The sequence below is a fragment of the Bradyrhizobium sp. Ken01 genome (assembly GCF_055807355.1).
This window is the reverse complement of record NZ_JBVVPC010000038.1, coordinates 1-57,291: the sequence shown is the minus strand read 5'-3', so window position 1 is coordinate 57,291 and position 57,291 is coordinate 1. Positions and strand designations below refer to the sequence as shown.

Below are 57,291 nucleotides of genomic sequence, written 5' to 3'. Positions count from 1 at the left end.
CGGGCGGTTGTTGTTCTGCACCTGTACCTTGTTCACGGGGTTGTTGCTGATCTTCGCGCCGTTGTTGATGCGGATCGGGTTGTTCTGGTTCTGAACGTTGACGGGCTTCGTCTCGATGGTCGTGCCGCCCTTGCCGACATTCACCGGCATGCTCACGATCTTGCCAGGATTGCCGCTGGTGGTGCCGTTGGCAATGCCGCCATTGTTGCCGCCGTTCGGCGTCTTGTTGGTCGCAGGCAGCGTCACGATCTTGCCGATGCCGCCATTGTTGTTGGTGGTGTTGGTCGGCGCGGGCAGGGTGACGATCTTGCCCGGGGTCTGCGACGGCGTGCCGTTCTGCGGGTTGGGCTGGTTGTTGCCCGCCGGCAGGTTGACGATCTGGCTGCCATTGCCGAGCTTGCCGATGCCGTTGTTGTCGCCCGACTTCTGCACGATCGGCAAATTGCCATTCACTTGCGCGCCGCCATTACCCTGCTGCAGCGGCATGTATTTGGGCTGGCCGAGATTGCCGATCTTGAAGGTCGGGGCGATATTCTGCGGCGCCAGGAACTTGGTCGCCTGCATCAATGGGATCTGCTTCGGCTGCATCTGGAGCTTCAGCGCGACCTGTGCATAGGGCGTGTTGCCGTAGCTATCGTAGAAGTTCTTGTAGCCGAGCGGCGAGTTCGCGAGCACCGCCTTGTGCCAGGCCTGCGTGAGCAGCAGGTTGTTGAGCAGCCAGCGGACGTGATCGCACAGCGGGTCGTGCGGATACATCGTGATGAACTCCTGATAGTACTCCGGCCGCGCTTCGGACACGACGTAGTCATAGGCCTGGCGGGTCGAGCGGCTCGGCAGGTTGGAGGCCATCTGCACCACAGGCGCATTCACCGGCGCGCGGTTGGCGGCAACAGCGGTGTCGCCGAAGAAGGTGAAGTCGGATGTCAGCGACGAGCTCTCCCACGGGATCTGCGCGCCGCTGGTGGTCTGGTTCACTTCGAGGCGCACGCGCTTGAACAGCTGCTCGATCGGCACGTTGGGCTCGCGCGCGACGTTCAGGAAGGCCTGCGTGTAGGGGCTGTGGCCGCCGGTGCCGTCCTGCGCTTCCGCGCCCGGCGCGGTCGAGTAACCGACGATCGAACCGTTCGGCGCATCGACGATGGCCAAGCCACGGCCGGCATCATTCACGTTCGGGAACGGGTTGTTGCGGCAGGCATCAAGGATCACGATGCGCATGCGGCTCGGGATCGTCTCCAGCGTCGACATCACGTCGACCAGGCGGACGGAGTTGTTGACGAGCTCGGTCTGGCTGGAGACCTTGGCGTCGACGGGAACGAGGTAGTTCTCGCCGGCGAGCTGCACGCCGTGACCGGCGTAGTAGACCATCGCCACCGTGTTCGGACCGCGCGCTGACACTTTGGCGGAGAAGTCCTGCACCACGCGAAGCATGTCGTTCTGGGTCAGGTCGGTCGCGGCGACCACTTCGAACCCGGCCGAATTCAGGAATTTCGCCATGGACTCCGCGTCATTGTCGGGGTTGGCGAGCTGCGGCGCGTTCTGGTAGTTCGAATTGCCGATCACCAGCGCGACGCGCTGCTCCGGGCCTTGCAGCGCGGTGGGGGCGGGCTCCACCGGGGCGACTTGCGCGGAAACCGGGCCGCAGGCGAAGCCGAACAGGCTTCCCAGCAGGCTGGCCGTCATCAGGAAAGGTTTTAGGCGGAACATGGCGTGCTCCTTTGGCACTGATCTCGATACGAGATTGGTTGCCGGGGAGCTTGGCCGCGTTCGAGTTTGAGGTCCGTGATCGCCATCACCATGGTAGGCTGCGTGATCTGAATCACGCTTGGAACCTGCCAAGGTGGGTGCACGATGGGAGGACAGTCCGTCACATGCTGAAATCGATCGATCCGATCCTCACGCCCGACCTGCTCTGGCTGCTGGCGTCCATGGGCCATGGCGACGACCTCGTTTTCGTCGATGCCAATCACCCGGCGGCACGCATCGCGCAGAGCACGCATTCGCGGCGCCTGATCCAGTTGCCCGGCATGAGCATGGAGATCGCGATCCGCGCCATCATGTCGGTCTATCCGCTCGACGATTTCGATCCCGATCCGGTGCGCGTGATGATGCCGGTCGACGATCCCGACGGCGTCCCCGAGGTGCAGCGCGCGGTGCTCGCGGAGATCGAACGCGCCGCCGGCCGCCCCGTTACGCCCGGAAAACTCTCCCGGCCGGATTTTTATCGCGCGGCGGCGGCGAGTTTTGGAATCGTGCAGGTTGGCGACAGCCGGGGGTACGGATGCTTCCTGATCAGGAAGGGTGTGATCAACTAGAAGCGCACGAACGAACGATGCGGTACTGCGTCACGCGTGCTCGAACGGTCCGACCTCGCGGATCACCTTGCAGATCTGCAGGAAGCCGCTGGCGTAGAACTCGGCATGTCCCCGCTTCATCGTCTCGACATGTTCGGGATGGGTGCGCCAGGCTTCGAGCGCTTGCTCCGAGGCAAAACGGAACACGGTGAGCTCCTCGCCGTCGTCGGCCTTGAACGACTTGACCGACACGAAGCCGGGAAGACGGCTGACGATGTCGTACATGCGCGCGCCGAGCCGGTCGTGTTCGTCGACAGAGGCGCCGTCACGCAATTGCAGATCGCCAATGACAATCACTTCGCCAATCATGTTTCCTTGACCCTCGGTGATGGATATCCGTTCCCGATCTCTTCGGTTTCGCGAAGGCTTTGTTACATCGCCCCCCCGAATTTGAATGGCCTGCCGGCATCCGACTGTTTATGGTCGGTCCATGTCGCGCCTCATGTGCCTATCTGTCGCTATCGTCCTATCGCTGCTGCCGGCTGTCGCGCCGGCTGCCTCAATCCAAAAGCGTCCCAAGCAAGCCTGGCATGGCTACGGCTTCCTGCCGGGCTATCGCCAGCCGCTGAGCAACAGCATTCCGCTCTACAAGCAGAAGGAGGCGATGCGGCGGATGTCGCCTAGCGACCGGCGCCATTGGTACATCGATCCGGTCCCCCAATATTACGGCTGGGACGGTGAGTGGCGCTATTTCGGCCGGCCCGGCTTCGGCGGCGGCCGCTACAATGGCGGCAGTTTTGGTCCGTGCTGGACGCGGACGCCGATCGGCGCGGTCTGGAATTGCGGGTGATGGACTGAGCATCCGACATTGCGAGCGTAGCGCGTTGCGCTCGCAATGACGTTGAGGAGAGAGTGTTTTCCTCACTCCGCTCTCGTGCCCCGGACACCGCGCAGCGTCTCTTCGACGGTGCGCTGCAGTGCCGGGGCCCATGCTGCTACGGAAGCTGTGGCTCCTGGATCCCGGATCTGCGCTTTGCTTGTCCGGGACACGGAGGGAGTATGCGTCCCCCTTACGAGAAGAATGCGATCTTCTCGGCCTGGGTCATGCGGCGGATGGGCGCCATGGGATCGTTTGCGGCGGCGCGGGGCTTTTGCAGGATACCGCTGGCGAGGATGGTGGCGCCGAGCGAGGCTTCCGGAACCGGCGAGGGCATCGGCAGCGTCGTAGCCTGCGCTGCGCCGAATGTCGCGCCGGCGGCCATGACCGGCGCCGGCTGCTCCATCACTTCGGCGGCGGCTTCCGCAATGGCGTTGGTGAGGCGCGCCAGCGATTCCATCGCGATCGGCGCTTCCTCTACGGGCTCCTCCACGATCGCTGCAGCGGCGACTGGCTCCAGTGCGAGCGGCTCTGGTGCGATCGGCTCCGGTATCTCGGCTGCGATGGGCGTTGCGGCCTCCGCAACCACCGGCTCCGGAACCGTCGCTTCCATCTCGACCGGTTCGATGATCTCGTCGAATTCCGGATCGGGCGCGGCCATCTCCAGCGCGATCGCGTCGAGTATAGCTTCGTCCTCGGCTTCCGCTGCGGCATCGAGCGAAAATTCGTCCGTCACCTCCGCGAAGGCGGCGGGCTCAGTGGCCAGCTCTTCAAAAGCGGCGTCTTCACGCGCGATCCGGGTCTCGGCGACGATTCCGGCCGTCTCCACGGCGGCTTCGGGCTCAATCGCCTCTGCGCTGTCCTGCGGCTCCGTAAGAGCCACGGCGGCTTCGCTGGCCATCACCGCAGGCGCGGCCTCCGCAGGCGGAGCTTCCGCAGCGGACGACGGTGCCTCCTGCACTGGAGCCGGCGACGGGCGCGCGGCCTGCGGCGTTGCGTCAGCGTCCGTCTGGTCGATCCGGTCCTTGAGCAGATCGAATGCGGCCTTGAGGTCAGCGCGGGGGTCGATGGTGGAAACCTGCGCGCAGGCCGCCTCGATGGAGGCGAGCTGCGAATCAATCAGGTCGCAGATTCGGCCGTCGGCGCCGATCTCGCGCCAGCGCCAGGAGATCTCCTTGATGATGCGCAGCCCGCGGGGAATCGGTGCGAGGCTCGCCTCGATCGCCCCGGGATCGAACGCCGCGATCGCAATCGTCTCGGCTTCGCGGATCGCGTGGCGGATCGCGATTAGCGCCTCCGGCAGGCGGTCCTCGACGACGGGATGGCGCTGCGCCGCAAGGGTTTCTTCGATTTTCGCGACCGCGTCGAGCACCATGCGGGTGTCGGCATTGCGGTTGCGCTTGGCGTATTCGCCGAGGAACCAGCGGCCGCGCGCGGTCTCCAGGAAGGCTTCGCGGATCGCGTCGTAATCCTGCTCGTTCGGCTCGGCCGCGCGGGCAGACATAGGCGAGAGGGCGAATGCTTCGTTGGCCATGTCAATCTCGTCGCGCAAATCACCGCGCGTTACAGTAACGATCATCACGATATCGACCGAATCGCAATTGGTTTGATGGCGCCCGAATCACAAATCCCCATCGCAGCAGCTCGGAAGCGGCGATTCGCCGTGAGCCTCGCGCTGTTCTACTCGGCCGTGTTCGCGGTCTCGGGTACGCATCTGCCGTTCTTTCCGGTCTGGCTGAAGGCGATCGGCATTGACGCGGCCTGGATCGGCCTCATCAACGCGCTGCCGGCGATCACGCGCTTCACCACGCTGCCGCAGGTCACCGCGTTTGCCGAAAAGCGACATGCCATTCGCGCCGGCATGATGGTGTCCGTGCTGGCGACGGCGATCGGATTTACGGCGGTCGGCTTGCAGCAGCAGCCGCTGGCGCTGTTCCTGATCTATGCGCTGACCTGCGTGATGTGGACGCCGACCATGCCGCTGACCGACGCCTATGCGCTGCGTGGCGTCGCCCGCTACGGGCTCAATTACGGGCCGGTGCGGCTGTGGGGCTCGGCAGCCTTCGCAGCCGGCTCGCTCGCCTGCGGCTATCTCGTGGACCACATCGCAGCGCGCGATCTGATCTGGGTCATCGTCGCCTGGGCCGTTGTTGCGGTCGCCGCCGGCATGCTGCTGCAGCCGCTCGACGATGTCAGGCGAAGGACGACGGCGGTGCACGCCGGCAAGGCGCTGCTGCGCGATGCCGGCTTCTGGGCCGTCATCGTTTCGGCCGCGCTGATCCAGGGCAGTCACGTCGCGTATTATACGTTCTCGGCCATCAACTGGCAGACCCAGGGCCTCGGCGGGCTGACGATCGCGGGCCTCTGGACATTGGGCGTGATCGCCGAGATCGTCGTGTTTGCGCTGTCGCCGCGCTTCTCGCTGCACCCGTCCTCGCTCATGGCGATCGGGGGCGCGAGCGCGGTCGTGCGCTGGGTCGTCACTGCATACGATCCGCCGCTCGTGCTGCTCGCGGTCGTGCAGCTCGGCCACGGCCTGACCTTCGGGATGACCATTCTCGGCACCATGAGTCTGCTGGTGCAACGCGTGCCGTCGCATCAGATCGCGCGGGGGCAGGGCTATTACGCCGCATGCAACGGGTTGCTGGGTGCGACCACCTCGATCGTGTCAGGCGCGATCTACGCCCGCATCGGCGACGGTCTGTATTACGTCATGGCCGCGATGGCCGCGGCCGGTGCGCTCGTGATCTGGTCGGCGCGGCACCGGCTGAAAGCTCAGCCCCAGAGCGAAGAATCCGGCGGATAGACCAGGCTGTCGTCATAGCGAAGCCCGTGATCGCGGTCGCGCGCCAGCAGCAAGGGGCCGTCGAGATCGACGAAGCGCGCCTGCGGCGTCACCAGCATCGCCGGCGCCATCGACAGCGAGGTTGCGACCATGCAGCCGATCATGATCTCGAAGCCGAGCGCCTGCGCAGCATCGGCCATCGCCAGCGCCTCGGTGAGGCCGCCGGTCTTGTCGAGCTTGATGTTCACGGCGTCGTAGCGCTCGCGGAGCGACGCCAGCGAAGAGCGGTCGTGCACGCTTTCGTCGGCGCAGACCACCAGTGGCCGCTTGATCCGCGCCAGCGCGTCGTCCTTTCCGGCCGGCAGCGGCTGCTCGACCAGGGTGACGCCGACGGCCTCGCAGGCCGCAAGATTGTGCGCCAGATTGGCCTCGGTCCAGGCCTCGTTGGCATCCACGATCAGTTCGGATTCGGGCGCCGCCTCGCGCACCGCCGTGATCCGCTCCGGATCGCCGTCGCCGCCGAGCTTGATCTTGAGCAGCGGCCGGTGCGCCGCTTTGGCGGTCGCCGCCGCCATGGCCTCGGGCGTGCCCAGCGAGATGGTGTAGGCCGTGGTGCGCTCGCCCGGCGACGGGCGGTCGAGCAGGCTCCAGGCCCGCAAGCCCGCCGCCTTGGCTTCCAGATCGATCAGGGCGCAATCCAGGGCATTGCGGGCCGCCCCGGGCGGCATGGCGGCTTGCAGGGCCTGGCGGGTGAGGCCGACGGCCACGGCCTCCCGCATGGCCTGGATGGCGGCAAGGGTCGCCTCGGGCGTCTCGCCATAGCGGGGATAGGGCACGCATTCGCCGCGGCCAGTCAGGCCGTCCCGGCTGACCTCGGCCACAACGGTCACGGCCTCGGTCTTGGCGCCCCGGCTGATGGTGAAACTGCCAGCGATGGGAAAGCGCTCGATTCGCGCAGCGAGGACAGGAACTTTGCTGGAAGTCATTTTGAACTCTGGCGAAATCTGAACCTGCTGGTTACCTCTAGCAACTAAGGTTAACCAGTTGGGGATACCTTCTCCGGGTAAGGGCGCGTGCGCAACCATCTGATTTCATCCGTTTCTCGCGCCTCGGCACGGGAGCGGTCATCTTGAGCGGCGATCCGAAGCTGGAACGGATTGCGAAGGGCAATGCGCTGGCACTCTGCGCCACCGGAACCTGGACCGCGAGCTTCGCGCCGGTCCTGGAGCGGATGGTGGCTGACGCCGAGAAGCTCGCCGGCGGCCCGCAAAGCATCTTCATCGACGTGTCCGAGGTCGCCAAGCTCGACACCTTCGGCGCCTGGCTGATCGAGCGGCTGCGCCGCAGCCTGACGCAGGGCGCCGTCGAGGCGCAGATCGCCGGCCTTTCCGCCAATTATTCGAGCCTGGTGGACGAGGTGCGACGGGTCAGGGCGACGCCCGTCATCGACACCAGCACGATCACCATCACCGGCATGCTGGAGCAGATCGGCCGGGCCGTGGCCGGTGTTGCCGGCACGGTTGCAGGCCTGATTGACATGCTCGGCGCGGTGCTCGCGGCGGTCGCGCGCACCCTGATTCATCCGCGCTCGTTCCGTCTGACCTCGACCGTGCATCATCTCGAGCAGGTCTGCTGGCGCGCGGTGCCGATCGTCGTGCTGATCACCTTCCTGATTGGCTGCATCATCGCCCAGCAAGGCATCTTTCACTTCCGCAGGTTCGGCGCCGACCTGTTCGTCGTCGACATGCTCGGCGTGCTGGTGCTGCGCGAGATCGGCGTGCTGCTGGTCGCGATCATGGTTGCGGGCCGCTCGGGCAGCGCCTACACCGCCGAACTTGGCTCGATGAAGATGCGCGAGGAGATCGACGCGCTGCGCACCATGGGGTTCGACCCGATCGAGGTGCTGGTGCTGCCGCGCATGCTCGCGCTGGTGCTGGCGCTGCCGATCCTGGCCTTCCTCGGCGCGATGGCCGCGCTCTATGGCGGCGGCCTCGTCGCCTGGCTCTATGGGGGCGTGCAGCCCGAGGCTTTCCTGCTGCGGCTGCGCGACGCCATCTCGATCGACCATTTCATCGTTGGCATCGTCAAGGCACCTGTCATGGCCGCGGTGATCGGCATCGTCGCCTGCGTCGAGGGGCTCGCGGTGCAGGGCAGCGCGGAATCGCTCGGGCAGCACACGACGTCGTCTGTCGTGAAAGGCATTTTTTTCGTCATCGTCATGGACGGCGTGTTCGCTATCTTCTTCGCCGCGATCGGGATGTGACGATGGTGGGCGAGATCCAGAACCCCATCATCCGCGTCCGCGACATCACCGTGCAGTTCGGCGCGACGCGCGTGCTCGACGGGCTCGACCTCGACGTCAAGCGCGGCGAGATTTTGGGCTTCGTCGGCCCTTCCGGCGCGGGCAAGTCCGTGCTGACGCGCACCATCATCGGCCTGGTGCCGAAGGTCGCAGGCAGCATCGAGGTATTCGGCGTCGACCTCGATGCCTCCAACACGTTGCAGCGTCGCAACGTGGAGCGGCGCTGGGGCGTGCTGTTTCAGCAGGGCGCGCTGTTCTCCTCGCTCACGGTGCGCCAGAACATCCAGTTCCCGATGCGCGAATATCTGCGGGTGTCGCAGCGGCTGATGGACGAGATCACCATCGCCAAGCTCACCATGGTCGGTCTCAAGCCCGAAGTGGCCGATCGCTTTCCCTCGGAACTGTCGGGCGGCATGATCAAGCGCGTGGCGCTGGCGCGCGCGCTGTCGCTCGACCCCGATCTCGTCTTTCTGGACGAGCCGACCTCGGGCCTGGATCCGATCGGCGCCGGCGACTTCGACGAGCTGGTCAGGACGCTGCAGCGTACTTTGGGGCTGACCGTTTTCATGGTAACCCACGACCTCGATAGCCTTTACACAGCATGTGACCGCATCGCCGTTTTAGGCAACGGTAAGATCATTGCGGCAGGGTCGATCGCCGACATGCAGGCCTCGCAGCATCCGTGGCTGAGGCAATATTTCCATGGCAAGCGCGCTCGCGCGGTGATGGGCTGAGGTGCCGGAGTAGCTGATGGAAACGCGCGCAAATTACGTGCTGATCGGGTCGTTCACGCTGGCGGTGATCGCCGCCGCGATCGGCTTCGTGCTGTGGTTTCAGTCGTTGCACACCACCAAGCAGCGCAGCCCCCTGCGCGTCGTGTTCGAGGGCCCGGCCGCGGGCCTGCGCAATGGCGGCAGCGTCAATTTCAACGGTATTCGGGTAGGCGAGGTGGTTTCGGTGAAGCTCGACAACCCGCGGCGGGTTGTCGCACTCGCCATGGTCGAGAACAACGCCCCGATCCGCAAGGACACCCTGGTCGGCCTCGAATTCCAGGGCCTGACCGGCGTCGCCGCGATCTCGCTGAAGGGCGGCGAGGAGGCCGCACCTTCGCCGCCGCTCGACGAGGACGGCATCCCCACGCTGACGGCGGATCCCAACAAGCTCCAGGACGTCACCGAGGCGATCCGCGGCACGCTCCAGAACATCAACAAGATCGTCGCCGACAATCAGGAGTCGGTGAAGAACTCGCTGAAGAATCTCGAGACCTTCACCAACTCGCTCGCCCGCAACTCCGAGAAGATCGACGGCGTGATGGCCAAGGTCGACGGCGTGATGCTCAAGGCTGATAGCCTCATGCTCGGCCTCAACACGCTCGCCGGCGGCAAGGACGGCGGCGAGCTGTTCCAGGCGGTGAAGTCGATCCGCGAACTGGCCGACGATTTCGACAAGCGCTCCGGCGCATTGATGACCGACGGCCGCCGCACGCTCGGCGACATCAGCCGTGCCGTCAACAATTTCGACCGCAACCCCACCCGCGTTCTGTTCGGCGCCAGCAACAGCGCACCGGCGGCCGCGCCGCCACCGCCGCCAGAGCCGCCGAAACCCGCCGCGCCGGAGCGCCGGCGGCAGTAGGGGGATCGCCTCGTGCTTCTCCGGCGTCGTCCTGGCGAAAGCCAGGACCCATTACCCCAAGGAGGAGTTTGGCGAAGAGCAGTCGCTCGGTACTTCCACCGGCGGCAATCGACAGACTTCGCGGTATGGGTCCTGGCTTTCGCCAGGACGACATCGAGTGTTTGTCGATCGCTTCGTTCCTAATGACACCCAAAACAAAAACGGAGGCCGCGAGGCCTCCGTTTCCTTATTCGTCATTTGCGAGCTGGCCGCTCACCCCAGCCGGCCCGCTGCGTGCGCGAGCAGCGTGTACACCAGGCCCGTTTCCGAGGTCAGGTGGTTGCGCAGCTCCTGCGGGCCGCGGCCGTCGCGGGCGACCTCGTCGAGCAAGCGTTCGAACTCGGCGACATAGCGGTCGACCGTGGCCTTGAAGTTGCGGTCGGAGCGATACTTGCGGGCGACCTCGTCGAAGGCCTTCTGGCCGGCGGGCGTGTAGAGGCGCTTGGTGAAGGCCTTGTTCTCGCCGCGCTGGTAGCGGTCCCACATCTCGGACGCGAGGTTGCGGTCCATCAGCCGGCCAATGTCGAGCGACAAGGATTCCAGCGGATTGCCGCCACCTTGAGGAGCCTGCGGCTGCGGCGCCGGTGCAGCCTGGCGGCCGCGCTGGGGCTCACGTCCGGTGGGCGCACCCTGGTTGGCGTCCGTGCGGCTCAAGAGGTCGGACAGCCAGCCGTCGCGGCCCTGGTCGTTGCCGGCCGGTGCGACCGGCGGCGCTTCGGTGCGGCGCGAGGAGGCCGGCATGCCGAGGTCCGGCGGCGGCAGCGTCGAGGCGCTGGCGCTCTCGCGCATGCGCGTGTCGGTGCTGCGCGCGCCGACGGCCGCCAGCATCGGCTCTTCCTGGCGCTGCACGCTGGCGCGGCCCGTCGTGGAGACGTCGAGGCCACGGCCGTGCTGGGCCACGATACGGTTGAGCTCGGCGAGCGCCTCGATCTGGTCGACGATCACCTTGCGCATCTGCGCAGTGCTCTCGGCGGCCTCCTGCGGCATCTCGAGCACGCCGCGGCGCAGCTCGTTGCGGGTGGCTTCGAGCTCGTTGTGCATCTCGAACGCCATCTGCTTCATGCTGGAGACGAGGTTGGTGAACTTCTCCGTGGACTGCTTGAACATCGCATCCGCCTCGTCGGTGGTCTGGCGGTAGATGTCGTGCATGGCCTCGACGGTCTGCCGGTGCTCCTCTTCGGAGGCCGACCGCACCGCCTCGAACTGGCGGGTGATCGCCGCGGAACCGGCGCCGGCGGTCTCCGCGACGACGCGGGCGATGTCGCGGGCACGCTCTTCGGCGGCCGCCAGCGATTCATCGAGCAGGCCGGTGAAGCGCGACAGGCGCTGGTCGAGATCGGCCGTGCGCAGGTCGATCGTGGTGACGAGCGATTCCAGCGCCTCCTTGCGTTCGGCGAGCGAGGCGGTGGTGTTCTTGTTGCTCTGCTCGACGACCTGCGCGGCCTCGACCAGTGCCTTGCCGTGCGCGTCGAACTGGGTCGACAGCTCGCCGAGATCCTGCAGCGCTCGCGTGGTCTTGCTGTTGAAGACGTTGAGCTGGTCTTCCAGGTTCTGCGTCGCAGCGCCGTTGCGCGAGGTGACGTCGTTCATCGCCGAGACGAAGTCGGCGACGCGCGTCACCAGCGCCCGCTCGAGCGAGTTGAGGTTGTCGTGCGCACCGGTCAGCACCTCCTGGAGCAGGATGTTGCCTTCGCGCAGTCGCTCGAACAGGGCGACCGTGTCGGTGCGCAGGATCTTGCTGGTCTCCTGCATCTCGGTGACGGCCGCGATCGAGACCTGGCGCGACTGGTCGATCGCCGCGCGCGAGGCCTGCTCGAGGTCCTTGAGCGATTTGTTGACGGCACCCGTCGCCATCTCGCTCGCCGAGTTGATGGTTCGCGCCACCTCGGAGCCGTTGCCCATCATGGTCTGCGAGAACGCGTGGCCGCGCGTTTCGATCGACTTCAGCGCGTCGGATGTGACGCGGTCGATGTCGAGCGTGAGCTGGCTGGTTTTCGAGCCGATCGCGTCCACGAGCGAGCCGCGCTTGGCGTCGATCATGTTGGCGAGACGGTCCGACTGCTGCTGCACGTAGGTGACGATTTCGTCGGTCTTGCCGGTCATGGCCTGGCCGAAGCTGCTGCTGGCGGCGAGCACCGAGCGCTCGACGTCCGCAGAGCTCGACTTGACCCGCGAGCTCGCCTCGTTGGAGGCGTTGATCAGCGCGTTCTGGGCGTTGAGCGCGCTGGTCTGGATGTCGTTGGTCGCGTTCGCGGTGGCCGTGCTCAGCGTACGCTCGATCTCGCTCGAGATCGTGCGGATCTGGCTTGCGGCATCCGCCGAGGTCGAGACCAGCGAGGTCTGCGCCTCACGCGCGCTGTTGAGGATGGTCGAGGCGGTGTCGGCGCCGACCGAGGTCAGCGTGCGCTCGATGTCCGTGGTCAGCGACTTGATCTGGCCTGCTGCGTCCGTCGAGGCGGAGATCAGCGTGCCCTGGGCCTCGCGTACGCCGCTGGTGAGCGCTTCGATGGTGGCGCCGCCGGCGGTCGCCAGCGCGCGCTGCATCTCGGCAGCCAGCGAACGAACCTGGCCGGTCTGTTCGGCGGACACCGCCAGCAGGGTGCTTTGGGCGTCGCGGGCGCTGGTCGTGATCGTCTCGGCGGTCGACTGGCCGACCTGCGAGAGCGACCGATGCACTTCGGCGGCGAGAGACTTGACCTGGCTCGCCGCATCCGAGGACGCGTTGACGAGCGTGCTCTGGGCTTCGCGGGCGCCCGTCATGATGGTCTCGGCCGTCGCGGTGCCAGCCATCGAGAGCGAGCGCTGCACGTCCGAGGACAGCGCCTTGATCTGGTTGGCGGTCTCGCTCGAGGCCGCGATCAGCGCGCTCTGCGCATCGCGGGCGCCGGCGGTGATCGATTCCGCCGTGCTGGTGCCGGCCATGGACAGCGAGCGCTGCACGTCGGCGGTGAGGGTCTTGACGTGGTTGGCCGCGTCCGAGGACGCCGTGACGAGCGTGGTCTGCACCTCGCGGGCACCGGCCAGGATCGAGGCGGCGGTCGCCGAGCCCGCCGACGACAGCGTGCGTTCGACGTCGGCCGCGAGCCCCTTGATCTGGTTGGAGGCATCGCCGGATGCTGCGACCAGCGTCGACTGCGCTTCGCGGGCGCTGGTCAGGATCGAGTTCGCGGCACCGGTGCCGACCGCGGTCAGCGCGCGCTCGACCTCGGCGGAGGTCATCTTGAGCTGGGCGTTGACGTCGGAGGAGACCGTCATCAGCGACTGCTGCGCGGTGCGCGCACCGGTCTGGATGGTCTCGCTGGTGTTGACCACGAGGTTGGTGAGCGAGCGCTCGGCGTCTTCGACATGCGAGCGGATCGCGGTCGAGATCATCTCGGCGCGGGACATCATGTCCTCGCTGGCCTGGCGTCCGCTGCTTTCGATGCGGCCGGCGACGGCCTCGACACGCGAGCCGAGCAGGTCCTCGAACTGCGCCACGCGCACGTCGATGTCGCTGGCGACCGCGCCGACCTTGGTCTCGATGGCCTGCTGGATGTCCTGGAAGCGCGCCGTGACCGTGTCGGTCAGGTGCATGCTGCGGCCGTCGATGATCTCGGTGACGCCGGTGATGCGGCGGTCGACCGCCTCGATTGCCTGCGCGGTGCCGTCCGTGAGCGTCGAGGTCAGGAGGGTGAGGCGGGTGTCGATCGACTGCACGGCCTGCGAGGCGCCGTTCGTCACCGCGCTGGTCAGGTAGGTGAGGCGCGTGTCGATGGATTCGAGCGCCTGCGAAGCGCCGCCGGTGAGGGTGGTCGTCAGATGCGTGAGGCGCGTGTCGATCGACTGGATGGTCTGCGATGCGCCATCGGTCAGCGAGGTCGTGAGGTGGGTGAGGCGGGAGTCGATCGACTGGATCGCCTGCGCCGCACCGTCGGTCAGCGACGAGGCGAGCGTGTTGAGCCGTCCGTCGATGGTCTCGGTGACCGACTTCGCACGGGTATCGAACGATTCTTCGAGCGCGGCGACGCGGCCGACGAGCTGCTCGTCGAAGGTCTTGATATGACCGTCGATCGTGGAGTCGAGGCTGGAGATCTTGCCGTTCAGCGAGGCGTCGAGGTTGCTGACGCGTTCGCCGATCGTGGTCTCGAACTGCACCAGGCGCTGGTCGAGCACAGCCGTGATCGCGCCGCCGTTGGAGGTGAAGCGGGTGTCGAAATTGTCGACATAGGTCTTCAGCGATTCATGGATGTCCTGGGTACGCTGGCCCATCCGATCGACGATCTCGCCGCCGAAGGTCTTCACGGTGCGGTCGAATTCGGAGATGTGGCGGGTGATCAGCGCGCCCAGCGTGCCGGAGTCGCGGGCGAATTTCTCGACCAACTCGGTGCCCTGGTTCTTCACCAGCTCGTCGAAGGCGCTCATCTGGAGCGACAGCGAGTCGTGCGCGGTCTCGGTCTGGCTGACGACCTTGGCGACCAGCGTATTGACGGTGGCGTCGAGTGCTTCGCTCGCCTTGTCGCCGGAGGTCATGATGTGGCCGGCGAGGCGGTTGCCGGCGTCGTCAATCTTGGCGGAGAGGTCGTTGGAGCGCAGCTCGAGCTCTAGCAGCAGCGAGTCCGACGAATTCTTCAGGCTGTCGTGCACCTGCTCGGTACGCTCGGAGATGCCGTCGACGATCGCGGCGGAGCGCTGCTCGAACTCGCCGGTGATGCGGTCGATGCGCTCGTTCAGCATTTCGTGGACGCGGTCGGCGAGGTCGACGAACTCGTCGTGAACGTGGCCGGTCTTGAAATTGAGGCTGGTGGTCAACCGCTCGCTGGCGTCGAGCACGGCGCGCGTGGTCTCGTTGCTGGCCTCCTCGAGCCGGTCGAGCAGGTCGCCTCCGCGCTCGCCGAGCGCGAGGATCATGTTGTCGCCGGCGTTGCTGAGCGCACCGGTGATGTGGGCGCCGCGCTCTTCGAGCGCGCCGGTGATGGACTTTGCGACCTCGTCGACGCGCGAGGCGATCGCGTCCGAGATCAGCGCGATGTCGTGGCGCAAATCGATCTGCACGCCGGAGATGGCGCTGCGGACCTGCTCGGCCTGGCCGACCAGATTGTCGCGCTGATGTGCGATGTCCTGCAGCAGGGCGCGGATGCGCACTTCGTTGTCGGAATAGGCGCGTTCGAGCGCCGCGACCTCGTTGGCGACCAGCGTCTCGAGCTCGCCGGCGCGCGCGATGGCGCGCTCGATGCCGTCGCCCATCGCCGCAACCTCGCGGCGGATGGCCTGGCCGACGGTCACCATCGAATCGGAGGCCGAGCCTTCCGGCTCGGAGAAGCGGATGGCAACCTGGGCCATAGCCTGCGCGACCGAGCTCATTTGCTGGCCGCGCCAGACGAGGCTCGCCAGGAAGAAGAACAGCATGATCGGCGCGAAGAACATCGTGACGAGGCCGGCAATGGCCAACACGCCGCCGCTCTGGCCCATCGCCGCCTGGATCGAAGGCAGGAAGCCGACCGTCAGCGCGGCGCAAGCCGCCAGCCAGACGACGGTGAAGATTGTCGCGCCGGTGTAGATGTTGCGGGTCGGGCGTCCCGTCTGCAACGTCTGCAACAGCTGGCCGATGGTCGCACGGTCGTCATTGGCGGCGCGGCGCGAGGAGCGCGGCTCCTCGACCTGGTCGAACATCGCGCGTTCGTTCGCGGCAGGACGCGGATCGAAGCTCGGTTCGTCGAACATCGGGGGAGCCGGTGGGGCGACCGGAGGCGGCGTTTCGCTGCGCATCGAGGCGTTGCGGCTGGTGTCCGCCGCCGTGTCGCTAATGTTCAGGGCTTCCTGGATTGCAGAAAGCGCATCTTCTGTGGGGTCTTTGACCTTTTTCGGAGTGTTTGCCATGTTCAGTCCGAGCCCTCGTTACTTGTACGCGTCCCCCCGCGAGCTCTGCGCGCTACGCAAGCCCACAGTCCGGATCATGCCGCTTGCGCGGATCTCCGAGCCATCCCCACCCGGACGGCTTGTCCGCCAATTTCTCCAACATCCTATTGGCAGAGCGTCGCGAATGAAATGCCCGCGATTAAGACATTCTTAATCATCGTTAACAGGATCGCGCCGTAAGGCCTTAGCAATAAATGCAATTCTCCACCGGACTCGCCGGATTGCGGCAACTTTTCGTCAATAAACAGGCAGATTTGCGCAAAACGGCTGGAACATTTCATTAACCATTTCCGTGCTTGGGTGGAGGGAACTTGACCGCCGGACCGGCGGACATCGCGCGATGCCGGGGCCTGCGCCATGACTCCTGAACTGCAACGGATGGACTGGATGCCCTCGCCCCCGCTTGCACCCATCGACAGCCCGCTCGACCTCGATCATCTCTCCCGCATGACGCTCGGTGATTCCGAGCTGGAACAGGAAGTGCTGGCGATGTTTGCCGAGCAGGCGGTGCGCCTGATCGCGGCGATGGCCGCGCTCCCGTCCGAGGCCGGCGCACTCGCCCACAAGCTCAAGGGCTCGGCGCGCGGGATCGGCGCGTTTGCGGTGGCGGATGCCGCAGCCAGCCTGGAGACCGCGATTCAGACCGGACAAGGCCGGCCTCACGCCTTCGCCGCGCTGAAAGAGGCGGTGACCGAGGCTCGCGTCGCCATCGAGGCAATCCTCAACCCTTAGGCCGACAGGGCCAGACCCGTGCTCTAGTCTTTGTTTTGACGGGTTTTCTTCCCGCGCAACGGTATTCGCGACTGAATCAAAACGCTATGGCGCCGGGCTGATCGACCCGTTATAGGACAGCCCGGACCCTCCTTCATTCCCTAGATCGCGGCAGCACGAGCACACATGGCCAAAATTCACTTTGTCGATCACAAGGGCGAAACCCGTACGGTGGACGTCGAGAACGGCGCGACTGTGATGGAAGCCGCCATCCGCAACAGCATTCCCGGCATCGAGGCCGAATGCGGCGGCGCCTGCGCCTGCGCCACCTGCCATGTCTATGTCGACGAAGCGTGGCGCGAGAAGGTCGGCAGCCCGACGCCGATGGAAGAGGACATGCTCGACTTCGGCTTCGACGTGCGCCCGAACTCGCGCCTGTCCTGCCAGATCAAGGTCTCCGACGAGCTCGACGGCCTCGTGGTGGCGACACCGGAACGCCAGGCCTAACCCTGTTAGCTATTCATGTGCTCGGCGGCGCGACCTCGATGCCGCGCTTGTGCCAGGGCCTGAGCTTCTCGAGCACTTCCGCGATCAGCGGCGTTGGCCGGCGCGACGCTTCGTCGATCATCACGGCGACCGATGTCGCCGATGCAATGCACTTCCCTTCCGAAAACACCACCTGCTCGAACGTCACCGACGTTCGTCCCAGCTTCACGACGCCGAGACCGAGCTCGATCGTGTTCGGCCAGTGCAGCTCCGCACGAAAATGGATGTCGAGCCGCACCATGATCCAGGCAAGTCCCGGCGGCGTCAGGCCGTATTCCGGAAGCTTCATCAGCGTGACACGGCCGGTCTCGAAATAGGTGGCGTAGACCGCGTTGTTGACGTGCTGGTTGGGGTCGAGATCGCCGAAGCGGACGTTGTCGCTGAGGCGAAAAGGGTAGTCCTCCAGGCGCGGCGTCGTATCGAGGCGGCTTGGTGCGTTCACCGATTGATCTCCGTCATAGCGTTGCTCGTTACAGCCCAGTTATCCTGACCCGGCAAGTGGGGCCGGCTGCGGGGCGCTCCCGCTTTTATGCCTTCCCTGATCCATCCCCGTTGGCTAGACAGACAGGGTCACCTCGGCCCAAAGGGCGCCGTCCCACCGAACGACCGATAAAGAGACGACATGAGCGACGCGATCAAAACCGATGTGTTGATTATTGGCGCCGGCCCCTGCGGTCTGTTCGCCGCCTTCGAGTTGGGCCTTCTCGACATGAAGACGCATTTCGTCGACATCCTCGACAAGGTCGGCGGCCAGTGCGCAGAGCTCTATCCGGAAAAGCCGATCTACGACATTCCCGGCATTCCGCAGGTTTCGGGGCAGGGCCTCACCGACGCGCTGATGGAGCAGATCAAGCCGTTCCATCCGACCTTCCATCTCGGCGAGATGATCGAGACCGTCGAGAAGATCGGCGATCCGCTGTTTCGCTGCACCACGGACGCCGGGAAGGTGTTCGAATGCAAGGTGCTGGTGATCGCTGCCGGCGGCGGCTCGTTCCAGCCCAAGCGGCCACCGGTGCCGGGGATCGAAGCCTATGAAGGAAGCTCGGTGCATTACGCCGTGCGCAAGATGGAGACGTTCCGCGACAGGAACGTGCTGATCGTGGGCGGCGGCGATTCCGCGCTCGACTGGACGCTCAATCTGCATCCGATCGCCAAGCGCATCACGCTCTTGCATCGTCGCGACGATTTTCGCGCCGCCCCCCACAGCGTCGAGCAGATGCGCGCGCTGGTCGCTGCCGGCAAGATGGATCTGCGGCTCGGCCAGGTCACCGCGCTGTCAGGCAACGAGGGCAAGCTGAGCGGCGCCACCGTCAAGGGCAACGACAACAGTGTGAGCGAAATTACCTGCGACACCATGCTGCCGTTCTTCGGCCTGACCATGAAGCTCGGTCCGGTCGCGAACTGGGGCATCGCGCTGGAGAACAATCTGGTGCCGGTCGAGACATCCGCGTTCGAGACCAACGTGCCAGGCATCTTCGCGATCGGCGACATCAACACCTATCCCGGCAAGATCAAGCTGATCCTGTGCGGTTTCCACGAGGGCGCGCTGATGTCGCAAAAAGCCCATCGCTACGTCTATCCGGAGAAGCGGCTCGTGTTCCAGTACACGACCTCGTCCTCCAGCCTGCAAAAGAAGCTCGGCGTCAACTGACGGCGGCGGGCGATGCCCCATGTTTCTGGTGCTGGAACAGTTCGCGAAATCGCCGTAGTCTGCGGCCATTGCAGTTGGCGGCTTAGCAAGGCGATTGGCTCAGCAAGGTGATGATAATGCGGACTCTCTTTTCCAGCTTTCGGCTGTTCTCGCTCCTCGCGCTCGCGATGTCGCTCGGTGCGGTGAGCCCGGTTGTGGCGCAAGTGCAGCAGCCGACCGCCGCGGGCCTCTGGCAGAAGGTCGAAGACGGCAAGACGGTGGGTTGGTTTCTCTTCATCGACCACAACGGCATCTTCGAAGGCGTCATCGCAAAAACCTTCCCGCGGCCCGGTGACGACCCGAACGAGATCTGCGCGAAATGCACGGACGATCGCAAGAACGCGCCGGTGCTCGGGCTCTCCTTCATCCGCGACATGAAGCGCGACGGCTTGAAGTATGACGGCGGCAACGTGGTCAATCCGCGCGACGGCAACATCTGGAAGGCCAAGATGACGGTCAGCCCGGATGGGCAGACCCTGACGATGCGCGGTTTCCTCGGCATTTCCCTGTTCGGCAAGGACGAGACCTGGACGCGTCTTCCCGACGCCAATATCGCGCAGGTCGATCCCGCCATCGTCGCGAAATATCTCCCGGCGCAAGCAACCGCCGCGACCAAGTCCGTGCCCGTGCCCGCGGCGAAGAAAGGCGGCGCGATGGTGGCGCCGGCACCGAAGCAGTAGGGTCTACGTCGCGCGCTATGGCGCCCGAACTTCCGTAGCTCCACACGCCGCCGTCATTGCCCGCCAAGGCGGGGACTTCAGTACGCCGCCAGCCTCTCCGCGTTCTTGCGCGGCGTCCGTGGCGCCCGTGCGCAATCGCGCATACGACCGGCGACGACAGCGGAGATGCCGGCGCGAGTAGCGGTCATACCCGTCGAAAGACGAACGCCTGCCGGACGCGCGCCAGTAGTTCCCCGGAATGCGCGGTGGCGCCGGATTTGCATAGCTATCCGCAAAGCTGCTGGGGGAATGAGTCGCCGTCCCTGACGCCTTCGCCGAGTCGCGAAAGGCGAACGGCAACTATCGCCCCGCGGCGATCACCTCGATCCGCGGAGACGACATGAGACGTGCAATATCCCGTGCCGCCATGCTGCTGGTCCTGACGGTGCTGCTGACCGCCCCGACGATGGCGCGTGACGACGGGCGCTACGCCAACTCGCCGTTAAAACCCTGGTTCGAGAGCCTGCACAGCGAATACGGCCAATGCTGCTCGGATGCCGACGGCTACGTGGTCGCCGATGTCGACTGGGAATCCGATAAGGGCCGTTATCGCGTGCATCTCGACGGCGAGTGGGTTGTCGTGCCCGACGGCGCCGTCATCACCGAGCCGAACAAGATCGGCCGCACCATGGTGTGGAAGCACTATATCGACGGCCATCCCCGCGTGCGCTGCTTCATGCCGGGCAGCATGACGTAGATTGAAGCGTCATCCCGGGTGATGCGCAGCGTCGAAACGGGACTCGCACCAATGCATCCGCGCGGCGCTCAGGTCACCGGCGCCGGATTGAACAGCGTCAAATCGTTGTGGATGCCCCAGCGATCCGACCAGGGTTGTGTGCGGCCGCTGGCGACGTCGAGGATCAGGCGGAACAGGTCCCAGCCGGTTTCCTCGATGGTCTTCTCGCCGGTTGCGATGCCTCCGGCATCGAAATCGATCAGGTCCTTCCAGCGTCGCGCGAGTTCGCTGCGGGTCGCGACCTTGATCACGGGCGCAGCCGCAAGGCCGTAGGGCGTGCCGCGGCCGGTGGTGAACACCTGCAGCGTCATGCCGGAGGCGAGCTGGAGCGTGCCGCAGATGAAGTCGGATGCCGGCGTCGCCGCAAACAGCATGCCCTTCTGCGTCGCCTTCTCGCCGGGCGAGAGCACGCCGGTGATCGCGGACGATCCGGACTTGACGATCGAGCCGAGCGATTTCTCGACGATGTTCGCCAAGCCGCCCTTCTTGTTGCCGGGCGTGGTGTTGGCGCTGCGGTCCGCGCCGCCGCGGGCGAGATAGGAATCGTACCAGGCCATCTCGCGGACCAAAGCGCGGCCGACGTCCTCGTTGATGGCGCGTCGGGTGAGCAGCTGGATCGCGTCGCGCACCTCGGTGACTTCCGAGAACATCACCGTGGCGCCGGCGCGCACCAGAAGGTCGGCGGCGAAGCCGACCGCGGGATTCGCGGTGACGCCGGAGAAGGCGTCGCTGCCACCGCATTGCAGGCCGATGACGAGATCGGCGGCCGGGCAGGTCTCACGAGTGCGCTCGTTGAGGATCTTCAGGCGGGCTTCGGCCTGGGTCATGATGGCGTCGACGATCGCGCCAAAACCGTCGAAGGCTTCGTCCTGCATCCGGACGATGGCATCGCTGACGCCTTCCGGCACCAGACGCTCGGGCGCCAACTTTTCACAGCCGAGGCTGATGACCAGGATCTCGCCCCCGAAATTCGGGTTCTGCGCGATGTTTTGCAGCGTGCGGATCGGAATCACGGCATCAGGCGCGTTGATGGCGACGCCACAGCCATAGGCATGCGTCAGCGGCACGACGTCGTCGACATTCGGGTATTTCGGCAGCAGCTCGGCGCGGATGCGCTTCACCGCATATTCCATCGTTCCCTTGACGCATTGCACCGAGGAGGAGATGCCGAGGATGTTCTTGGTGCCGACCGAGCCGTCGGAATTGCGAAAGCCTTCGAACGTGAAACCTTCCAGCGGCGGCAGCGGCGCGGGAACGGCGGTCGAGATTTCCAGCTTGTCGAGGGCAGGGGCCTCCGGCATGCGGATGCGCGCTTCGTCCACCCATTCGCCGGCCAGGATCGGCGCCAGCGCATGGCCGATCACTTCGCCGTAGCGGACGATCGGGGCGTCCTGCGGGATGTCGACCAGCGCCGTCTTGTGTCCCTGCGGCACGAAGGCGCGCAGCGTCAGCCCGCTGGCGAAGCGGGAGCCGGCAGGAAGCCCGAAATCATTGACCACGATCGCGACGTTGTCTCGATCGTTGAGCTTGATGTAGCGGGGCTGCTCTTTCGCTGCGACTGATTGGTCCATCTGCGCTTGCCTCCGAAGCCGTAGGGTGGGCAAAGGCGCAAGGCGCCGTGCCCACAATCTTCACACAGAACGTAAGGCGGTGGGCACGCTTCGCTTTGCCCGCCCTACGATATCTTGCCCGTGGTTAGCCGGGAAAGGTATAGGCGGTCTTCACTGTCGTGTAGAACTCGCGGGCATAGGAGCCCTGCTCGCGGGCACCGTAGCTCGAACCCTTCCGGCCACCGAACGGCACGTGATAATCGACGCCGGCGGTCGGCAGATTGACCATCACCATGCCGGACTCGCTGTTGCGCTTGTAGTGCGAGGCGTATTTCAGGCTGCTGGTGCAGATGCCGGAGGCAAGGCCGAACTCGGTGTCGTTGGAGATCGCGAGCGCCTCCTCGTAGTTCTTGGCGCGAATGACGGCGGCGACGGGGCCGAAGACCTCCTCGCGCGAAATGCGCATGTTGTTGTTGGCCTCGGTGAACAGCGCGGGCTGGAGGTAGTGGCCGGGCGTTTCGCGCTTGAGCAACTCGCCGCCCCAGGCGAGCTTGGCACCCTCGTCCTGGCCGATCTTGATATAGCGCAGGTCCTGGTCGAGTTGGCTCTGGTCGACCACCGGGCCGATATGCACGCCGGCCTTGAGCGCGTCGTCCACCGTCAGGCCTTTCAGGCGCTCGGTCACCGCCGCGACGAAGCGGTCATGGATGCCTTCAGTGACGATCAGGCGCGAGGACGCGGTGCAGCGCTGGCCGGTGGAGAAATAGGCGCCGTTGACGGCGACTTCGACCGCGGTCTTGAGATCGGCGTCGTCGAGCACCACCAGCGGGTTCTTGCCGCCCATCTCGAGCTGGAATTTCTTCATGTTGCTCGAGGTCACGCAGGCCTGCGCGATCTTGCGCCCCGTTTGCACCGAACCGGTGAAGGTGATCGCGGCGACGTCGGGATGCTCGATCAGGGTCTGGCCGACGACGGAGCCCGAGCCGACCACGAGGTTGAACACGCCGGCGGGAATGCCGGAACGGGTGATGATCTCGGACAGCGCATGCGCCGAGCCCGGCACCAGTTCGGCCGGCTTGAACACCACGGTGTTGCCATAGCAGAGCGCCGGGGCGATCTTCCAAGCGGGGATCGCGATCGGGAAATTCCAGGGCGTGATCATGCCGACGACGCCCATCGGCTCACGGGTCAGCTCGACGTCGATGCCGGGACGCACCGAGGCACCCTTTTCGCCGATCATGCGCAGCGCCTCGCCGGCGAAGAACGCAAAGATCTGGCCCGCGCGCGCGACCTCGCCGATGCCTTCGGGGAGGGTCTTGCCTTCCTCGCGGGCGAGCAGGCGGCCAAGCTCTTCCTTGCGGGCGATGATCTCGAGCGAAATCTTGTTCAGCGCGTCGTAGCGCGCCTGCGGCGTCGACTGCGCCCAGGCGGGAAAAGCGGCCTTGGCGGCTGCGATCGCCTTTTCGGTCTGCGCCTTGTCGGCCTTGGCGTATTCGCCGACGAGATCATTGGTGTTGGAGGGATTGATGTTCTTGGTGACGCCGGAGCCGTCGACCCATTCGCCGCCGATGAAGTTCTTCAGGATCGCAGTCATAGCTTCCTCCAGAGTTTTTAACGAACCAGGCAGGGACGCTTGTCGTCGAAGGTCCAGCCGGGGATCAGGTCCTGCATGGCAATAGCGTCATCGCGGGCGCCGAGTCCATGCAGCTTGTAGAAGTCATGCGCGGCATCGATGGCGGCCCTGTCGATTTCGATACCCAGGCCCGGCCTATCCGGCACGGCGATCTTGCCGGCCTTGATCTGGAGCGGCTCCTTCGTCAGGGCCTGGCCGTCCTGCCAGATCCAGTGCGTGTCGATCGCGGTGACCTTGCCGGGGGCGGCGGCGCCGACATGGGTGAACATGGCGAGCGAGATGTCGAAATGGTTGTTGGAGTGCGAACCCCAGGTCAAGCCGTTGTCGCGGCAAGTCTGGGCCACGCGCACCGAGCCTTGCATGGTCCAGAAATGGGGATCGGCCAGCGGAATGTCCACCGCGCCGAGGCGCAGCGCATGGGACAATTGCCGCCAATCGGTCGCGATCATGTTGGTCGCGGTCGGCAGGCCCGTTGCACGGCGGAACTCGGCCATGATCTCGCGGCCGGAGAAGCCGCCTTCGGCCCCGCAGGGGTCCTCGGCATAGGCGAGAATGCCGTGCATGTCCTTGCAGAGGCTGACAGCCTCGTCGAGCGACCATGCGCCGTTCGGATCCAGGGTCACCCGCGCATTCGGAAAGCGCTTGGCGATCGCGGTGACGGCCTCAATCTCCTGCTCGCCGCGCAACACGCCGCCCTTGAGCTTGAAATCGGCGAAGCCGTAGTGGTCGTGGGTAGCTTCCGCAAGCCGCACCACGGTTTCCGGCGTCATCGCCTGCTGATGGCGGAGGTTGAACCATTCGGGCTTGCCGCTCTCGCCGCCGACATAGTCGAGCTTGCTTTTGCTGATGTCGCCGACGAAGAAGAGATAGCCCAGTGTCTCGACGCTGTTGCGCTGCTGACCCTCGCCGAGCAGAGCTGCGACCGGCAGGTTGAGATGTTGACCGAGCAAATCGAGCAGCGCCGACTCCACGGCCGTAACGGCGTGGATCATGACGCGGAGATCGAAAGTCTGCTTGCCGCGGCCGCCGGCATCGCGATCGGCGAAGGCGGTCCTGACATCGGCAAGGATGTTGTTCATCGCGCCGACGGTCTTGCCGATCACGAGATCACGGGCGTCCTGCAGCGTCTGCCAGATCTTCTGCCCGCCGGGAACCTCGCCGACGCCGGTGTGACCGGCATTGTCGGTGAGGATGACGATGTTGCGAGTGAAGAACGGCGCATGCGCGCCGCTCAGATTGAGGAGCATGCTGTCACGGCCTGCGACCGGGATCACCTGCATCGCGGTGACGACCGGTGCGCCAGTGATCTCGCTCTTGGCCATCGCGGGCTCCTCCCTGTGTCGTCCGTTATTCTGCAGCCTGTTGTGACGATCGGATGGCGGGCAGATTCTTCACCAGCGCCGTGACTTCCGCGATCTCCTGCTCGGTGAGATCGGTCAGCGGCGGGCGGACCGGGCCGGAGTCGCGGCCGATCACCTTCATGCCGGCCTTGATGATCGAGACCGCATAGCCCTTCTTGCGGTTGCGGATCGCGATCAGCGGCAGGATGAAGTCCTTCAGCCCGGCGTGGATCGTCGCGTGGTCGCGCTTGCGAACGGCGGCGTAGAAGTTGGTGGCGAATTCCGGAACGAAGTTGAATACGGCCGAAGAGTAGGTGGTCACGCCCATGTCGAGATAGGGCAGCGCGAAGGTCTCCGCCGTCGGCAGGCCGCCGATATAGGTCAGGCGTTCGCCGAGCTTGGTGTAGACGCGGGTCATCAGCTCGATGTCGCCGATGCCGTCCTTGTAGCCGACGAGGTTGGGGCAGCGTTCGGCGAGGCGGGCGAGCGTATCGGGCTGGAGGATGGCGTTGTCGCGGTTGTAGACGATGACGCCGATCTTCACAGAGGCGCAGATCGCTTCCACGTGGGCGGCAAGGCCCTCCTGCTCGGCATGGGTGAGATAGGGCGGCAGCAGCAGCAGGCCGTCGGCGCCGGCCTTCTCAGCGCCGATCGCGATCTCGCGCGCGGTGGCGGTGCCGTAGCCGGTGCCGGCGAGGACGGGAACGCGGCCCTTGGTCTCGTCCACGGCGATCTTGACCACCTGCGGAACCTCGGCCGCCGTCAGCGAGAAGAACTCGCCGGTGCCGCCGGCGGCGAACAGGCCGGCGACGTCATAGCCGCAGAGCCAATCCATATTGGCGCGGTAGGTCGCCTCGTCGAATGAGTAATCCGCCTTGAACGGGGTGACGGGGAAAGACAGGAGGCCGGATCCGATCTTCTGGGCCATTTCCTGCGGGGTCATCTTGCTCATGGGCGCTGCTCCCTGGTCTCGTGTTGTGGAGGACGCAGAGGCTGCGCGTCCATGCGCCGTGGTTTAGGAGACCGTTCGATGCGGGTCCAAGCCAAAGCCTATATCGACCGATGCGAAATCAGCATCAATCTTCCATCACCTCCGCCGATGACAATTCGCTCGCGATTTTGACGAGCGCCGACAGCAGCGGATTCTCGTCGTCGCGGCGCCAGACCATGAACAGCTCGACCGGAACGCGGGTGCGCAGCTTCAGCGGCCGCAGGCGGACATCCGCGATCTTCAGGCTCGCTGCCGCCGCCGGCACGATGGCGAGGCCGAGGCCGGCGCGCACCATGGCGAGGATCGAGTGGATCTGGCTCAGGTGCTGGACATAGCGCGGCAGGATGTCGGCGCGGGTGAACAGCGCCACCAGCACGTCGTGAAAGTAGCGGCTCTCATAGGGCGAATACATCACGAAGGGCTGGTTGTCGAAATCCTTGATCGTGACGCTCTCGGCATTCGCCAGCGGATGCTTTTTCGGGATCGCGGCGAGCAGGGGCTCGGCGACGACGCGGCGGCTGGCGATTTCGGGGCGCGCGATCGGCGGCCTGAGCAGGCCGGCATCGATCTGGCCCGATGTCAGCGCCTCGAACTGGTCGCCCGACACCATCTCCTTCAGCGAGAAGTCCACCTCGGGCAGCTTGGCGCGGCAGGCGGCGACGAGCTCGGGGAGGAAGCCGTAGGCTGCGGCCGCGGTGAAGCCGATCTTCAGCGAGCCGGACTTGCCGAGCGCGATACGGCGGGCAACCTGCGAGGCGCTTTCCGCAAGCTTCAGGATGCGCCGCGCTTCCGGCAGGAAGCTGCGCCCGGCGGGCGTCAGGCGTACCGAGCGGCTGGTACGCTCCAGCAGCGGCGCATCGATGATGTGCTCGAGCACCTGGATCTGCCGGGACAGCGGCGGCTGGGTCATGTTCAGCCGCGCGGCCGCGCGGCCGAAATGCAATTCCTCCGCCACGGTGACGAAACAGCGGAGCTGGTTGAGGTCGAACATCGATACATGCCTTAGATGGATAAGGCGTTTCCCCGGCGCTTCTAGCATCGATTACTCCCAAAACAAAGACGGCGGCCGTGAAGCCGCCGTTAAGTTGCCTGGTCAAGCTCCCATGGGAGCCCTCAGGAGGAACGTTTGAGCACCACGCGCTCGATCTTGCCGACGACCACGAGATAGGCGAATGCGGCCACCAGCGCATTGGCGCCGACGAATATCAGCGCACCGTTGAACGAGCCGGTCGCGGCCAGGATGTAGCCGATCACGATCGGGGTGCTGATCGAGGACAGATTGCCGAAGGTGTTGAACAGGCCGCCCGAGACGCCGCCGGCTTCCTTCGGCGACGTGTCGGAGACGACAGCCCAGCCGAGCGCGCCGATGCCCTTGCCGAAGAAGGCGAGCGCCATGAAGCCGACCACCAGTGCCTGGCCGTCGACATAGTTGCAGGCGATGATCGACATCGACAGCAGCATGCCGCCGACGATCGGGATCTTGCGCGCCATCGTCAACGAGCCGGTCTTGCGCAGGATCGCGTCGGAAATGACACCGCCGAGCACGCCGCCGATGAAGCCGCACAGCGCCGGCAGCGTCGCGACGAAGCCGGCTTGCAGGATCGACAGGCCACGCTCCTTGACGAGGTAGACCGGGAACCAGGTCAGGAAGAAATAGGTCAGCGTGTTGATGCAGTACTGGCCGAGATAGACGCCGAGCATCATGCGGTTGGAAAGCAGCTGGCGGATGTGGTCCCATCCGGAGCCGGCCTCGGGCGCGCGCTCTTGCTTCAGATCGTCTTTGGGCGCGTCGAGATCGACCAGCGCGCCGCCGTCCTTGATGTAGTCGAATTCAGCCTCGTTGATGCCGGGGTGCTCTTTCGGCCCGTAGACGGTCTTGATCCAGACCAGGCCCATGATGATTCCGAGCGCGCCCATCACGAAGAACACGTAGCGCCAGCCGTAATCATGCGCGATCCAGCCCATCAGCGGCGCGAAGATCACGGTGGCGAAATACTGCCCGGAATTGAAGAACGCGGACGCGGTGCCGCGCTCGCTGCTCGGAAACCAGGCCGCGACGATGCGTGCGTTGGCGGGGAAAGACGGCGCTTCGGCGATACCGACGAGGAAGCGCAGGCCGAACAGCACGGTGATCGCGGTGCCGGCGCTGAAGAATCCGACCCAGCCCTGCAGCGTCGTGAACAGCGACCAGACGATGATGCTGAAGGCATAGACGAGGCGGGAGCCGTAGCGGTCGAGCAGCCAGCCGCCCGGCACCTGCGCGATCACGTAGGACCATCCGAACGCCGAGAAGATGTAGCCCATCGCCACGGGATCGAGGTGCAGCTCCTTGGAGAGCGCGGGACCCGCGATCGACAACGTGGCACGGTCGGCATAATTGACGGTCGTGACCAGGAACAACATGGTCACGATGAACAGCCTGACGCGAGACCTTCTCACGTCCGCTGCGGACATCACTGCGCTCATGACGCGCCTCCTTAGAACTCGAAACGTTTCCCCACCGCGACTCCTAGAGGTGCGCGCGGCAAGGTGTCCAAGTTCAAGGCAGTATCGATCGATGCCGCTTTTGGATTGATGGAACGGCAGGTGGGGGGAACGATCGTGAGAGAGTGCCGAGACGTGAGCCCAATCCCGTCATCGCGAGCGCAGAAGCAATCCAGAATCCCACCGCGGAAGGACTCTGGATTGCTTCGCTGCGCTCGCAATGACGGTGTGGTGAGAGCTCGTTCTAGCTTTACTGTTGCGCGCCCGGCAGCAGCGGTGCGAGCAGCCCGCGTGTCACCCCCGGCGGTGCCGCATCCAGCCCCAGCACGGCGCTTGCGGCCGGCAGCGCCGCATCCGCCATCGCGGCGTGGCCTTCGGCGCTCGGATGCACGGCGCCGCCATAGACGGCGGAGAGCACGCCCCAGGTCGCGTCGTGGATGTCGGTCGGCTGGCTCGCTGCCGGCAGGCCTTGCGGATAGGTCATCGCAGCGAAATAGCTGTCATTGGCGTCGCGGATCCAGCGTGCGCGCGGCAAATAGGCGCGGAATTCGGAGGCACCGCGGCCGCACAGCATCGGCTGGCTCGCCGCGCTCACGATGTCGGGATTGAAGCTCTGGCCGTTCTCGGCAAAGCAGGTGCGGTCGAATTCGGGATCGTTGCCCGAATGGGCGCAGAAGCCGTGATCGGCGAACGCCGCCTGATGCGAATCCACGAAGGTCATGCGGTCGGCTTCGGGATCGCGGCACAGCGCGCCGCGAGTGCAGGTGGCGAGCCCCTTTAGTTGCGGCAGGAATTCGGTGTCGACGAAGGTCGAGACTCGGGCGAGGCGCTGCGGATCGGCGTTGAAGGACGGATGAATGTCGAAGCCGGCGCGGCCGCCGCGGCAGGGCACGCCGCCATCGGCGAGCGCCGGGTTGGCGTAGGAGACGTAGACCACATGCGAGAGGTCGCCGCCGACCAGCGGCTTCAGCGCCTCGCGCAGCTTGACGAAATTCTGCGGCAGCTCGCGCGCCAGCGCATCGCGGGAATCATCGACGCTCGCCATCACGCCGGAGCGGCGGAATATCGCGCGCTCGGTTGCGGTCTCGACGATCACGTCGGCGACGAGGCCGGAGAAATAGACGTCGTTGGCGCCGACCGAGAGCAGCACGAGGTCGAGCGTGCGCTCGGGCTGGCGCTTCTTGGCGGCGGTCAGCGCCTCGCGCAGCTCGGCGACCTGCGCGTTCACGCTGATGTTGCAGACGCCGGTCTTGCCGGGCGGGCATTCGCGGGCGCGCTGCGAGCCGAGCAGCCCGTCGCTGATGCTGGCGCCGGTGCAGGCGAGCGGCAGAAAGGTCACCGCGACGTGGGTGTAGCGCACCGCAAGCGCCAGCGCGGTCCGGGCCTGGTAGCTGTAGAGCGAGCGGTGGCAGGGCGAGTTGAACCACAGCGCGCTGTAGCGCTGCCAGTTGGCAAGCGTATCGGGCGCTTCGCAGGCGCGGCCGCCCTTGAAGCCGGCGCGGCTCGGCCGGTAATACTGCGCGCCGGCGGTGCCCAGATAGGAGCGGAAGCAAAAACCTTCGTCCGACAGCGCCAGCGGCCGGTCCGGATTGCCTTCGCCGGAGGCGATGCTGTCACCGAGGCCAGCGACGAAGATGTCGCGGACCTCGATCTCGGTCTGGACCCGCTGGGTCGGATCGGAGCCGGAGGAGACGTCGACGCTCGCAACCGTCTGCTTGCCGTAGCGGACCCGCAGATTGACCGGTTCGGCGCAGTCGAAGGTGGATTGTTGCGGCCCGTCGCCGTCGTCGAACGACCAGGCGCAGGTGGCGCCGACCGGCACCGCCCCGGCCAGGCGCACGGTGACGGGATGATCGAGGGGGGTGAGGTAGTTTTCCTTCGTGTTGTCGCGGGTGCAGGGCTGGTTGACCCGGCCCTGGAGGTCGATGCAGAGCCGGTTGACCATGTTGCGGGCCCAGCCGCGGCCCTCGCTCTGGAGCTCCAGCGATTGCTCGGCGGCGAGGATGCTGCGGTTCCGCGCGTTCTCGACATGCAGCAGGAAGTCGCGCTCCTCACGGAACAGCCGGAAGCGGTTGCGCACCTCCCAGCTGATCTGCATGGCGCCCGCGTCCTGCGCGGCCGCCCGCTCCGGCGGCAATGCGGTGAGGAGCCCGGCGAGCAGCAGGGCACCGGCGAGGAAACGGCGAAGGAATACAGGGATCATGGCCCGCGTCTTCAACGGCAAAGTTGAGGCGGAAATAAGAGAGCTGCTCTCCGCCTGCAACGTTGGTCTGACGGTTTTGCCGGCCGTCGTCTAGCGGACTATCGTTGGAGCATGATCTTTTCGGAAAACCGCTTCGCACTTTTCCGGATCATGCTCAGCGTTTGCTCGCCTGCCGCAGCGACCGCTCGCGCTCCATCGCCGCCACCTGCTTGGGCAGGTTGGCCTGCGCGCAGGCCTCCGCCAGCCTTCGGCGCTCCTGCCAGGGCTCCACCACATTCATCCAGAGCTCGCGTGCGCCCATGATGGAGATGGCCAGACCGAACGGGATCACGAAATAGAGGATGCGGAAGACAAGGAGCGTGGCAAGAAGCTGCTCGCGGCCGAATTCGGGCAGCGCCACCAGCATGGCGGCGTCGAACACGCCGAGCGAGCCGGGGGCGTGGCTGGCGAAGCCGAGCAAAGTCGCCAAAATGAACACCACGGAGAGCGAGAGGAAGTCGATCTGCGGAGTGGCCGGCACCAGAAGGTACATCGCCAGCGCGCAGAATCCGAGATCGACGACACCGATCAGGATCTGCACCAGCGTCAGCGGCGCTGACGGCAGCACCACCTTCCAGCCCTTCTGGCCAAGCTCGCGGCGCTTCTCGCCCATGCACAGCCAGACCAGATAGGCGCCGATCGAGGCGAGGCCGCCGATCGCAATCAACCGGTTAATCGACGACGGCAGCTGATCCATGTAGGAGGCGGCATCCGGATGGATGGCCATGCCGATCGAGAGCACGAAGATGTTACCGAGCCAAAAGGTCAGGCCGGACAGGAAGCAGATTTTTGCGACGTCGATCGCGTTCAGCCCGTAATCCGAATAGATCCGGAAGCGGATCGCTCCCCCGGTGAAGACGGTGGCGCCGATATTGTGGCCGATCGAATACGATGTGAAGCTGGAGAGCGCTGCGATGCGATAGGGCACGTGCTTCTTACCGATCGTTCGCAGTGCAAAAAAGTCGTAGAAGGTCAGCGTACAGAACGCGAAGCATACGCAGATCGCTGCCAGTCCGATATTGCCGCGGGGGATCTCGGTCAACGCGGTCAGGATGACCCCGGTGTCGATGCCCTTGAGCGTCCGTACCAGCGTGGTGATCGCGAACGCAATGATAAAGACGCTCGCCGCAACGCCGAGTCGCCGCCAGCCGATCCATCTCTTGAAGCCGCGCTTCAGCGCGGTCAGCAGTCCGTGCATTCATCCTCCCGGCGGGGGGCAAGACCGACCAGGCCAGACATTGGCCGATCGGATGCGATCAGTGCCCGATGTGGGCTTGGATCGCTAGGCATGATGTAGCTCATTTAAGGCAAAAACAGTGACTTGTGCAGCCCTTGACAAGGATAGGTTCTGACTTGGACCGGCCACTTTGTCATACGCGGTTCACATCGGACGCGCGTTAAGCATATGAGTCGTGGGACCGGTCGCGTCCGTCCGTGACATGATTTCAGATCCTGCACGGCCGGCATTGTTCCAGCGCAAGGGATGCGGGCTTTTTTGGAACGACGATGCCGTGCGCTGGTTAATGCCGCATCAGCAATCGAACATGGCGGAATAACCGGCTTCTCCTGAAAGCCGGTGCCTCCGTGTTCCCACAACCCGAGAGGATCGGACCGATGGGATTGTTCACAAAAGACATCAAAACCATGAACGACCTGTTCGTGCATCAGCTCCAGGACATCTATTACGCCGAGCAGCAGCTCACCAAGGCTCTGCCGAAAATGGCGGATAAGGCGACCGATCCGCAGCTGAAGCAGGGCTTTTTGACGCACCTCGAAGAAACCAGGGAGCACGTCAAGCGCCTCGAGGAAGTGTTCAAGATGCACGGTGCGCAGGTGAAGGCGGTCGATTGCCCGGCGATCGACGGCATCATCGAGGAAGCCGACGAGACCGCCGGCGAAGTCGCCGACAAGGCGGTGCTCGACGCCGCGCTGATCAACGCGGCACAGGCGGCGGAGCATTACGAGATCGTCCGCTACGGCAGCCTGATCGCCTGGGCCAAGCAACTCGGCCGCAACGACTGCGCCAGCGTGCTCGCCAAGACGCTCGAGGAGGAGAAGGCCACCGACAAGAAGCTGACCACGATCGCCGAGAGCAAGGTGAATCTGCGCGCTGCGAGCTGAGGGCCAAGCGTAGCCAGGGTAGAGCGTCGCGCGGCCATCCGCACGACGCTCTAACATGACACATCCGTCACGCATCCATCATTCGATCGTTGTCGTAACATGGCGGCGAGCGGGAAGCGTATCGTTCGCATGGGGCTGCAACCGAGATGGCAGCATGCGAGTAAGCACCGCCAGATACGAAGCCTTCGGAGCCGCCGCGCCGCCTGCCGGCTCGCGCCTTGCGACATCCCTCACCCTTGCCGCGATGAGCCTTGGTTATGGCGTGGTGCAGCTTGACGTCACCATCGTCAACACCGCGCTCGACGCGATGGGCAGGACGCTCGGCGGCGGCGTCGCCGAGCTGCAATGGGTGGTCAGCGCCTACACCATTGCCTTTGCCGCCTTCATCCTGACGGCCGGCGCGCTCGGCGACCGCATTGGCGCCAAGCGCGTCTTCATGGCGGGCTTCGCCATCTTCACCGCGGCATCGCTCGCCTGTGCGTTGTCGCCCAATGCGGGCGTGCTGATTGGGGCGCGGCTGGTCCAGGGCCTGGCAGCGGCGATTCTGGTGCCGAATTCTCTTGCCCTGCTCAATCATGCCTATCCGGACGACCGCGAGCGCGGCCGCGCCGTTGCGATCTGGGCCGCCGGTGCGAGCCTCGCGCTCACCGCGGGCCCCTTCGTCGGCGGCGCGCTGATCACGCTGGTCGGCTGGCGCGCGATCTTCCTGGTCAATCTGCCGGTCGGGCTCGTTGGCCTGTGGTTGAGCTGGCGTTACGCCAGCGAAACCACGCGGGCGCGCTCGCGCGAGATCGATCTGCCCGGTCAGCTTACCGCGATCGGCGCGCTGGGAGCACTCGCCGGCGCGATCATCGAAGGCGGCGCGCTTGGCTGGGACCCAGCCGTGGTCGCGGCCTTCGTCGCAGCTGCAATTCTCGCCGTGCTCTTCGTCTGGCGCGAGAGCCGTGCGGCGCAGCCGATGTTGCCGCTGTCGCTGTTCGGCCACCGGCTGTTCGCGCTAACCTCGCTCGTCGGCCTGCTCGTCAACATCGCGATCTACGGCCTGATCTTCGTGCTCAGCCTGTATTTCCAGAGGATCAACGGGCTGTCGGCATGGTGGACCGGTCTCGCCTTCGTGCCGATGATGGCGGTGGTGCTGCCGGTCAATCTGCTGGCGCCGCGCCTCGCCGAGCGTATCGGCCCGTGCCCGACCATCGTCGTCGGTGCCTGCGTCTCGGCGCTCGGTTGCGTCGGCCTGCTCTGGATCGAAGCCGGCACGAGCTATTGGGCGATCTTTGCGCAGATGATCGCGATCAGCAGCGGACTTGGGCTGCTGGTGCCGCCGCTGACCTCGACCTTGCTGGGCAGCGTCGAGAAGGCACGCTCCGGCATCGCGGCGGGCGTCCTGAACGCGACGCGGCAGACAGGCAGCGTGCTCGGCGTTGCGCTGTTCGGTTCGCTGGTGGCCTCGGAGGGGTCGTTTATGACTGGCCTGCACCTGTCGCTGGTCGTGTCGGCGGCCGTGCTGCTGCTCGCCGCCGCCGTGATCGGCCTCGCCGCGCCTTCGCGCGGATGAACAATCCGAGCGATTGAACACAGATTCCGTTCACCATCCCCGAAACAGGCACGTAGCCGGTTACCGACTGTCCATCTCTGTCGGTTCATGTGTGGATCGATAGGGGCCCGCAATGCATCAAGTTCTCTACTGTCTCACCGAGGAGCACGACTGGCGGCTCGTCGCGCTTGGCGGCGCGGTGTGCCTGCTCGCAAGCGCGGCGGCGATCAGCCTGTTTCACCGGGCGCGCGCGACGCACGGCTCCGGGCGCCTGGTCTGGATCGCCCTGGATGCCGCCGTCAGCGGATGCGGCATCTGGGCGACGCATTTCATTGCGATGCTCGCCTACGGGCCGGGCGGTGCCGGCGCCTACAACATCCCGGTGACGATCCTTTCCCTGATCTTCGCGATCTCCTTAACCTTCGTGGGCTTGAGTCTTGCGGCATCCTCCGTGCGCGCGCCGTGGATCGTGCTCGGCGGCGCCATCGTCGGCGCCGCGGTCGCGACGATGCATTATACCGGAATGGCGGCGCTGGAGATGCCGGCACGGGTCGACTGGATCCGGAGCACGGTTGCCGCCTCGGTGCTGTTCGGAATTGTTTTCGCGGCGCTCGCGCTGTTCGTCGCTGCGCGGCGCGACGACCTCTTCCACGCGCTGACCGCGAGCACACTGCTGACGGTCGCCATCGTCGCACATCATTTCACCGCAATGGGCGCTGTCGTTCTGACGCCGGATCCGACGCTCGCGATCAGCGGGTTATCGATCCCGCCGGCCTCGTTGTCCTTTCTTACCGCGGGTGCCGCAGTTGCGATCATCGCGATTGCGCTGGTGGCCGCGCTGCTCGATCGCCGCGCCAAGGGCGAACTGGGCCGCCAGCAGGTCGTGCTGGATACCGCGCTCGAGAATATGTCGCAGGGACTGTGCATGTTCGATGCGGACGGCAAGATCATCCTGTTCAACGAGCGTTATGCTGCGATGCTTGGCCGCACCGACATCCTGCTCACCGGCCGACTGCTGGTCGACGTGCTGCGGGAGGAGCAGGCGAAGGGTCAGTGGCAGGGCGATGCCGGCGAATTCTTCGCCCGCCTCGTCGCCGACGCGCGCGAGAGCCGCACCACGACCGACGTCGTGACCAGGTTCGGCCGCTCCATCCGGGTTGTGAACCAGCCGATGCATGGTGGCGGCTGGGTCGCGACCTTCGAGGACATCACCGAATGGCTGGAGGCCCAGGCCAAGATCTCGCACATGGCCCGCCATGACGCGCTGACCAGCCTGCCGAACCGCGTGCTGTTCCACGAGCAGCTCGTGCAGGGACTGCGCCGGACCGGATCGGGCGACCAGCTCGCGGTGCTTTGTCTCGATCTCGACCACTTCAAGGACATCAACGACTCGCTCGGCCACCCCATCGGCGATGCGCTGCTCAAGGAGGTCGGGCGCAGGCTGAAGGCCACCGTCGGCGAGAGCGACACCGTGGCGCGGCTCGGTGGCGACGAGTTCGCCGTGGTCCAGATCGGACGTTCCGAGGAAACCGCGGCACGATCCCTTGCCGGCCGCCTGGTCGAGGTGATCTCGGCGCCTTACGAGATCGACGACCATCAGATCATCATCGGTGTCTCTATCGGCATCTCGCTGTCGCCGCAGGACGGCGACAATCCCGATGAACTGCTGAAGAACGCCGACCTCGCACTGTACCGCGCCAAGGCGGACGGCCGCGGCACCTATCGCTTCTTCGAGACCGGCATGGATGCTCGCGCACAAGCACGGCGTCTGCTGGAGATGGACATGCGCGCGGCGCTGCAACGTGACGAGTTCCAGCCGTACTACCAGCCGATCCGCGACGTCGCCAGCGGTCGCGTCGTCGCGTTCGAGGCGCTGCTGCGCTGGAATCATCCGCAGCGCGGCCTGATCGCGCCCCTCAGCTTCATTCCATTGGCCGAGGAGACCGGGCTCATCATCCAGCTCGGCGATTTCGTGCTACGCTCCGCCTGCACCGACGCCGCCACCTGGCCTGACGATGTCGACGTCGCGGTCAACCTGTCGCCCGTGCAGTTCAGGAACCCAAATCTGATCGCATCCGTGACCGAGGCGTTGGCGTTGTCGGGCCTCGACGCGCGCCGCCTCGAACTCGAGATCACCGAATCCGTGCTGCTGCAGAACAGCGAGGCGACGCTGACCACCCTGCACGAGCTGCGCGCAATGGGCGTGCGCATCTCGCTCGACGATTTCGGCACCGGCTATTCGTCGCTAAGTTATCTGCGCAGCTTCCCGTTCGACAAGATCAAGATCGACCGCTCCTTCGTGTCGGAGCTGGCGACGCGCGAGGATTCGATGGCGATCATCCGGGCCGTGACCGGCCTCGGGCGCAGCCTCGGCATCGTCACCACGGCAGAGGGGGTCGAGAACGACGGGCAACTCGAGCTGCTTCGGCGCGAAGGCTGCACCCAGGCGCAGGGCTATCTGTTCAGCAAGCCGCGGCCCGCTTCCGATGTCGCGATCATGCTGGACCGACCGCCGTTGCGCGCGACCGCCTGAGGTTAGCCGCGGCGCAGTGCGAAATGCGCGCCGCAGAACGCCATCACGGCGCCGAGGCCCAGGGCGGCAATCCCGGCCAGCACGCCCGAGACCGTCGGGACCGGGCTCGGCGCCGAGGCCACCTGGCCCGCACCCGCAAGCAGCAGCACGCCGACCGCGATCAGGAACTGCCGCATCCGTTGCGGGATCTGGCCCGAGACGGCGCTCTGCATCAATGTTGCCGTGAAATAGCCGCCGGAGAAGCCGACGGAGGCGATCAGCCACCAGGCAATCGCCGCGCCCGCCGGTATGAACTCGTGCGTGTCCGAGTGCCAGAGGCCGCCGAGGTCGAGGCCGTAACGCGCGCCCAGCATGTGCACGGCGAGCGCGAGCAGCACGCCGGAGATCACGGCGGCGCCGAGAATCAGGCGCCGCGGAAAAAAAATCGTCTCAGCCATGTCTCGCTTGTAGGATGGGGCAGGGCGCTCACGCAAGCGGATCGCAGACTGGATCGCCCGGATCGGATTGTTTGTGAAGATGCAGGATTCGGGAGCTCAAGCGGCCGCGGGCGCGAGCTATGCCTACAAGGCGTCGCTGATCGGCTCGGCGCATCGCTTCGAGCTGACGGAGGAGGGGCTGTCATGGCACATCGGCGGCCGTTCGGGCCTGTGGCGTTACGACGAGATCGGTGCAATCCGGCTGTCGTTCCGCCCCGTCTCGATGCAGCAGCGCCGCTTTCGCGCCGATGTCAGCCATACTGGCGGCGGCCGCATCGCGATCCTGTCGACGAGCTGGCAGACCGCGGCCTTGATGGCGCCGCAGGACAATGGCTTTCGCAATTTCATCGTCGCGCTGCACGCGCGCATGGCGCAGGCCGGCAGCCGCGCCGAGTTGATCGCGGGCCTTGGCCGCAGGACCTACGCGACAATGCTGGCTTTTCTTGCGGTACTTGCGGTGGCGATGACGGGGCTCCTGGTCCGCGCGCTCGCGATCGGCGAATTCGCCGGCGCGCTGTTCATCATCGGTTTTGCCGCGCTGTTCGCCTGGCAGATCGGCGGCTTCGTCCGGCGTAACCAGCCGCGGAGCTACAGCTTCGATCGCCTGCCGGGAGCGTTGCTGCCCTAGCTGCAATGGGCGGCAACCAAATGTGACTTCGCGCCCCTGCGTCGGTGTCGCATCTTGCGGTTATGTCAGCCATGGATCGCAGCACGCGTAGGCCTTCGGCAGATGAGATCGCCGAGATCAACCGTACGCATCTGATCGACACGCCGCTGCGGCCGGCCGACCTGCTGTTCATGTTCGGCACCCGCGAGGACGTCAGCTTGCGCGCCGATACTGCCGCGAGGCTGTGGCGCGAGGGCTTGTTCCGCTGGTCGATTGTCAGCGGCGGCGTGACGCCGGGCTCGGAGCAATCCGAGTGCACCATCATCAAGGCGGCGATGGTCGCGGCGGGCATTCCGGCCGACCGAATTATCGAGGAACATCATGCCCAAAACACCGGCGAGAACGTGATCCTCTCGCTGCCGATCATTGACGCGGCGCTCGGGCTGCACAATGTTCGCAATGTGATCTGCCTCGGCAACACCTGGACCGCGCGGCGTTATCCGATGACGCTGCACCGGCACTGGCCGGAGGTCGAGAAGATGCTGCTCACGGTCGACAGCTTTGCGACGCCGCGCGCGCTCTGGCACACCGATCCCGAATTTTGCCGCCGCATGCTGCACGAATGGGACAAGATCGAGCCCTACAAGGCAAAGGGCTTCATCGCGGAATGGCCGGAGGCCTGAGCGGGGGAAACGGCATCAGATTCTTGTTTGACGCGTTTTCTTGACGCGAACCGGTATCCACTTCGCTCGAAAACGCTTTAGCTACTCCGTCGAGTCGAAATCCTCTTCCTTGGTGCCGAGCAGCGACACGAGCGTGCGCAGGCCGGAATCGAGCTGCTCGAACGAAGGCGGGGCGAGTGCGAGCCGCACTGCGTTCGGTGCGTGGCCATGGGCGATCGCGAAGGTCGAGGACGGTGTCAGCGCGATGCCGCGCCGGGCTGCCGCGGCGACGAAGGTCTGCGAGCGCCAGTGTGCCGGTAGCATGAGCCAGAGGTGATAGGAGCGCGGGTCGGCGGAGAGCTGGTAGCCGGCGAGCAGCCTTGCCGCAGTCTGCTGGCGGCGCGCGGCATCGATGCGTTTCAGCCGCGTCAGCTCGGCGACGGTGCCGTCGGCCATCAGCCGCTGTCCGGATGCCAGCGCATGGCCGGACGCGATCCAGCCGCCGGTGCGCACCGCGCTCATCACGCCCTCGCGCAATCCCGGCGGCGCGACCAGGATGCCGAGCGCGAGGCCCGGCGCAACCTTCTTGGACAGGCTGTCGATCACGATGCAGCGGTCGGGGCCGAGCGCGGCCAGCGGCGTGTCGTCGGCCAGGAAGCCGTAGACGGCATCCTCGATGATGGTGAGATCGAGCTTCTCGGCGACGCGCATGATGTCGGCGCGCCGCGTCGCGTTCATGGTGACGCCGAGCGGGTTCTGGATGATGGGCTGGAGATACAGCGCCGACAGATGCGCCTCGCGATGCGCCTTCTGGATGGCGTCTGGGCGCGCGCCAAATTCGTCGATCGGTATCGGGACCAGCGTCACGCCGAGCCGCGCGGCGATGCTCTTGACGTAAGGATAGGTCAGCGCCTCGACGCCGCAGCGGCCGCCGGTGGGAACGAGGGCCGCGAGGGCTGCCGCGAGCGACTGCTTGCCGTTGGCGGTGAAGATGATCTGCTCGGCCTGCGGCGCGAAATCTTTGCGCGCGAGATAGGCGGCGGCTGCATTGCGCGCGCTCTTGGTGCCGGTGCTGGTGGAGACGCGCAGTGCGGATTCGAGCGCGTCAACGCGCTCGAGCCCTGCAAGGCTCTTGGCGATCATCGCCCATTGCTGCGGCAATAACGGATAATTGACCTCGAAATCGATCCGCGCGTCGCGCGGCTCGCTCAGCGCCTCGACCTCGCGCCTGATGGCGCCGGAGATGAAGGTGCCGCGGCCGACCTCGCCGACGACGAGGCCGCGGCGGAGCAACTCCGTATAAACCCGGCTCGCGGTCGAGACCGCGATGCCACGGTCATAGGCAAAATTGCGCTGCGGCGGCAGCCGATCGCCCGGCCTTAACGTGCCGTTAGAGATATCGAGAGCAATGGCATCGGCAAGCTTCACGTATTCGAACTTGGACATTATTGCACCGAGAGCAATGTTTTACTTGCTCCGAGTAGTGTACTGGAGCATTTAAGTTCCATCAAGCTTCACGATTGAGCCGAGGAGAGCGAGAGCAATCCGACGGCAAATGAGGTGCAGGCGCTCGGGCGCTTGCGCCAACGGCATCCGCATCGCCGCGTGGACAACAGGCCGGAGAAGGACAATGACCACGATCTCGCAGACCGCCGGGCGGAGTTTACGCTCATCCTCGTCGGACGGATTTTTCCGCAAGCTGGCCAACGGCGCCTATGCGCTGTTCGACCACCTGGAGCGCCGCTCCGCCGTCAAGACGCTGAACGACCTCGATGACCGGGCCTTGCGCGACATCGGGATCACGCGCAGCCAGATCGAGGACGCGGTCTACGGTCAGGCCAAAGCAGAGCTGACGCGGTATCTGTAAGTGCTTCGCTCTTGTCCCGGACGCGCTGCGTCCGGGGCACCAGACTGAGTTTTCAGGCACACCTGTTTCGACATCGTCATTGCGAGCGCAGCGAAGCAAATCCAGAATCCCTCCGCGGAAAGACTCTGGATTGCTTCGCTGCGCTCGCAATGACGGCGTTTGTGGGTAGCACTGTCGCTCCTTCAGCTTGCGCTTTTATCGTAGACGCACCTTCGCATCCTCGCGGCTTGTTTCGCCCGAGCTTTGCTTCATCGCCTTGCCCCCAAATGAAAGAGGGCGCAGGGAAGACCGAGCGCCGGCTGGCACCCGCGGTCCACTGTGCGAGGTTGCAGTAAGAAAATCTGCACAGCGGCATACAGGTGAAGCCAAAACGTCCGGCCTTCCCTGCGCAGCGGTTTGACGGCTTATGTCGTGATCTCCCCGGGGAGCGATGCACTATTGCCCCCGTCGCCTCATGGATCGCTGATGCTGCGTGCCCGGTCGGGCCGCCACATCACCACAAGACTTGACGCACAGACCCCGGCGTCAGGACGACACGGTTTTGCCGTACGCTGATCACACCGGTCGTGTGCGCGACGCCTTCGCTCACGGTTGCCCGCCCTGCGAAGCCATTCGCGCCGGTGTGGCCCAGCGTCCGCCGCTGTCCGGCCCGCGTTCGTGACGATCGCGATACGCCCCTCTTCCTTGGGCCGGGTTGCGGCGACACATACGCCGTTTCCGAAATTCGGTAAAGTGGAATATTTTCAGCGGCAGGTGTTGACCTGCAGTTCGGGTGTTTTGCCCGACGGGCAATGCGATATCTTGTAGCCCGGATGGAGCGCAGCGCAATCCGGGATTCCATCCATGCGGGCACAGCGGCCCCGGATTACGCTTCGCTCCATCCGGGCTACGAACAGAGCCTTCAGTGCCTCACTACCAGCACCGAGCACTTCGCGTAGCGCACGACATGCCCGGCGTTGGAGCCGAGGAAATAGGTGCGCATCGCCGGCCGGTGCGAGGTCATCACGATCAGCTCGGCCTTCATGTGCACGGCTTCCTCCAGGATCTCGTGATAGATGCCGCCCTGGCGCACCACGCTGGAGATGCGGGAAGGCTCGATGCCGGACTCGCGTGCGACGATGGCGAGGGCTTCTTCCGAGGTCTGGCGCTGCTGTTCGTCGAAATCGGCCGGCACGTATTCGGCCAGCATCACCGGCGTCATCGGCAGCACGTTGAGCAGGCGCACCACGCCGCTCCAGGTCTGCGACAGCGTTGCCGCGGTCGCGATCGCCGGCTTGGCCAGGTCGGTGTCGGCGAGGTCGATGGGCACCAGGATGGACTTGAACATCTGCGCCTCCAAATCTTCCAGTCAGGACGTCTTGCCGGCACGTCGTGCGATCAACCCGATCGAAGCAGCCTTAACTTCGAAGCTGCCTTAAGTTCGAAGTAGCCTTAACTTCGAAGTAGCCTTGGACTGACGAACAGCACCAGCTTGCCGCGGCGGTAAGCCACGTCACCCCAATCCTTGACGTCGAAATCGAAGATCGCAAGCCCCGAGGTGGGCAGGTTGTCGGCGAGCGCCTTGGCGGCGGCCGGATCGCCGCTGCCCGTCAGCATCAGGGCGATCTCGTGCATGCCCGGATTGTGGCCGACCAGCAGCAATTGCTTCGGATCAGCCGGAATGGTTGCAGTGCGAATGGATTCCAGGATCTGGGCGGGATCGGCGGCGTAGAGTTCCGGCAGGACCTCCACCTGCGGCGCGGCGACGCGGTCCTTCATGGTCTCCCACGCAATGTCCCAGGTCTGCCGGGCCCGGACGGCATGCGATACCAGTACGGCCTCGGGAAAGGGGGGATGGGCGGCCATCCAGTCGCCGATCTCGGCGGCATCCTTGTGGCCGCGATCGTCGAGCCGGCGGTCCTGGTCACGGCCGCTCGGCGCGTCGGTCTCGGTCTTGGCGTGACGCAGCAGCAGCAAACGGCGCATGGCATTCTCGAATCGTTACACGACCAGGATAATCTACAGGCGCCGGTCGAGGACAAGGTGACAAGCGGCCGCTCAGTCCTTTAAGAAACGACATGAGCGAGACTTTCACAAGCGTGTCCCAGGAAGAAGCCGGATTTCGCGACCGGGCGCGGCTGTCGTTCGACCTCGATGCCGATATCTGCGTCATCGGGGCCGGGCTTGCCGGACTGTCCATCGCGCTCGAGGCGGCCCGGCTGGGGGCCAGCGTCGCGGTGCTCGAGGGCCGCCACATCGGCTGGAACGCTTCCGGCAATCAACTCGGCACCGTGATGCCGGGCTTCGCGCTGCCGCTCGCCGAGCTGATCGAGCGAATCGGCTTCGAGGACGCGCGGGAATTGTGGACGCTGTCGAAAGAGGGCGCCGAGTTCGTCCGGGCCAACGCCACCGAGGAGAACATGCCCGGAATTGGCCCGACCGACGGCGTGCTCGAGGTCTCCAACGTCGATGCCGGCGACCGGCTGATCAGCCGCTTGCAGATGCTGAACGAGGATTTCGACACCGAGGCCGAGGGCTGGCAGGTCGATCGCGTTCGCGAGGTGCTCAAGACCGATCACTACTTCCACGGCGTGTATTATCCGAGAGCGTTCCAGGTCGACGGCCGCAAATATGTGCATGGCCTTGCGGCGCTGGCGCGGCGCGCAGGCGCCCGCATCTTCGAGGATACGCCGGTCGTCAGCATCGATCATTCCGGCATCCGCAAGCGGATCGTCACGCCCTCGGCGCGGCTGCGCGCCACCCATATCGTGCTCGCCGGCAACATCCATCTCGGTGCGCCCCTGCGGCGCCTGTCGGAAACGCTGCTGCCGGTCTGGCGCTATGCCGGCATCACCGCGCCGCTCGGCGAGCGCGTGCACGAGATCGTCGCCTTCAAGGGATCAGTGATGGATTCCGACGGCGTCGATCATTTCCGGATCGTCGATGGCGACCGCCTGATGTGGGAGAGCCCGGAGACCACCTGGGCGGCGCGGCCGCAACGCTTTGCGGGCGCTGTCAGGCGGCGGATCCGGTCGATCTTCCCCCAGCTCGGCAATGTCGAAATCACCGATACGTTCGGCGGCGCCACCGGCCAGACCGTGCATGGCATGCCGCAGATCGGCCAGTTGCGCAAAGGCCTGTGGGTGGCCAGCGGGTTCGGCCGCCAGGGCATGAACACCTCGGCCATGGCCGGGCAGATGATCGCCCGCAGCATCCTGTGGGGCGACGAGCGCTGGAAGCTGTTCTCATCGTTCGAGCTGGTCTGGGCGGGGGGAACGACGGGGCGGGTTGCCGGCCAACTGGTCGGAATCTGGGGCAGGGCGAGTTCCGCAGCCGCAGGCTCGCTTGCCCGCTATCGTGAACGTGCCAGGATCAAGGACAGAGAGCGCGAGACGCGCCTCGCCGAAGCCAACCGGGCCGCCGGCACCGGTCCGCGCCGTCCGCCGTCAGGCGTCAGGCCTCGGCTTGCCCAGCCGCCGAAAACTGCGTCCGAAGGCACGGAACGAGCCTCAGAACCAGCCTCGGAACCGGTCTCGCGCGAGGACCGCGTCGCGCAAGAGACCCGAGAAAAATCCCGCCCGGAAGTGTAACGTCAGCCGTTAGAGCCCGTATCTCAGGGCGTAGACGCTCCCGCATGGAGAATGAGATGTTTGACCGCCGCATCCTGTTGACGACCGTCGCCGGCCTGTTCGGCCTTGCGGCCTTCCGCTGGCTCAGAGCATCGCCCGCGGAGGCTGGAGAGAAAGCCGCGCAGAAATTCGAGATCGAGAAGACGGACGCCGAATGGCGTGCCCAGCTCACGCCGCAGCAATATGAGATCCTGCGCAAGGAGGGCACCGAGCGGCCGGGCTCCAGCCCGCTGCTCAAGGAGCACCGCAAGGGCGTCTTCGCCTGCGCCGGCTGCGACCTGCCGCTGTTCGCCTCCGATACCAAATTCGAGAGCGGCACGGGCTGGCCGAGCTTCTACCAGCCGATCGAGGGCAATGTCGGCAAGACCGAGGACCGGACCTACGGCATGCTCCGCACCGAGGTGCATTGCCGGCGCTGCGGCGGCCATCTCGGCCACGTCTTCGACGACGGTCCGAAGCCGACCGGATTGCGCTACTGCATCGACGGTTTCGGGCTGGTCTTTCATCCCGCGGCGGCGTCCGCAACCTAGCTTTCGTCCCGGCAATTGTTGCCGGTCCCGGCAATTGTGCCCCGGTCATCAGACCGGGGCTTTTTCGTTAAGTGATTGATTTTATGACAAAAACTGCATTGGCATAGCCCTTGCGACAGTCTCCTCCGACTGCGGCCATGGTCGACCGGCCGCCGAGATCGGATCTGGAGACAAAGTTATGGGTATCTTCGATGCAATGAACACCTCGGTGGGTGGCCTGCAGGCGCAGTCCTACGCGCTGCAGAACATTTCCGGCAACATCGCGAACTCATCCACCACCGCGTACAAGGGCATCGGCACCAGTTTCGTCGATCTCATTCCCGACTCATCGGTCCCGAGCAAGCAGGTCGCGGGCGGCGTGACGGCCAACGCCAAGGCCACGATCACCACGCAGGGCACGATCTCGGGCTCCAGCGTCGCCACCAACATGGCGATCACCGGTGACGGCTTCTTCTCGATCCAGAAGGCGACGGGCGTCGTCGACAACGCACCGGTGTTCAGCGGCGTCACCTATTACACGCGGCGTGGCGACTTCCAGCTCAATGCCAACGGCAATCTGGTCAACGGCGCCGGCTATTACCTGATGGGCGTCACGGTCGACCCGAAAACCGGCAACCCGCAAGGCAACGTCGCGACAGTCCTGAAATTCCAGAACAACTTCATTCCGGCGCAGGCGACCACTTCGATCCAGTACGCGGCGAACCTGCCGACCCAGCCGAACACCGTGGCGAGCACGACGGCGGCGACCAAGACGCTGCTGGCGGCCGGCGGACTGAACCCGTCGGACTTCGCGGCCAACCCGCTGCCGGTCGGCACGCCGCCTCCGCCGTATGCAAACGCCACAACGTCCGGCGCTGCCGCGACCGGCAATATCCGCTCGCCATACTCGTCGACCACTGCGACCGGCACAACGGCGCTCCAGAACAACTCTGCGGCGGTGGCATCGACCACCACTTCGCTCGACAACTCCGTGGGTACGCATCTCGCCTCAACCACCCTCACCGCGCTCAGCGGCCAGGTGCTGACCATCAACGGCAACACGGTCACTTTCAACGGCGGCACCACTGTCGTGACCGCCGGCAACAACACCACGATCGGTCTCGGCGCGGGCACCACGGCCACGGTGGCCAGCATCCTGAGCGCGATCCAGACCGCCGGCGGTGCCGGCGTCACCGCAACGCTCAGCGCCAGCGGCAACATCGTGATCTCCAGCGGCACCACCACCGACGTAGCAGTTGGTAGCGGTCAGGCGGCCACGGCGCTCGGCATCAGCAGCGTGACGCGAGGCGGCAACGTGCTGTCCTCGCCCGCGATCTCGGGCGCCACGGTGCTGAGCGGCGCGGCGGCGGCCGGCGGCGCCGAGGTGATCACATCGGGCTTCTCCGCCGGCGACATCATCACGGTCAATGGTCAGCCGCTGACCTTCATGGCCTCCGGCGCGTCAGGCCCGAACCAAATCAACGTCACCGACAACATCACGATGCTGCTCGGCAAGATCGACGCGCTCTCCGGTGCAACGGGGTCGTCGGTCAGCAGCAGCGGCGTGATCACGCTGAACACCGGCACAGCTTCCAACCTGTCGGTGGCGAGCTCCAACAGCGCCGCCTTCGCCGCGCTCGGGTTCACCTCGACCATCACCAAGAATCGTGACGGTGGTGGCGTTGCCGGCACCGGCGGCGTGATCGGCAACGACATCGCCACCTTCACCAAGGAATCGATCAGCGGTGGCGCGGTGACCGCCTACAACGCGGCCGGCACGCCGGTGAATCTGCAATTACGCTGGGCCAAGACCGACAGTGCCTCGCTGGGCGCGGGCCATGCCGATACCTGGAACATGTTCTACCAGACCGATCCGAATGCGACCGGCACGACGGTCGGCTGGGTCAATACCGGCCAGGCCTTCACCTTTGCCGCCGACGGCTCGCTGACCTCGCCGAGCGGCTCGGGCATCACCATCAACAACGTCAGCGTCAGCGGCCAGTCGCTGGGCTCGGTCTCCTTCAACATCTCCTCGGGCGGACTGACGCAATATGCCAGCACCAGCGGCGCCGTCACCATCAACACCATCACCCAGAACGGCTACGCCGCCGGTCAGCTCCGCTCGGTCGCGGTCAACAACAACGGCCTCGTGGTCGGCACCTTCTCCAACGGTCAGAACCTCGACCTCGCACAGGTCTCGTTGTCGCACTTCAACGGCACCAACTACCTGAAGGCGCAGGACGGCGGCGCCTACGCCGCGACTGAACAGTCCGGCCCTGCCATCGACGGTGCTTCCGGTTCGATCAGCGGCTCGTCGCTGGAAGGCTCGAACACCGACATCGCCGACGAATTCACCAAGCTGATCGTGACCCAGCAGGCCTATTCGGCCAACACCAAGGTGATCACGACGGCGAATACGATGGTTCAGGATCTCTTGAATGTGTTGCGCTGATTGGGGCGTGACGTAACCAGAGGCGGCAAGTCAACATGGGTTTGAGTTCAGCCCTCGCCAGTGCGATGAGCGGTCTGCGTGCCAATCAGGCTGCGCTCTCGATCGTTTCCTCGAACGTCGCCAACTCGCAGACGCCGGGTTACGTCGTCCAGACGCCGAACCAGATCGAGGTCACCACCGGCGACTTCGGCTCGACGGTGACGACGACCGGCGTCAGCCGCGAGCTCGACACCTATGTGCAGAAACAGCTGCGCACCGAGACCGGCGGCAGCGGCTACGCCGACCAGATGGCCAACATCCTGAAGCAGCTTCAGAATGTCTATGGCACGCCCGGCAACAGCGGTACGCTCGAGACAGCGCTGAACAGTTTCACCACGGCACTGCAGGCGCTGTCGACCAACGCGGGCTCGTCGTCGGCGCAAACGGTTGCGCTCGGCGCCGCGCAGACGCTGGCGCAGCAGCTCAACCTCACCACCAAGGGCATCCAGTCGCTGCGCTCCAACGTCGAGCAGGATCTCAGCACCTCGGCGCAGCAGGCCAACGCGGCGATGCAGCAAGTCGCCGACATCAACTCCAGGCTCCAGGGCCTGTCGGAACACGACCCCTCGGCCGCGACGCTGATGGACCAGCGCGACCAGGCCATCAACAATCTGTCGAAATATGTCGACGTCCACGTCACCACCGACGGGTCCAACCAGGCCAACATCTACACCACCACCGGCATCCAGCTGGTCGGCGCCGGGCTGGCCTCGCAATTCACCTTTGCGTCCGCCGGCGCGCTATCGGCGACCTCGCTCTACAACATCGATCCGGCCAAATCCGGCGTCGGCGCGTTGAACATCAAGCTCCCGAACGGATCGTCGGTCGACGTCGTCGCCAACAACGTGGTGTCGTCGGGCCAGATCGCGGCCGATCTGAAGTTGCGGGACCAGACGCTGGTGCAGGCGCAGAACCAGATCGACCAGCTCGCCGCGACGATGTCGAGCGCGCTGTCGGACAAGACCACGGCCGGGAGCACCGTCACCGGCCCGCCGGCCGGGTTCGATCTCGACCTTGCCGGGGCGGCGCCGGGCAACAGCGTCAACTTCAGCTACACCGACACGACCACCAACACGATGCGACAGGTCACACTGGTCAACGTGACCGATCCGGCGGCGCTGCCGCTCCAGAACCCCACCAACGCCAATCCGATGCAGATCGGGGTGAACTTCTCCGGCGGCATGGGCGCGATCGCCTCGGCGCTCAACACCGCGCTTTCGGGCTCGCATCTGTCATTCGCCGCCGCCCCGTCGCCGGCGACGGCCACCACATTGCGGGTGACCGACGACAACAGCGGCCTCGCCAAGGTCAATTCGGCCTCGATCACCAAGACGATCTCGTCGCTGACCTCTGGCAATCCGCAACTGCCGCTGTTCACCGATGGTGGGCAGGCGCTCTACACCGGCGCGATCACGGCCTCAGGTTCGCAGATGACCGGCCTTGCCGGACGCATCGCCGTGAACACGCAGCTCACCACCGACCCGACCAGGCTGTCGGTCTACAACATCTCGCCGGTGACGCCCACCGGCGACACCACGCGCTCGGACTATCTCTATTCGCAGCTCACCTCGGCGGTGTTCTCCTATTCACCGCAATCCGGTCTGGGCTCGGCGAGCCAGCCCTTCACCGGCAGCGTCTCGAACTATCTCCAGCAGTTCCTGAGCGTTCAGGGCAATGCCGCGACCCAGGCGACCCAGCTCCAGCAGGGCCAGAGCGTCGTGGTCTCGACGCTGCAGGCCAAGTTCAACTCGACCGCCAGCGTCAATCTGGACTCGGAGATGTCGAACCTGATCCAGCTCCAGAATGCCTATGCCGCCAACGCTCATGTCATGTCGGTGGTGCAGAGCATGATGAATACGTTGATCCAGGCTCAAGTGTAACAAGTAACAGGGCTCTGAAACATGTCGATCAGCAGCATCAACTATTCTTCGTCGGTTCTCGGTTCGCAGATCCGCAACATCAACCAGCAGCTCACCGACCTGTCGACGCAGCTCTCGACCGGAAAGCTGTCGCAGAACTATTCCGGGATGGGCACCAACGAGGGCTTTGCGATCGCCGGGCGCGCGCAGCTCTCCAACATTGGCGCCTATACGGACACGATGACCAACGTGAACGTCAGCATCAACCTCGCCAATACCGCGTTGCAGTCGCTGACCACGATCCGCAACACGGTGCAGACGGGCTCGGCCAACACCGCGCAGGACCTCAACGTCAACGGCCAGACGGTCGCGCAGAACACCGCAGCCGCGCAATTCGGCTCGATGATCGGCGTTCTCAACACGCAGTCCGGCAACCGCTATCTGTTCTCCGGAACCGCGTTCAACACGCCGTCCGTCGCGAATGCCGGCGACATCATCAACGGCACCACGACGCAGGCGGGCTTCAAGACCGTCATGGCGGAGCGGCAGGCCGCCGACCTCGGCGCCAACGGCATGGGCCGGCTGGTGCTGGCGACGCCACAGCCGACGCCGAGCTCGGTGATGGTCTCCGAGGACGCCGCGGTATCGCCGTTCGGCCTGAAGATCGCCGCGGTCTCCTCGACGTTGACCGGCGCGACGGTCACCGGCCCGAGCGGCTCGCCGGTGTCGTTCTCGGTCGACCTCAACGGCGTCAATCCGAAAAACGGCGACAAGCTCAGCGTGCAGTTCACGCTGCCCGACGGCTCGACCGAGCAGATCGACCTGACGGCGTCCACCGCTACACCGACGCCCGTCGGAAGCTTTGCGATCGATGCAAGCGTCCCGGTCAACCCGAACAACACCGCGACCAACCTCAATACCGCGCTAAACACCGCGATCAAGAAGCTTGCCGGCACCTCGCTGGTGGCGGCCTCCGCCGTCACCGCCGGCGACAACTTCTTCAATACGGCGGGATCCGCCACCGCGAATGGGGCGGCCACCGGCAATCTGCGCTCCTATACCTCGACGACCGGGACGGGCTCGGTCGCGTTGCAGGACAGCGCGCCGGCGGCTGCGTCGACGACCACGTCGCTCGATCCTTCGGCGACACCCCATCTCAATGGAGCCATTCTCACCGCGCTCGCCAACGCTCCGACCGGTACCACCCTGACCATCACCGGCGCGAGCGGCGCCCATACCATTACCTTCGACCCTACCGTCACCACGGTCGCGACGGCCAGCGGCAATACCACGATCGGATTGGCTTCGGGCAGCGCCGCGAACGTGTCTGATATCTTGAATGCAATCGCGACGGCCGCCGGCATCCCCGCCGCCAACGTGACTCTGAGCGCCGGCGGCAATATCCAGATCGCGACCGGCACGGGCACCGACGTGGCGGTCACCGGCGGCGCGGCGGCCACGGCGCTCGGTCTCAGCAGCGTGACGCGCGGCAGCGTGCCGTCGACGCCTCCGATCACCGGTTCAACTGTGCTGAGCGGCACTGCGACCACGGGCGGCCCGGAAGTCCTCTCAACGGCGTTCCAGGCGGGGTCGGCGGGTCCGCCTGTCGTTAACCCCGATACGATCACGGTGAACGGTCAGACACTGACTTTTGTCGCCTCGGGCGCCAATGGCCCAAACCAGATCAACATTACCGACAACATCACAACTCTCCTTGGCAAGATCGATCAGATCACCGGCACCACGAAGCCGTCGACCATCCATGGCGGCGTGATCACGATCAACACGGACGATCCCGGGAGCCTCAACATCACGAGCTCGAACAGCACGGCGTTCGCGGCGCTCGGCTTCACGACCTCCCCGGTTACGGCGGCAAAGGCTCCGCTACGCGTCGGCTCTTCGCCCCTCGGCTCGGCGACGACGCTGGTGAACGGCTCGGCCACCACCGTGCAATGGTACCTGGGCAATGACGGGCCCGGCTCGCCGCGCTCCACCGCGATGGCACGGGTCGACGATTCCGTCACGGTGCAGTATGGCGCACAGGCGAACGAGGACGCCATCCGCAAGGAGCTGCAGGCGGTCGCCGTGTTCGGGACGTTCTCGACCTCGCCGACCGGGCAGTATTCGGGCGGGCAGGTCGCCGCACTGAGCCTGCGGGTGACGCAGGCCCTGACGAAGCAGACCGGCCAGCAGCGCATCGAGGACATCCAGACCGACCTCGCGATGGCCCAGAACACGATGAAGGACGCAGGCACGCGCCAGACCCAGGCCAAGGCGCAGCTCCAGACCATCATCGACCAGGCGGAATCGGCCTCGCCGGACCAGGTCGCGAGCGAGATCCTGTCGCTCCAGAATGCCCTCCAGGCGTCCTACCAGGTGACTTCGAACCTCTCGCAGCTCTCGCTCGTCAAGTTCCTGTAAGGATGCGTTAAGGCGCCGTTAACCATGCCTCTTTACCTCTTGGTGAGGATTGGAGCGGGGCGGAGCCGTCAATGTCGGACACGATGCAGCTGGTGGTGGCGACGCCCTGTTTCGGCGGGCAGGTGTCGAGCATCTATGCGAGCTCGATCTTCGCGCTCCAGCGCGCCGTGCATGGCGTGCCCAATCTCGAGCTCACGGTGCTGCTGCGCGATGGAGACGCGCTGATCACGCGCGCGCGGGCCAATCTGGCCGCGATGTTCCTGGACGATCCCAAGGCGACGCATTTCCTGTTCATCGACGCCGATATCGGGTTCAAGCCCGAGCAGGTGTTCCGGCTGATCGAGTGCGGAGCCGACGTCGTTGCCGGCTGCTATCCGATCAAGCGGGTCAACTGGGACAAGGCGAAGCGGGCGATCGAGGCCGGCCGGGCCGATGTGCCGGCCGCCTCGCTCGACTATGTGCTCGAGATCGAGGACCCCGACCGCATCGTGGTGGTCAACGGTTTTACCCGCGTTCGCTACGCCGGGACCGGTTTCCTGATGATCCGTCGCCACGTGCTGGAAACGATGTGCCGTCATCCGGACTATGCGGCCCTGCAATTCTTCCGCGAGCATTCTCACGATACCCTGGCGGGGAGCCGCAACCGCTTCGCGCTGTTCGAGTGTATGATCGACCCCGCCACTGGCACCTATCTTTCCGAGGACTTCGCCTTCTGCAAGCGCTGGACCGATATCGGCGGCGATATCTGGGCCGACATCCAGAGCTCGCTCGATCACGTCGGGCCGTCGGTGTTCCGCGGCGACGTCGCTTCGCAATTCGCAGCCGCGCCGGCGGCGGCCGATGCGGCGTGAGCCCTCCGGGATGAGCGTCGGCGCCTCCTGTGTGTCAGGCACGGAGCGCGCTTTCGACGGCGGCTCGCGCTATCGCCTGCGCGATCTCTTCACGCCGCTGGATACGTTGCTGATCTCTGGTGGAGACCTGCGGCTGGCGCTCGACCCGAGGGATCGCGTCAACGCCTATGGCTGTGCGGCCTCGCCGAAGCCGGAGATCTGGAATTTCGCCTCCTCGACCGCCTCGACCATCTCGCAAGCCGCCTATGACCGCGCCGCTCTGGCGCGCGAAGAACTGATGCACAGGTGCCTTTTCGACGAGGTCGAGATCGCGTTCGACGCGCGCTGCGAGGACATGCGCGAGGAATTGCGCAGCCATCTCCAGCTTGCGCCGCGTGTCGATATCGTATTCTCGCCCTCCGGTACTGATTCCCAGCTCCACGCGTTGTTCCTGGCGCGTGCGGTGCTTGGCGCCCCGCCGGTGACGATCGTGGTCGGCGCCGACCAGACCGGCAGCGGCACGGTCCATACCGCGCGCGGACATCATTTCAGCGCGATGACGGCAAACGGCATTGTCGTGCGCAAGGATGCCGCCGTCGCGGGCCTCGCCGGCGACAGCATCGCGGTGCCGCTGCTCGATGTCGCGTCCGGCCTCGCGATGCGCGCCGATGCAGATGCTGCGGTCATGCGTGCCGTCGAGAACAGCCTCGCGCAAGGCCGTCGCGTTCTGTTGCAGATCATGGATTCGTCAAAACTCGGCTGGCGCGCGCCGAGTGCTGCCTGCCTCGATGAGATCGCGCGGCGCTGGCCGCGCAAGGTTCAGGTGGTGGTCGATGCCTGCCAGGCGCGGCTCGGCCGCCGCCGGCTGCGCTGTTATCTCGATCGCGGCTTTATGGTGCTGATGACCGGCTCGAAGTTTTTCGGCGGGCCGGCCTTCAGCGGTGCGCTGCTGGTGCCGAAAGGTCTGTCGCGGTCACTCGGCCGGATCGGCACGATCGCGCCCGGCATCTTCGACTATGCCGGCCTCTGCGACTGGCCGATGGCCTGGACGGCACTGCGCTCGCGCTTCGAGCGCCGGCCGAATTTCGGTCAATGGCTGCGCTGGGAGGCGGCGCTTGCGGAGATCGGCAGCTACTACGCCGTGCCCGGGGCTTTCCGCGCCAGGATGCTGGCCGAGCTTGCAGCCGGCATCGACAGCATGATCGCGCTGTCGCCGTCGCTTCGTGCCGTTCCAAGCGCAATCGAGACGAGCGCCGCGGACGACGAGGAGTTCGCGCAACGTACGATCTTTCCATTCACGCTGCTGCGCGAGGGCAAGCCTGTCTCGATCGCCGAGACCGGCGCCATTCATCGCGCGCTCGAGCGCGACATGAACCAGGAGATCGGCGGCAGCGCGGCGGACCAGCAGGTCGCCGCGCAACGTTGTCTGATCGGCCAGCCGGTCAGGCTGGAGCGGCCGGACGATGCGCCGCAGGCCGTGCTGCGCCTCTGTGTGGGCGCGCGGCTCGTCACCGAAGCCTGGTCCGCCGACGCCGCACAGGCGCAACACAATTTGCAGCACATTCTCGATCGTATCGCTCACGTCCTGGCGAAGATCGAACTGCTGCTTGACCGTGCCGCGGCTGCGGCCATGCCGGAAAAATCCGCGTTCGAGGTTTGAGATGCAGCATTCCGTTTCCACGCCGAACTATTCCGACCGCATCGGCTTTGCGCAGTTGACGCGCCGGGCCTTCGAGGGCGGCGATTTGCATCCGCTACGCGAACATCTTCTGGCGCGGATCGCGGAGGGGACGGCCGAGGCCGGCGAGGGCCTGGATCTGTCGCTGATCGCCCAGCTCCTCGGCGAGAAGGAGGCCGGGCTGGTGATCCAGAGCGAGGTGCTCTCCTTCCATCAATTGTTTCGTACTCCTTGCGCGGTTCCGAAGCCCCGCCTGCGGGTGCTCGCGCTCGCGGCTGACATCGACATGGGCGGCAATACCCCGATCGAATTCCTGCTCGAAGGCTCCGATATCGAGCTGCTGACGCTCTACGTCATCAAGGGCGTCGGTCTTCCCGAGACGTTGCCCGAGCACGACGTCGCCATCGTGGTCGCCTCCGATTCCGAGGAATGCCGTGAGACACTCGCCGCCATCGAGCAGGCCGCGCCGCGCTGGCCGCGGCCACTGCTCAATCGTCCAGAGCTGATCGGCAATCTCGATCGCGACAAACTGTTCCGGTTGCTGGCGGGCATCCCCGGTCTGGACATTCCCGTGACCGCACACGCGACGCGCGCGCAATTGTTGGAGCTTTCGCAAGGGAAGATCGCCTGCGAGAGCATCACGGGGGAGCTGCGCTTTCCGATGATCGTGCGGCCACGTGGCACGCATGCCGGCGTCGGGCTCGCGAAGGTCGACGATGCCGCGGCGCTCAAAGCCTATCTCGCCGAGCGCGAGGAGCAGAACTTCTTCGTCGCGCGCTTCGTCGACTATGCGAGCCCTGACGGGCTCTATCGCAAGTATCGCCTCGCCATGGTCGCCGGCAAGCCTTACGCCTGCCATATGGCGATCGCCGACCGCTGGGACATCTGGTATCTCAACGCCTACATGGCGTTCAGCGAGGAGAAGCGAGCCGAAGAAGCCGCATTCATGCTCGACTTCGACGGCGCTTTCGCTGCGCGTCATCGCAGCGCGCTCGACGAGATGAGCAAGCGCATCGGCCTCGACTATTTCATCGTCGATTGTGCCGAAAACAACAACGGCGAACTGCTGGTGTTCGAAGCCGACAACACCGCCGTCGTGCACAACATGGATCCGCCCGCCGTGTTTCCCTACAAGCCGCCGCAGATGCGCAAGATCTTTGCCGCGTTCACGGCGATGCTGTCGCGGCATGCAAAGGCGGGCGAGGGGAGTGCAGCATGAACGAGATCATCCGCAACGCGCAAAGCTCCGTCACGCACACTTCGCTCGATCCGCAGGACTGGAGCGAGTTTCGCGCGCTCGCCCATCGCATGCTTGACGAGACGATCGACGGCATCGCCAACGTTCGCGCGCGTCCGGTGTGGCAGCCGATTCCTGACGGCGTCCGCGCGGCATTCAAGGCCGACGTGCCGCGCGAGGCGAGCGATCTCGCCGACGTCTATCGCGACTTCTCCAAACATGTCGCGCCCTATGCGACCGGGAACGTCCATCCGGGTTTCATGGGCTGGGTGCACGGCGGCGGCACCGCCGTCGGCATGCTCGCAGAGATGCTCGCAGCCGGCCTCAACGCCAATCTCGGCGGACGCGATCACATGCCGATCGAGGTCGAGCGCCAGATCGTTGAATGGATGCGTGAGCTGTTCGCTTTTCCGGAGAGCGCGAGCGGCATCTTCGTCACGGGCACGTCGATGGCCAATCTGATGGCCGTGCTGGTGGCGCGAACTGCTGCGCTCGGCACGCTGGCGCGGCAGCACGGCATCGGCAACGACGGCGCACTGCTCACGGCCTACACCTCGCAGGCGGCGCATGGCTGCATTTCACGAGCGATGGACATGGCCGGACTTGGCATCGATGCGCTGCGCAAGATCGGCATGGATGCCGATCATCGCATCGACGTCGCGGCGCTGCGCGCGCAGATCGCGAGTGATCGCGAGGTCGGCTTCAAGCCCTTCCTCGTCGTTGCCTCCGCGGGCACGGTCGATATCGGCGCGGTCGACGATCTCAAGGCGATTGCAGAACTGTGCCGCGAAGAAGGAATCTGGTTTCACGTCGATGGCGCCTTCGGTGCGCTCGCGGTCCTCTCACCCGAGCTCGCGCCGCTGCTCGGCGGAATCGAGCTCGCCGATTCCATTGCGCTCGACTTCCACAAATGGGGACAGGTGCCTTACGACGCCGGCTTCCTGCTGGTGCGCGACGGCGAGCAGCATCGGCGAGCCTTTGCGCAGCCCGCGGCCTATCTGCGTCGCGAGGCGAGGGGGCTTGCAGCGGGCGCGGTCTGGCCCTGCGATCTCGGCCCCGATCTGTCGCGCGGCTTCCGTGCACTAAAGACATGGTTCACGCTGAAGACGTTCGGCACAAATCGGCTCGGTGCGGTGATCGCGCGAAGCTGTGCGCTGGCGAAATATCTGGAGACGCGCGTTCTCGCCGAGCCGCGGCTGGAATTGTTGGCACCGGTCAATCTCAACATCGTCTGCTTCCGTTACCGCGCCGCCGACGAGGTCAATCGCGAGATCGTCGCCGACATCCAGGAGTCCGGCATCGCGGCGCCCTCAAGCACGACGCTTGATGGCAAGTTTGCGATCCGCGCTGCCATCGTCAATCACCGCACCGAGGAGAGGGATATCGATGCGCTGGTCGCGGCCGTGCTGGAGTTCGGTACCCGGCGCAGCGGCGGCGTGATCGAGGTCGAGGCACCGCCGCTCGCGGCGCAGTGATAGCGGTTCCTTCAAAACAAAACCGCCCCGGACCTGGTCCGGGGCGGTTTTGTTTTAGATGTTGGGAAAGTGCTCAGGCGGCCGAACTGACGTCGCTCTTGAGATGGCTGGCTTCGTACTGGTCGCGCAGCTTGTCTTCATAAGCGATCAGCTTGCGAGCCTCCTTGAGCGCCCTGTAGAGGTCGCCGCTCATGATGTTGTTGTTGATGCCCTCGATGATCGGCCAGGAGCTGGGCACCGCGGTGACAATGTCACGCACGAGGTTGAAATAGGTGCCGTGCTGGGTCTGCGGGTCCGGCGAGATGTACATGAGCTGCACCGCCAGATAGACGAGCTTGGCCGGCGTATCGGCGGTCTCCGGCGTGAGGATGTCGCGCTCGCGCAGAATCGGCACGTTCTCGCCGTCGATCAGAAGACGCGCGCGCTGATCCGTGTTGGTGATCACCGAATTGCCTACGATGATGCGTTCGTGTGGTTTGAGCTCGACCTTGAGAGCCATGCCTGTTCTCCATCAACCCTTTTGTAACGAGCCTCGTGCGTGCCCCGCTGACGGGTGCCGGCTCTGATTTGGGTCCAATCCTTGCTCAATGTGGTTAACGGGTTGTAAACGCCGGCCGCGGTCGCGGAAACGTGAAGACTTTCAATGGGATGGTTCCAGCGAAATTTCGGACTGGGGCTTTCGGGCCGGGTTTTGAAGGGGCGAAGCAGACAAACCCGGGGGTTCATTTCACGGATTGTTAGAGGCTTGGACGCACCGTCCGCCCGTCGTTTGATCAATCTCGGTCAGACAGGACGCGTAGCTACCAGAAAGGTAACAGTATGTCCGGTATCGTTCTCTCCTCCTCGGTTCGCCAGAACCTGCTCTCTCTCCAGTCCACCGCCGACCTGCTCGCCACCACCCAGTCCCGTTTGTCGACTGG

At 65.3% G+C, this 57,291-nt stretch carries 46 protein-coding genes (1 of these 46 only partly in view); 26 read left to right on the top strand and 20 right to left on the bottom strand.

All coding sequences use genetic code 11. From position 1 onward, the window contains the following. Positions 1 to 1,704 carry the 5' portion of a caspase family protein gene (locus AC0L3S_RS29250; protein ID WP_473283023.1) on the bottom strand. 114 nt of this gene lie to the left of the window's left edge, so only the first 1,704 of its 1,818 coding nucleotides appear in the window; the start codon lies at positions 1,702 to 1,704; its stop codon lies beyond the left edge, outside the window. A 164-nt stretch (positions 1,705 to 1,868) separates the two neighbouring features. Between AC0L3S_RS29250 and AC0L3S_RS29245 the strand changes: the two genes are divergently transcribed. Next, entirely contained in the window at positions 1,869 to 2,312 is a 444-nt protein-coding gene (locus AC0L3S_RS29245; protein ID WP_473283021.1) for an RbsD/FucU family protein, read from the top strand. A 30-nt stretch (positions 2,313 to 2,342) separates the two neighbouring features. On the opposite strand, the gene AC0L3S_RS29240 is transcribed toward AC0L3S_RS29245, so the two are convergent. After that, positions 2,343 to 2,660 carry an antibiotic biosynthesis monooxygenase family protein gene (locus tag AC0L3S_RS29240; RefSeq protein ID WP_473259389.1) on the bottom strand — a complete coding sequence of 106 codons (318 nt, stop codon included), beginning with the start codon at positions 2,658 to 2,660 and terminating at the stop codon, positions 2,343 to 2,345. A 121-nt stretch (positions 2,661 to 2,781) separates the two neighbouring features. Between AC0L3S_RS29240 and AC0L3S_RS29235 the strand changes: the two genes are divergently transcribed. Continuing rightward, a complete protein-coding gene (locus AC0L3S_RS29235; RefSeq protein ID WP_007612410.1) occupies positions 2,782 to 3,141 on the top strand; it encodes a hypothetical protein in 360 nt (119 codons plus the stop codon). 220 nt (positions 3,142 to 3,361) lie between these two features. On the opposite strand, the gene AC0L3S_RS29230 is transcribed toward AC0L3S_RS29235, so the two are convergent. Then, complete coding sequence (locus AC0L3S_RS29230) at positions 3,362 to 4,702, bottom strand: hypothetical protein (protein ID WP_473283019.1); 1,341 nt, start codon at positions 4,700 to 4,702, stop codon at positions 3,362 to 3,364. Between the two features lie 75 nt (positions 4,703 to 4,777). Between AC0L3S_RS29230 and AC0L3S_RS29225 the strand changes: the two genes are divergently transcribed. Beyond that, positions 4,778 to 5,974: an MFS transporter gene (locus AC0L3S_RS29225; protein ID WP_473283017.1), complete on the top strand. Its 1,197-nt coding sequence runs from the start codon at positions 4,778 to 4,780 to the stop codon at positions 5,972 to 5,974. On the opposite strand, the gene dgcA is transcribed toward AC0L3S_RS29225, so the two are convergent. After that, complete coding sequence (gene dgcA / locus AC0L3S_RS29220) at positions 5,944 to 6,939, bottom strand: N-acetyl-D-Glu racemase DgcA (RefSeq protein ID WP_473283015.1); 996 nt, start codon at positions 6,937 to 6,939, stop codon at positions 5,944 to 5,946. The two genes, AC0L3S_RS29225 and dgcA, sit on opposite strands and share 31 nt — an antisense overlap. 143 nt (positions 6,940 to 7,082) lie before the next feature. On the opposite strand from dgcA, the gene AC0L3S_RS29215 reads away from it, so the two are divergent. From AC0L3S_RS29215 to AC0L3S_RS29205, 3 genes are read left to right on the top strand one after another with little or no spacing between them, the layout of a single operon-like run. Beyond that, positions 7,083 to 8,216, top strand: a complete 1,134-nt coding sequence (locus AC0L3S_RS29215) for an MlaE family ABC transporter permease (protein ID WP_473259380.1) — start codon at positions 7,083 to 7,085, stop codon at positions 8,214 to 8,216. A gap of 2 nt (positions 8,217 to 8,218) precedes the next feature. Beyond that, positions 8,219 to 8,989: an ABC transporter ATP-binding protein gene (locus AC0L3S_RS29210; RefSeq protein ID WP_473259378.1), complete on the top strand. Its 771-nt coding sequence runs from the start codon at positions 8,219 to 8,221 to the stop codon at positions 8,987 to 8,989. A 16-nt stretch (positions 8,990 to 9,005) separates the two neighbouring features. Further along, entirely contained in the window at positions 9,006 to 9,887 is an 882-nt protein-coding gene (locus tag AC0L3S_RS29205) for an MlaD family protein (protein WP_473251258.1), read from the top strand. Positions 9,888 to 10,139: 252 nt separating this feature from the next. On the opposite strand, the gene AC0L3S_RS29200 is transcribed toward AC0L3S_RS29205, so the two are convergent. Together AC0L3S_RS29200 and AC0L3S_RS29195 are read right to left on the bottom strand one after the other, a co-directional pair. Then, positions 10,140 to 15,782 (bottom strand): apolipoprotein A-IV repeat region-like domain-containing protein, encoded by a 5,643-nt coding sequence (locus AC0L3S_RS29200; RefSeq protein WP_473283013.1) that lies wholly within the window; start codon positions 15,780 to 15,782, stop codon positions 10,140 to 10,142. A gap of 143 nt (positions 15,783 to 15,925) precedes the next feature. Continuing rightward, positions 15,926 to 16,180, bottom strand: a complete 255-nt coding sequence (locus tag AC0L3S_RS29195; protein ID WP_473259372.1) for a hypothetical protein — start codon at positions 16,178 to 16,180, stop codon at positions 15,926 to 15,928. On the opposite strand from AC0L3S_RS29195, the gene AC0L3S_RS29190 reads away from it, so the two are divergent. After that, complete coding sequence (locus AC0L3S_RS29190; RefSeq protein ID WP_473259370.1) at positions 16,179 to 16,553, top strand: Hpt domain-containing protein; 375 nt, start codon at positions 16,179 to 16,181, stop codon at positions 16,551 to 16,553. The genes AC0L3S_RS29195 and AC0L3S_RS29190 overlap by 2 nt on opposite strands. 165 nt (positions 16,554 to 16,718) lie before the next feature. After that, the gene (locus AC0L3S_RS29185) at positions 16,719 to 17,039 is read left to right on the top strand and encodes a 2Fe-2S iron-sulfur cluster-binding protein (protein WP_045008721.1); all 321 of its coding nucleotides are present in this window, start codon (positions 16,719 to 16,721) and stop codon (positions 17,037 to 17,039) included. Between the two features lie 13 nt (positions 17,040 to 17,052). On the opposite strand, the gene AC0L3S_RS29180 is transcribed toward AC0L3S_RS29185, so the two are convergent. Next, a complete protein-coding gene (locus AC0L3S_RS29180; protein WP_085394484.1) occupies positions 17,053 to 17,520 on the bottom strand; it encodes an acyl-CoA thioesterase in 468 nt (155 codons plus the stop codon). A 180-nt stretch (positions 17,521 to 17,700) separates the two neighbouring features. Here AC0L3S_RS29180 and AC0L3S_RS29175 point away from each other — a divergent pair, with 180 nt between their 5' ends. From AC0L3S_RS29175 to AC0L3S_RS29165, 3 genes are all read left to right on the top strand, one after another. After that, a complete protein-coding gene (locus AC0L3S_RS29175; protein WP_473259365.1) occupies positions 17,701 to 18,729 on the top strand; it encodes an NAD(P)/FAD-dependent oxidoreductase in 1,029 nt (342 codons plus the stop codon). A gap of 116 nt (positions 18,730 to 18,845) precedes the next feature. Then, positions 18,846 to 19,448 carry a DUF2147 domain-containing protein gene (locus AC0L3S_RS29170; protein ID WP_473283010.1) on the top strand — a complete coding sequence of 201 codons (603 nt, stop codon included), beginning with the start codon at positions 18,846 to 18,848 and terminating at the stop codon, positions 19,446 to 19,448. A 379-nt stretch (positions 19,449 to 19,827) separates the two neighbouring features. After that, the gene (locus AC0L3S_RS29165; protein WP_473283008.1) at positions 19,828 to 20,184 is read left to right on the top strand and encodes a hypothetical protein; all 357 of its coding nucleotides are present in this window, start codon (positions 19,828 to 19,830) and stop codon (positions 20,182 to 20,184) included. 68 nt (positions 20,185 to 20,252) lie between these two features. Here the strand turns inward: AC0L3S_RS29165 and garD are convergent, their stop codons facing one another. The 8 genes from garD to AC0L3S_RS29125 all read right to left on the bottom strand — a co-directional run bounded on the left by garD (position 20,253) and on the right by AC0L3S_RS29125 (position 31,661). After that, positions 20,253 to 21,794 (bottom strand): galactarate dehydratase, encoded by a 1,542-nt coding sequence (gene garD, locus AC0L3S_RS29160; RefSeq protein ID WP_473259359.1) that lies wholly within the window; start codon positions 21,792 to 21,794, stop codon positions 20,253 to 20,255. Positions 21,795 to 21,918: 124 nt separating this feature from the next. Continuing rightward, the gene (locus AC0L3S_RS29155) at positions 21,919 to 23,367 is read right to left on the bottom strand and encodes an aldehyde dehydrogenase family protein (RefSeq protein WP_027518958.1); all 1,449 of its coding nucleotides are present in this window, start codon (positions 23,365 to 23,367) and stop codon (positions 21,919 to 21,921) included. Between the two features lie 17 nt (positions 23,368 to 23,384). Then, positions 23,385 to 24,728, bottom strand: coding sequence for a glucarate dehydratase (gene gudD / locus AC0L3S_RS29150; protein ID WP_473283006.1), 1,344 nt, complete (start codon positions 24,726 to 24,728; stop codon positions 23,385 to 23,387). Positions 24,729 to 24,753: 25 nt separating this feature from the next. Next, entirely contained in the window at positions 24,754 to 25,698 is a 945-nt protein-coding gene (kdgD, locus tag AC0L3S_RS29145; RefSeq protein WP_473283004.1) for a 5-dehydro-4-deoxyglucarate dehydratase, read from the bottom strand. A 124-nt stretch (positions 25,699 to 25,822) separates the two neighbouring features. Further along, positions 25,823 to 26,728 (bottom strand): LysR family transcriptional regulator, encoded by a 906-nt coding sequence (locus tag AC0L3S_RS29140; protein ID WP_007602059.1) that lies wholly within the window; start codon positions 26,726 to 26,728, stop codon positions 25,823 to 25,825. Positions 26,729 to 26,850: 122 nt separating this feature from the next. Further along, positions 26,851 to 28,203: an MFS transporter gene (locus AC0L3S_RS29135; protein WP_473259350.1), complete on the bottom strand. Its 1,353-nt coding sequence runs from the start codon at positions 28,201 to 28,203 to the stop codon at positions 26,851 to 26,853. Between the two features lie 268 nt (positions 28,204 to 28,471). After that, on the bottom strand, positions 28,472 to 30,424 hold the full coding sequence (locus AC0L3S_RS29130; protein ID WP_473259348.1) for an SGNH/GDSL hydrolase family protein: 1,953 nt from the start codon (positions 30,422 to 30,424) through the stop codon (positions 28,472 to 28,474). A 154-nt stretch (positions 30,425 to 30,578) separates the two neighbouring features. Beyond that, positions 30,579 to 31,661 carry a lysylphosphatidylglycerol synthase transmembrane domain-containing protein gene (locus tag AC0L3S_RS29125; protein ID WP_018457547.1) on the bottom strand — a complete coding sequence of 361 codons (1,083 nt, stop codon included), beginning with the start codon at positions 31,659 to 31,661 and terminating at the stop codon, positions 30,579 to 30,581. A 416-nt stretch (positions 31,662 to 32,077) separates the two neighbouring features. On the opposite strand from AC0L3S_RS29125, the gene AC0L3S_RS29120 reads away from it, so the two are divergent. From AC0L3S_RS29120 to AC0L3S_RS29110, 3 genes are all read left to right on the top strand, one after another. Then, a complete protein-coding gene (locus AC0L3S_RS29120; protein WP_007612365.1) occupies positions 32,078 to 32,584 on the top strand; it encodes a YciE/YciF ferroxidase family protein in 507 nt (168 codons plus the stop codon). A 154-nt stretch (positions 32,585 to 32,738) separates the two neighbouring features. Continuing rightward, positions 32,739 to 34,139, top strand: a complete 1,401-nt coding sequence (locus tag AC0L3S_RS29115) for an MFS transporter (RefSeq protein WP_473283002.1) — start codon at positions 32,739 to 32,741, stop codon at positions 34,137 to 34,139. A gap of 112 nt (positions 34,140 to 34,251) precedes the next feature. Continuing rightward, entirely contained in the window at positions 34,252 to 36,651 is a 2,400-nt protein-coding gene (locus tag AC0L3S_RS29110) for a bifunctional diguanylate cyclase/phosphodiesterase (protein WP_473283000.1), read from the top strand. A gap of 2 nt (positions 36,652 to 36,653) precedes the next feature. On the opposite strand, the gene AC0L3S_RS29105 is transcribed toward AC0L3S_RS29110, so the two are convergent. Continuing rightward, the gene (locus AC0L3S_RS29105; RefSeq protein ID WP_027566871.1) at positions 36,654 to 37,088 is read right to left on the bottom strand and encodes a hypothetical protein; all 435 of its coding nucleotides are present in this window, start codon (positions 37,086 to 37,088) and stop codon (positions 36,654 to 36,656) included. Positions 37,089 to 37,167: 79 nt separating this feature from the next. Here AC0L3S_RS29105 and AC0L3S_RS29100 point away from each other — a divergent pair, with 79 nt between their 5' ends. Further along, positions 37,168 to 37,755: a hypothetical protein gene (locus AC0L3S_RS29100; protein WP_473283051.1), complete on the top strand. Its 588-nt coding sequence runs from the start codon at positions 37,168 to 37,170 to the stop codon at positions 37,753 to 37,755. 62 nt (positions 37,756 to 37,817) lie between these two features. Beyond that, complete coding sequence (locus tag AC0L3S_RS29095) at positions 37,818 to 38,417, top strand: YdcF family protein (protein WP_473259339.1); 600 nt, start codon at positions 37,818 to 37,820, stop codon at positions 38,415 to 38,417. 81 nt (positions 38,418 to 38,498) lie between these two features. Here AC0L3S_RS29095 and AC0L3S_RS29090 read toward each other — a convergent pair whose 3' ends face one another. Continuing rightward, positions 38,499 to 39,842: an aminotransferase-like domain-containing protein gene (locus AC0L3S_RS29090; protein ID WP_473282997.1), complete on the bottom strand. Its 1,344-nt coding sequence runs from the start codon at positions 39,840 to 39,842 to the stop codon at positions 38,499 to 38,501. 184 nt (positions 39,843 to 40,026) lie between these two features. On the opposite strand from AC0L3S_RS29090, the gene AC0L3S_RS29085 reads away from it, so the two are divergent. Continuing rightward, positions 40,027 to 40,263 carry a DUF1127 domain-containing protein gene (locus tag AC0L3S_RS29085; protein WP_473259335.1) on the top strand — a complete coding sequence of 79 codons (237 nt, stop codon included), beginning with the start codon at positions 40,027 to 40,029 and terminating at the stop codon, positions 40,261 to 40,263. Positions 40,264 to 41,164: 901 nt separating this feature from the next. Here the strand turns inward: AC0L3S_RS29085 and AC0L3S_RS29080 are convergent. Together AC0L3S_RS29080 and AC0L3S_RS29075 are read right to left on the bottom strand one after the other, a co-directional pair. Beyond that, positions 41,165 to 41,590 (bottom strand): universal stress protein, encoded by a 426-nt coding sequence (locus tag AC0L3S_RS29080; RefSeq protein ID WP_007602088.1) that lies wholly within the window; start codon positions 41,588 to 41,590, stop codon positions 41,165 to 41,167. A 104-nt stretch (positions 41,591 to 41,694) separates the two neighbouring features. Next, a complete protein-coding gene (locus tag AC0L3S_RS29075) occupies positions 41,695 to 42,228 on the bottom strand; it encodes a SixA phosphatase family protein (RefSeq protein WP_473259331.1) in 534 nt (177 codons plus the stop codon). A gap of 92 nt (positions 42,229 to 42,320) precedes the next feature. On the opposite strand from AC0L3S_RS29075, the gene AC0L3S_RS29070 reads away from it, so the two are divergent. The 9 genes from AC0L3S_RS29070 (at position 42,321) to AC0L3S_RS29030 (ending at position 56,371) form a co-directional block, all read left to right on the top strand. Further along, the gene (locus tag AC0L3S_RS29070; RefSeq protein WP_473282995.1) at positions 42,321 to 43,832 is read left to right on the top strand and encodes an NAD(P)/FAD-dependent oxidoreductase; all 1,512 of its coding nucleotides are present in this window, start codon (positions 42,321 to 42,323) and stop codon (positions 43,830 to 43,832) included. Between the two features lie 56 nt (positions 43,833 to 43,888). Beyond that, positions 43,889 to 44,401: a peptide-methionine (R)-S-oxide reductase MsrB gene (gene msrB, locus AC0L3S_RS29065; RefSeq protein ID WP_026233843.1), complete on the top strand. Its 513-nt coding sequence runs from the start codon at positions 43,889 to 43,891 to the stop codon at positions 44,399 to 44,401. Positions 44,402 to 44,579: 178 nt separating this feature from the next. Then, on the top strand, positions 44,580 to 46,832 hold the full coding sequence (locus AC0L3S_RS29060) for a flagellar hook-basal body complex protein (RefSeq protein WP_473259325.1): 2,253 nt from the start codon (positions 44,580 to 44,582) through the stop codon (positions 46,830 to 46,832). Positions 46,833 to 46,867: 35 nt separating this feature from the next. After that, positions 46,868 to 48,751, top strand: coding sequence for a flagellar hook-associated protein FlgK (gene flgK, locus AC0L3S_RS29055; protein ID WP_473282993.1), 1,884 nt, complete (start codon positions 46,868 to 46,870; stop codon positions 48,749 to 48,751). A gap of 21 nt (positions 48,752 to 48,772) precedes the next feature. After that, positions 48,773 to 51,151: a flagellar hook associated protein gene (locus AC0L3S_RS29050; protein WP_473282992.1), complete on the top strand. Its 2,379-nt coding sequence runs from the start codon at positions 48,773 to 48,775 to the stop codon at positions 51,149 to 51,151. 71 nt (positions 51,152 to 51,222) lie between these two features. Continuing rightward, complete coding sequence (locus AC0L3S_RS29045) at positions 51,223 to 52,002, top strand: hypothetical protein (RefSeq protein ID WP_473259318.1); 780 nt, start codon at positions 51,223 to 51,225, stop codon at positions 52,000 to 52,002. Next, positions 51,992 to 53,641, top strand: coding sequence for a hypothetical protein (locus AC0L3S_RS29040; protein ID WP_473282990.1), 1,650 nt, complete (start codon positions 51,992 to 51,994; stop codon positions 53,639 to 53,641). The genes AC0L3S_RS29045 and AC0L3S_RS29040 overlap by 11 nt, the downstream gene beginning before the upstream one ends. Before the next feature lies 1 nt (position 53,642). Then, on the top strand, positions 53,643 to 54,878 hold the full coding sequence (locus AC0L3S_RS29035; RefSeq protein ID WP_473259314.1) for an ATP-grasp domain-containing protein: 1,236 nt from the start codon (positions 53,643 to 53,645) through the stop codon (positions 54,876 to 54,878). Then, on the top strand, positions 54,875 to 56,371 hold the full coding sequence (locus tag AC0L3S_RS29030; protein WP_473282988.1) for a pyridoxal phosphate-dependent decarboxylase family protein: 1,497 nt from the start codon (positions 54,875 to 54,877) through the stop codon (positions 56,369 to 56,371). Before AC0L3S_RS29035 ends, AC0L3S_RS29030 begins: the two co-directional genes overlap by 4 nt. 73 nt (positions 56,372 to 56,444) lie before the next feature. Here the strand turns inward: AC0L3S_RS29030 and flbT are convergent, their stop codons facing one another. Then, positions 56,445 to 56,870, bottom strand: a complete 426-nt coding sequence (gene flbT / locus AC0L3S_RS29025) for a flagellar biosynthesis repressor FlbT (protein ID WP_027518934.1) — start codon at positions 56,868 to 56,870, stop codon at positions 56,445 to 56,447. Positions 56,871 to 57,291: the final 421 nt, after the last annotated feature.

Excerpts from the sequence above, each read along its gene's own strand:
- msrB (WP_026233843.1), top strand. The coding sequence starts at position 43,889 with ATGTTTGACCGCCGCATCCTGTTGACGACCGTCGCCGGCCTGTTCGGC.
- AC0L3S_RS29110 (WP_473283000.1), top strand. The coding sequence starts at position 34,252 with ATGCATCAAGTTCTCTACTGTCTCACCGAGGAGCACGACTGGCGGCTC.
- AC0L3S_RS29195 (WP_473259372.1), bottom strand. The coding sequence starts at position 16,180 with ATGGCGCAGGCCCCGGCATCGCGCGATGTCCGCCGGTCCGGCGGTCAA.
- AC0L3S_RS29225 (WP_473283017.1), top strand. The coding sequence starts at position 4,778 with ATGGCGCCCGAATCACAAATCCCCATCGCAGCAGCTCGGAAGCGGCGA.
- AC0L3S_RS29095 (WP_473259339.1), top strand. The coding sequence starts at position 37,818 with ATGTCAGCCATGGATCGCAGCACGCGTAGGCCTTCGGCAGATGAGATC.
- AC0L3S_RS29205 (WP_473251258.1), top strand. The coding sequence starts at position 9,006 with ATGGAAACGCGCGCAAATTACGTGCTGATCGGGTCGTTCACGCTGGCG.
- AC0L3S_RS29070 (WP_473282995.1), top strand. The coding sequence starts at position 42,321 with ATGAGCGAGACTTTCACAAGCGTGTCCCAGGAAGAAGCCGGATTTCGC.
- AC0L3S_RS29210 (WP_473259378.1), top strand. The coding sequence starts at position 8,219 with ATGGTGGGCGAGATCCAGAACCCCATCATCCGCGTCCGCGACATCACC.
- AC0L3S_RS29175 (WP_473259365.1), top strand. The coding sequence starts at position 17,701 with ATGAGCGACGCGATCAAAACCGATGTGTTGATTATTGGCGCCGGCCCC.
- AC0L3S_RS29190 (WP_473259370.1), top strand. The coding sequence starts at position 16,179 with ATGACTCCTGAACTGCAACGGATGGACTGGATGCCCTCGCCCCCGCTT.
- AC0L3S_RS29060 (WP_473259325.1), top strand. The coding sequence starts at position 44,580 with ATGGGTATCTTCGATGCAATGAACACCTCGGTGGGTGGCCTGCAGGCG.
- AC0L3S_RS29040 (WP_473282990.1), top strand. The coding sequence starts at position 51,992 with ATGCGGCGTGAGCCCTCCGGGATGAGCGTCGGCGCCTCCTGTGTGTCA.
- flbT (WP_027518934.1), bottom strand. The coding sequence starts at position 56,870 with ATGGCTCTCAAGGTCGAGCTCAAACCACACGAACGCATCATCGTAGGC.
- AC0L3S_RS29035 (WP_473259314.1), top strand. The coding sequence starts at position 53,643 with ATGCAGCATTCCGTTTCCACGCCGAACTATTCCGACCGCATCGGCTTT.
- flgK (WP_473282993.1), top strand. The coding sequence starts at position 46,868 with ATGGGTTTGAGTTCAGCCCTCGCCAGTGCGATGAGCGGTCTGCGTGCC.
- AC0L3S_RS29075 (WP_473259331.1), bottom strand. The coding sequence starts at position 42,228 with ATGCGCCGTTTGCTGCTGCTGCGTCACGCCAAGACCGAGACCGACGCG.
- AC0L3S_RS29105 (WP_027566871.1), bottom strand. The coding sequence starts at position 37,088 with ATGGCTGAGACGATTTTTTTTCCGCGGCGCCTGATTCTCGGCGCCGCC.
- AC0L3S_RS29085 (WP_473259335.1), top strand. The coding sequence starts at position 40,027 with ATGACCACGATCTCGCAGACCGCCGGGCGGAGTTTACGCTCATCCTCG.
- AC0L3S_RS29135 (WP_473259350.1), bottom strand. The coding sequence starts at position 28,203 with ATGAGCGCAGTGATGTCCGCAGCGGACGTGAGAAGGTCTCGCGTCAGG.
- garD (WP_473259359.1), bottom strand. The coding sequence starts at position 21,794 with ATGGACCAATCAGTCGCAGCGAAAGAGCAGCCCCGCTACATCAAGCTC.
- AC0L3S_RS29130 (WP_473259348.1), bottom strand. The coding sequence starts at position 30,424 with ATGATCCCTGTATTCCTTCGCCGTTTCCTCGCCGGTGCCCTGCTGCTC.
- gudD (WP_473283006.1), bottom strand. The coding sequence starts at position 24,728 with ATGGCCAAGAGCGAGATCACTGGCGCACCGGTCGTCACCGCGATGCAG.
- AC0L3S_RS29045 (WP_473259318.1), top strand. The coding sequence starts at position 51,223 with ATGTCGGACACGATGCAGCTGGTGGTGGCGACGCCCTGTTTCGGCGGG.
- AC0L3S_RS29125 (WP_018457547.1), bottom strand. The coding sequence starts at position 31,661 with ATGCACGGACTGCTGACCGCGCTGAAGCGCGGCTTCAAGAGATGGATC.
- AC0L3S_RS29090 (WP_473282997.1), bottom strand. The coding sequence starts at position 39,842 with ATGTCCAAGTTCGAATACGTGAAGCTTGCCGATGCCATTGCTCTCGAT.
- AC0L3S_RS29230 (WP_473283019.1), bottom strand. The coding sequence starts at position 4,702 with ATGGCCAACGAAGCATTCGCCCTCTCGCCTATGTCTGCCCGCGCGGCC.
- AC0L3S_RS29140 (WP_007602059.1), bottom strand. The coding sequence starts at position 26,728 with ATGTTCGACCTCAACCAGCTCCGCTGTTTCGTCACCGTGGCGGAGGAA.
- AC0L3S_RS29235 (WP_007612410.1), top strand. The coding sequence starts at position 2,782 with ATGTCGCGCCTCATGTGCCTATCTGTCGCTATCGTCCTATCGCTGCTG.
- AC0L3S_RS29030 (WP_473282988.1), top strand. The coding sequence starts at position 54,875 with ATGAACGAGATCATCCGCAACGCGCAAAGCTCCGTCACGCACACTTCG.
- kdgD (WP_473283004.1), bottom strand. The coding sequence starts at position 25,698 with ATGAGCAAGATGACCCCGCAGGAAATGGCCCAGAAGATCGGATCCGGC.
- AC0L3S_RS29185 (WP_045008721.1), top strand. The coding sequence starts at position 16,719 with ATGGCCAAAATTCACTTTGTCGATCACAAGGGCGAAACCCGTACGGTG.
- AC0L3S_RS29155 (WP_027518958.1), bottom strand. The coding sequence starts at position 23,367 with ATGACTGCGATCCTGAAGAACTTCATCGGCGGCGAATGGGTCGACGGC.
- AC0L3S_RS29050 (WP_473282992.1), top strand. The coding sequence starts at position 48,773 with ATGTCGATCAGCAGCATCAACTATTCTTCGTCGGTTCTCGGTTCGCAG.
- AC0L3S_RS29120 (WP_007612365.1), top strand. The coding sequence starts at position 32,078 with ATGGGATTGTTCACAAAAGACATCAAAACCATGAACGACCTGTTCGTG.
- AC0L3S_RS29170 (WP_473283010.1), top strand. The coding sequence starts at position 18,846 with ATGCGGACTCTCTTTTCCAGCTTTCGGCTGTTCTCGCTCCTCGCGCTC.
- AC0L3S_RS29080 (WP_007602088.1), bottom strand. The coding sequence starts at position 41,590 with ATGTTCAAGTCCATCCTGGTGCCCATCGACCTCGCCGACACCGACCTG.
- AC0L3S_RS29200 (WP_473283013.1), bottom strand. The coding sequence starts at position 15,782 with ATGGCAAACACTCCGAAAAAGGTCAAAGACCCCACAGAAGATGCGCTT.
- AC0L3S_RS29240 (WP_473259389.1), bottom strand. The coding sequence starts at position 2,660 with ATGATTGGCGAAGTGATTGTCATTGGCGATCTGCAATTGCGTGACGGC.
- AC0L3S_RS29100 (WP_473283051.1), top strand. The coding sequence starts at position 37,168 with ATGCAGGATTCGGGAGCTCAAGCGGCCGCGGGCGCGAGCTATGCCTAC.
- dgcA (WP_473283015.1), bottom strand. The coding sequence starts at position 6,939 with ATGACTTCCAGCAAAGTTCCTGTCCTCGCTGCGCGAATCGAGCGCTTT.
- AC0L3S_RS29165 (WP_473283008.1), top strand. The coding sequence starts at position 19,828 with ATGAGACGTGCAATATCCCGTGCCGCCATGCTGCTGGTCCTGACGGTG.
- AC0L3S_RS29115 (WP_473283002.1), top strand. The coding sequence starts at position 32,739 with ATGCGAGTAAGCACCGCCAGATACGAAGCCTTCGGAGCCGCCGCGCCG.
- AC0L3S_RS29245 (WP_473283021.1), top strand. The coding sequence starts at position 1,869 with ATGCTGAAATCGATCGATCCGATCCTCACGCCCGACCTGCTCTGGCTG.